Origin of the sequence: Aequorivita viscosa (assembly GCF_900106795.1) — a bacterium.
In the GTDB taxonomy this organism is placed as follows: domain Bacteria; phylum Bacteroidota; class Bacteroidia; order Flavobacteriales; family Flavobacteriaceae; genus Aequorivita; species Aequorivita viscosa.
On sequence record NZ_FNNS01000017.1, the window covers coordinates 1 to 57,671 of the forward strand.

The 57,671-nt window shown below is 35.7% G+C and carries 57 protein-coding genes, 1 pseudogene and 1 riboswitch; of the genes and pseudogenes, 32 read left to right on the forward strand and 26 right to left on the reverse strand.

Going from position 1 to position 57,671, the window contains the following annotated elements; all coding sequences use genetic code 11:
• Positions 1 to 176, reverse strand: a pseudogene (locus tag BLW28_RS16190) (IS982 family transposase); the annotation flags it as partial.
• A 218-nt stretch (positions 177 to 394) separates the two neighbouring features.
• Here BLW28_RS16190 and acs point away from each other — a divergent pair.
• The 3 genes from acs (at position 395) to purB (ending at position 4,092) form a co-directional block, all read left to right on the forward strand.
• The gene (acs, locus tag BLW28_RS10390) at positions 395 to 2,302 is read left to right on the forward strand and encodes an acetate--CoA ligase (protein ID WP_073219079.1); all 1,908 of its coding nucleotides are present in this window, start codon (positions 395 to 397) and stop codon (positions 2,300 to 2,302) included.
• A gap of 140 nt (positions 2,303 to 2,442) precedes the next feature.
• Positions 2,443 to 2,619 (forward strand): DUF1328 domain-containing protein, encoded by a 177-nt coding sequence (locus BLW28_RS15625; protein WP_143036865.1) that lies wholly within the window; start codon positions 2,443 to 2,445, stop codon positions 2,617 to 2,619.
• A 129-nt stretch (positions 2,620 to 2,748) separates the two neighbouring features.
• Positions 2,749 to 4,092: an adenylosuccinate lyase gene (purB, locus tag BLW28_RS10395; RefSeq protein WP_073219082.1), complete on the forward strand. Its 1,344-nt coding sequence runs from the start codon at positions 2,749 to 2,751 to the stop codon at positions 4,090 to 4,092.
• 133 nt (positions 4,093 to 4,225) lie between these two features.
• Here purB and BLW28_RS10400 read toward each other — a convergent pair whose 3' ends face one another.
• From BLW28_RS10400 to BLW28_RS10415, 4 genes are read right to left on the reverse strand one after another with little or no spacing between them, the layout of a single operon-like run.
• On the reverse strand, positions 4,226 to 4,765 hold the full coding sequence (locus BLW28_RS10400; protein ID WP_073219085.1) for a DUF4252 domain-containing protein: 540 nt from the start codon (positions 4,763 to 4,765) through the stop codon (positions 4,226 to 4,228).
• Between the two features lie 2 nt (positions 4,766 to 4,767).
• Entirely contained in the window at positions 4,768 to 5,307 is a 540-nt protein-coding gene (locus tag BLW28_RS10405) for a DUF4252 domain-containing protein (RefSeq protein ID WP_073219087.1), read from the reverse strand.
• 60 nt (positions 5,308 to 5,367) lie between these two features.
• A complete protein-coding gene (locus BLW28_RS10410; protein ID WP_073219089.1) occupies positions 5,368 to 5,817 on the reverse strand; it encodes a hypothetical protein in 450 nt (149 codons plus the stop codon).
• Positions 5,804 to 6,310: an RNA polymerase sigma factor gene (locus BLW28_RS10415; RefSeq protein ID WP_073219092.1), complete on the reverse strand. Its 507-nt coding sequence runs from the start codon at positions 6,308 to 6,310 to the stop codon at positions 5,804 to 5,806. Before BLW28_RS10415 ends, BLW28_RS10410 begins: the two co-directional genes overlap by 14 nt.
• 283 nt (positions 6,311 to 6,593) lie before the next feature.
• On the opposite strand from BLW28_RS10415, the gene BLW28_RS10420 reads away from it, so the two are divergent.
• Positions 6,594 to 7,994, forward strand: coding sequence for a S41 family peptidase (locus BLW28_RS10420; protein WP_073219095.1), 1,401 nt, complete (start codon positions 6,594 to 6,596; stop codon positions 7,992 to 7,994).
• Between the two features lie 184 nt (positions 7,995 to 8,178).
• On the opposite strand, the gene BLW28_RS10425 is transcribed toward BLW28_RS10420, so the two are convergent.
• Both BLW28_RS10425 and BLW28_RS10430 read right to left on the reverse strand, forming a co-directional pair.
• A complete protein-coding gene (locus BLW28_RS10425) occupies positions 8,179 to 9,231 on the reverse strand; it encodes a DUF5074 domain-containing protein (RefSeq protein ID WP_073219098.1) in 1,053 nt (350 codons plus the stop codon).
• A gap of 13 nt (positions 9,232 to 9,244) precedes the next feature.
• Entirely contained in the window at positions 9,245 to 11,077 is a 1,833-nt protein-coding gene (locus BLW28_RS10430) for a TonB-dependent receptor (protein ID WP_073219101.1), read from the reverse strand.
• Positions 11,078 to 11,107: 30 nt separating this feature from the next.
• Positions 11,108 to 11,349: riboswitch (cobalamin riboswitch) on the reverse strand.
• Positions 11,350 to 11,573: 224 nt separating this feature from the next.
• On the opposite strand from BLW28_RS10430, the gene BLW28_RS10435 reads away from it, so the two are divergent.
• Genes BLW28_RS10435 through BLW28_RS10460 form a run of 6 tightly spaced genes read left to right on the forward strand, consistent with a single transcriptional unit; the run spans position 11,574 to position 17,576 of the window.
• A complete protein-coding gene (locus BLW28_RS10435) occupies positions 11,574 to 12,722 on the forward strand; it encodes an ABC transporter substrate-binding protein (protein ID WP_073219104.1) in 1,149 nt (382 codons plus the stop codon).
• The gene (locus BLW28_RS10440) at positions 12,722 to 13,753 is read left to right on the forward strand and encodes an iron ABC transporter permease (RefSeq protein ID WP_073219107.1); all 1,032 of its coding nucleotides are present in this window, start codon (positions 12,722 to 12,724) and stop codon (positions 13,751 to 13,753) included. The genes BLW28_RS10435 and BLW28_RS10440 overlap by 1 nt, the downstream gene beginning before the upstream one ends.
• Positions 13,753 to 14,547: an ABC transporter ATP-binding protein gene (locus BLW28_RS10445; RefSeq protein WP_073219110.1), complete on the forward strand. Its 795-nt coding sequence runs from the start codon at positions 13,753 to 13,755 to the stop codon at positions 14,545 to 14,547. Before BLW28_RS10440 ends, BLW28_RS10445 begins: the two co-directional genes overlap by 1 nt.
• A 29-nt stretch (positions 14,548 to 14,576) precedes the next feature.
• Positions 14,577 to 15,905 (forward strand): DNA recombination protein RmuC, encoded by a 1,329-nt coding sequence (gene rmuC / locus BLW28_RS10450; RefSeq protein ID WP_073219114.1) that lies wholly within the window; start codon positions 14,577 to 14,579, stop codon positions 15,903 to 15,905.
• Between the two features lie 59 nt (positions 15,906 to 15,964).
• Complete coding sequence (locus BLW28_RS10455; RefSeq protein WP_073219117.1) at positions 15,965 to 17,179, forward strand: porin family protein; 1,215 nt, start codon at positions 15,965 to 15,967, stop codon at positions 17,177 to 17,179.
• 31 nt (positions 17,180 to 17,210) lie between these two features.
• Positions 17,211 to 17,576: a 6-phosphogluconate dehydrogenase gene (locus tag BLW28_RS10460; RefSeq protein ID WP_073219120.1), complete on the forward strand. Its 366-nt coding sequence runs from the start codon at positions 17,211 to 17,213 to the stop codon at positions 17,574 to 17,576.
• 671 nt (positions 17,577 to 18,247) lie between these two features.
• On the opposite strand, the gene carB is transcribed toward BLW28_RS10460, so the two are convergent.
• Together carB and rpmH are read right to left on the reverse strand one after the other, a co-directional pair.
• Positions 18,248 to 21,100 carry a carbamoyl-phosphate synthase large subunit gene (gene carB / locus BLW28_RS10465; RefSeq protein WP_073219123.1) on the reverse strand — a complete coding sequence of 951 codons (2,853 nt, stop codon included), beginning with the start codon at positions 21,098 to 21,100 and terminating at the stop codon, positions 18,248 to 18,250.
• Between the two features lie 103 nt (positions 21,101 to 21,203).
• Positions 21,204 to 21,365: a 50S ribosomal protein L34 gene (rpmH, locus tag BLW28_RS10470; RefSeq protein WP_073219126.1), complete on the reverse strand. Its 162-nt coding sequence runs from the start codon at positions 21,363 to 21,365 to the stop codon at positions 21,204 to 21,206.
• Between the two features lie 308 nt (positions 21,366 to 21,673).
• Here rpmH and BLW28_RS10480 point away from each other — a divergent pair, with 308 nt between their 5' ends.
• Both BLW28_RS10480 and BLW28_RS10485 read left to right on the forward strand, forming a co-directional pair.
• Positions 21,674 to 22,240: a tetratricopeptide repeat protein gene (locus BLW28_RS10480; protein WP_073219133.1), complete on the forward strand. Its 567-nt coding sequence runs from the start codon at positions 21,674 to 21,676 to the stop codon at positions 22,238 to 22,240.
• 114 nt (positions 22,241 to 22,354) lie between these two features.
• The gene (locus tag BLW28_RS10485; RefSeq protein ID WP_073219135.1) at positions 22,355 to 23,086 is read left to right on the forward strand and encodes a TlpA family protein disulfide reductase; all 732 of its coding nucleotides are present in this window, start codon (positions 22,355 to 22,357) and stop codon (positions 23,084 to 23,086) included.
• Between the two features lie 17 nt (positions 23,087 to 23,103).
• On the opposite strand, the gene BLW28_RS10490 is transcribed toward BLW28_RS10485, so the two are convergent.
• Positions 23,104 to 24,024 (reverse strand): lytic transglycosylase domain-containing protein, encoded by a 921-nt coding sequence (locus BLW28_RS10490; RefSeq protein WP_073219138.1) that lies wholly within the window; start codon positions 24,022 to 24,024, stop codon positions 23,104 to 23,106.
• Between the two features lie 61 nt (positions 24,025 to 24,085).
• A complete protein-coding gene (locus BLW28_RS10495; RefSeq protein ID WP_073219140.1) occupies positions 24,086 to 24,748 on the reverse strand; it encodes an alpha/beta hydrolase family protein in 663 nt (220 codons plus the stop codon).
• A gap of 243 nt (positions 24,749 to 24,991) precedes the next feature.
• On the opposite strand from BLW28_RS10495, the gene BLW28_RS10505 reads away from it, so the two are divergent.
• Positions 24,992 to 25,291, forward strand: coding sequence for an N-acetyltransferase (locus BLW28_RS10505; RefSeq protein WP_073219146.1), 300 nt, complete (start codon positions 24,992 to 24,994; stop codon positions 25,289 to 25,291).
• Between the two features lie 58 nt (positions 25,292 to 25,349).
• Here BLW28_RS10505 and mtaB read toward each other — a convergent pair whose 3' ends face one another.
• Positions 25,350 to 26,681, reverse strand: a complete 1,332-nt coding sequence (mtaB, locus tag BLW28_RS10510) for a tRNA (N(6)-L-threonylcarbamoyladenosine(37)-C(2))-methylthiotransferase MtaB (protein WP_073219149.1) — start codon at positions 26,679 to 26,681, stop codon at positions 25,350 to 25,352.
• Between the two features lie 150 nt (positions 26,682 to 26,831).
• On the opposite strand from mtaB, the gene BLW28_RS10515 reads away from it, so the two are divergent.
• Positions 26,832 to 28,430: an ABC transporter substrate-binding protein gene (locus tag BLW28_RS10515; RefSeq protein WP_073219152.1), complete on the forward strand. Its 1,599-nt coding sequence runs from the start codon at positions 26,832 to 26,834 to the stop codon at positions 28,428 to 28,430.
• A 69-nt stretch (positions 28,431 to 28,499) separates the two neighbouring features.
• On the opposite strand, the gene BLW28_RS10520 is transcribed toward BLW28_RS10515, so the two are convergent.
• Positions 28,500 to 29,675: a GlmU family protein gene (locus BLW28_RS10520; protein WP_073219155.1), complete on the reverse strand. Its 1,176-nt coding sequence runs from the start codon at positions 29,673 to 29,675 to the stop codon at positions 28,500 to 28,502.
• 220 nt (positions 29,676 to 29,895) lie between these two features.
• On the reverse strand, positions 29,896 to 30,171 hold the full coding sequence (locus tag BLW28_RS10525) for a type B 50S ribosomal protein L31 (RefSeq protein WP_073219158.1): 276 nt from the start codon (positions 30,169 to 30,171) through the stop codon (positions 29,896 to 29,898).
• Between the two features lie 208 nt (positions 30,172 to 30,379).
• On the opposite strand from BLW28_RS10525, the gene BLW28_RS10530 reads away from it, so the two are divergent.
• The 7 genes from BLW28_RS10530 to BLW28_RS10560 all read left to right on the forward strand — a co-directional run bounded on the left by BLW28_RS10530 (position 30,380) and on the right by BLW28_RS10560 (position 37,290).
• On the forward strand, positions 30,380 to 30,910 hold the full coding sequence (locus BLW28_RS10530) for a DUF4199 domain-containing protein (RefSeq protein WP_073219161.1): 531 nt from the start codon (positions 30,380 to 30,382) through the stop codon (positions 30,908 to 30,910).
• A 7-nt stretch (positions 30,911 to 30,917) separates the two neighbouring features.
• The gene (locus BLW28_RS10535) at positions 30,918 to 31,874 is read left to right on the forward strand and encodes a glycosyltransferase family 2 protein (protein ID WP_073219164.1); all 957 of its coding nucleotides are present in this window, start codon (positions 30,918 to 30,920) and stop codon (positions 31,872 to 31,874) included.
• Positions 31,875 to 31,965: 91 nt separating this feature from the next.
• The gene (locus tag BLW28_RS10540; RefSeq protein ID WP_073219168.1) at positions 31,966 to 33,681 is read left to right on the forward strand and encodes a phospho-sugar mutase; all 1,716 of its coding nucleotides are present in this window, start codon (positions 31,966 to 31,968) and stop codon (positions 33,679 to 33,681) included.
• Positions 33,681 to 35,507: an ABC transporter ATP-binding protein gene (locus BLW28_RS10545; protein WP_073219171.1), complete on the forward strand. Its 1,827-nt coding sequence runs from the start codon at positions 33,681 to 33,683 to the stop codon at positions 35,505 to 35,507. Before BLW28_RS10540 ends, BLW28_RS10545 begins: the two co-directional genes overlap by 1 nt.
• A 137-nt stretch (positions 35,508 to 35,644) precedes the next feature.
• The gene (locus BLW28_RS10550; RefSeq protein ID WP_073219174.1) at positions 35,645 to 36,202 is read left to right on the forward strand and encodes an RNA polymerase sigma factor; all 558 of its coding nucleotides are present in this window, start codon (positions 35,645 to 35,647) and stop codon (positions 36,200 to 36,202) included.
• A 21-nt stretch (positions 36,203 to 36,223) separates the two neighbouring features.
• Positions 36,224 to 36,733: a hypothetical protein gene (locus BLW28_RS10555; protein WP_073219177.1), complete on the forward strand. Its 510-nt coding sequence runs from the start codon at positions 36,224 to 36,226 to the stop codon at positions 36,731 to 36,733.
• Between the two features lie 89 nt (positions 36,734 to 36,822).
• A complete protein-coding gene (locus tag BLW28_RS10560) occupies positions 36,823 to 37,290 on the forward strand; it encodes a hypothetical protein (protein ID WP_073219180.1) in 468 nt (155 codons plus the stop codon).
• A gap of 216 nt (positions 37,291 to 37,506) precedes the next feature.
• On the opposite strand, the gene BLW28_RS10565 is transcribed toward BLW28_RS10560, so the two are convergent.
• Together BLW28_RS10565 and BLW28_RS10570 are read right to left on the reverse strand one after the other, a co-directional pair.
• Positions 37,507 to 37,704 (reverse strand): hypothetical protein, encoded by a 198-nt coding sequence (locus tag BLW28_RS10565; RefSeq protein ID WP_073219183.1) that lies wholly within the window; start codon positions 37,702 to 37,704, stop codon positions 37,507 to 37,509.
• 247 nt (positions 37,705 to 37,951) lie between these two features.
• Positions 37,952 to 38,404, reverse strand: a complete 453-nt coding sequence (locus tag BLW28_RS10570) for a DUF4442 domain-containing protein (protein ID WP_073219186.1) — start codon at positions 38,402 to 38,404, stop codon at positions 37,952 to 37,954.
• Positions 38,405 to 38,537: 133 nt separating this feature from the next.
• On the opposite strand from BLW28_RS10570, the gene BLW28_RS10575 reads away from it, so the two are divergent.
• The 8 genes from BLW28_RS10575 (at position 38,538) to BLW28_RS10610 (ending at position 44,503) form a co-directional block, all read left to right on the forward strand.
• Complete coding sequence (locus BLW28_RS10575) at positions 38,538 to 39,041, forward strand: DUF4870 domain-containing protein (RefSeq protein ID WP_073219189.1); 504 nt, start codon at positions 38,538 to 38,540, stop codon at positions 39,039 to 39,041.
• A gap of 3 nt (positions 39,042 to 39,044) precedes the next feature.
• Positions 39,045 to 39,224 carry a hypothetical protein gene (locus tag BLW28_RS10580; protein WP_073219192.1) on the forward strand — a complete coding sequence of 60 codons (180 nt, stop codon included), beginning with the start codon at positions 39,045 to 39,047 and terminating at the stop codon, positions 39,222 to 39,224.
• Between the two features lie 72 nt (positions 39,225 to 39,296).
• Entirely contained in the window at positions 39,297 to 39,635 is a 339-nt protein-coding gene (locus tag BLW28_RS10585; protein WP_073219195.1) for a PadR family transcriptional regulator, read from the forward strand.
• A complete protein-coding gene (locus tag BLW28_RS10590) occupies positions 39,632 to 41,380 on the forward strand; it encodes a PspC domain-containing protein (RefSeq protein WP_073219198.1) in 1,749 nt (582 codons plus the stop codon). Before BLW28_RS10585 ends, BLW28_RS10590 begins: the two co-directional genes overlap by 4 nt.
• 31 nt (positions 41,381 to 41,411) lie before the next feature.
• Complete coding sequence (locus BLW28_RS10595; protein WP_073219200.1) at positions 41,412 to 42,125, forward strand: head GIN domain-containing protein; 714 nt, start codon at positions 41,412 to 41,414, stop codon at positions 42,123 to 42,125.
• Positions 42,126 to 42,400: 275 nt separating this feature from the next.
• Positions 42,401 to 42,832, forward strand: coding sequence for a hypothetical protein (locus BLW28_RS10600; RefSeq protein ID WP_073219203.1), 432 nt, complete (start codon positions 42,401 to 42,403; stop codon positions 42,830 to 42,832).
• Between the two features lie 331 nt (positions 42,833 to 43,163).
• Entirely contained in the window at positions 43,164 to 43,652 is a 489-nt protein-coding gene (locus BLW28_RS10605) for a DUF4199 domain-containing protein (RefSeq protein WP_073219205.1), read from the forward strand.
• Between the two features lie 293 nt (positions 43,653 to 43,945).
• Positions 43,946 to 44,503 carry a DUF2383 domain-containing protein gene (locus tag BLW28_RS10610; RefSeq protein ID WP_159431762.1) on the forward strand — a complete coding sequence of 186 codons (558 nt, stop codon included), beginning with the start codon at positions 43,946 to 43,948 and terminating at the stop codon, positions 44,501 to 44,503.
• Positions 44,504 to 44,553: 50 nt separating this feature from the next.
• Here the strand turns inward: BLW28_RS10610 and BLW28_RS10615 are convergent, their stop codons facing one another.
• Positions 44,554 to 44,982 carry an organic hydroperoxide resistance protein gene (locus tag BLW28_RS10615; protein ID WP_073219211.1) on the reverse strand — a complete coding sequence of 143 codons (429 nt, stop codon included), beginning with the start codon at positions 44,980 to 44,982 and terminating at the stop codon, positions 44,554 to 44,556.
• A gap of 93 nt (positions 44,983 to 45,075) precedes the next feature.
• Here BLW28_RS10615 and meaB point away from each other — a divergent pair, with 93 nt between their 5' ends.
• Positions 45,076 to 46,161 carry a methylmalonyl Co-A mutase-associated GTPase MeaB gene (meaB, locus tag BLW28_RS10620; RefSeq protein ID WP_073219215.1) on the forward strand — a complete coding sequence of 362 codons (1,086 nt, stop codon included), beginning with the start codon at positions 45,076 to 45,078 and terminating at the stop codon, positions 46,159 to 46,161.
• Between the two features lie 25 nt (positions 46,162 to 46,186).
• Here meaB and BLW28_RS10625 read toward each other — a convergent pair whose 3' ends face one another.
• The 3 genes from BLW28_RS10625 to BLW28_RS10635 all read right to left on the reverse strand — a co-directional run bounded on the left by BLW28_RS10625 (position 46,187) and on the right by BLW28_RS10635 (position 49,787).
• Complete coding sequence (locus BLW28_RS10625; protein WP_073219217.1) at positions 46,187 to 47,074, reverse strand: diacylglycerol/lipid kinase family protein; 888 nt, start codon at positions 47,072 to 47,074, stop codon at positions 46,187 to 46,189.
• A gap of 167 nt (positions 47,075 to 47,241) precedes the next feature.
• Positions 47,242 to 47,844 carry a dual specificity protein phosphatase family protein gene (locus tag BLW28_RS10630; protein WP_073219220.1) on the reverse strand — a complete coding sequence of 201 codons (603 nt, stop codon included), beginning with the start codon at positions 47,842 to 47,844 and terminating at the stop codon, positions 47,242 to 47,244.
• A gap of 20 nt (positions 47,845 to 47,864) precedes the next feature.
• Positions 47,865 to 49,787, reverse strand: coding sequence for an LTA synthase family protein (locus BLW28_RS10635; RefSeq protein ID WP_073219223.1), 1,923 nt, complete (start codon positions 49,785 to 49,787; stop codon positions 47,865 to 47,867).
• 246 nt (positions 49,788 to 50,033) lie between these two features.
• On the opposite strand from BLW28_RS10635, the gene BLW28_RS10640 reads away from it, so the two are divergent.
• Positions 50,034 to 50,744, forward strand: coding sequence for a glycosyltransferase family 2 protein (locus BLW28_RS10640; RefSeq protein ID WP_073219226.1), 711 nt, complete (start codon positions 50,034 to 50,036; stop codon positions 50,742 to 50,744).
• 20 nt (positions 50,745 to 50,764) lie between these two features.
• Here the strand turns inward: BLW28_RS10640 and BLW28_RS10645 are convergent, their stop codons facing one another.
• The 3 genes from BLW28_RS10645 to BLW28_RS10655 form a co-directional block, all read right to left on the reverse strand.
• Positions 50,765 to 51,343: a phosphatase PAP2 family protein gene (locus BLW28_RS10645; RefSeq protein WP_073219229.1), complete on the reverse strand. Its 579-nt coding sequence runs from the start codon at positions 51,341 to 51,343 to the stop codon at positions 50,765 to 50,767.
• Positions 51,344 to 51,435: 92 nt separating this feature from the next.
• Positions 51,436 to 51,666 (reverse strand): hypothetical protein, encoded by a 231-nt coding sequence (locus tag BLW28_RS10650; protein ID WP_073219234.1) that lies wholly within the window; start codon positions 51,664 to 51,666, stop codon positions 51,436 to 51,438.
• Between the two features lie 108 nt (positions 51,667 to 51,774).
• Complete coding sequence (locus tag BLW28_RS10655; protein ID WP_073219236.1) at positions 51,775 to 53,157, reverse strand: MATE family efflux transporter; 1,383 nt, start codon at positions 53,155 to 53,157, stop codon at positions 51,775 to 51,777.
• A 78-nt stretch (positions 53,158 to 53,235) separates the two neighbouring features.
• On the opposite strand from BLW28_RS10655, the gene BLW28_RS10660 reads away from it, so the two are divergent.
• Positions 53,236 to 53,517, forward strand: coding sequence for a hypothetical protein (locus BLW28_RS10660; RefSeq protein ID WP_073219240.1), 282 nt, complete (start codon positions 53,236 to 53,238; stop codon positions 53,515 to 53,517).
• Positions 53,518 to 53,711: 194 nt separating this feature from the next.
• Here the strand turns inward: BLW28_RS10660 and BLW28_RS15735 are convergent, their stop codons facing one another.
• The 3 genes from BLW28_RS15735 to BLW28_RS10675 form a co-directional block, all read right to left on the reverse strand.
• On the reverse strand, positions 53,712 to 54,032 hold the full coding sequence (locus BLW28_RS15735; RefSeq protein ID WP_159431763.1) for a T9SS type A sorting domain-containing protein: 321 nt from the start codon (positions 54,030 to 54,032) through the stop codon (positions 53,712 to 53,714).
• Positions 54,033 to 54,641: 609 nt separating this feature from the next.
• Positions 54,642 to 56,108, reverse strand: a complete 1,467-nt coding sequence (locus BLW28_RS10670) for a catalase (RefSeq protein WP_073219245.1) — start codon at positions 56,106 to 56,108, stop codon at positions 54,642 to 54,644.
• 216 nt (positions 56,109 to 56,324) lie between these two features.
• Positions 56,325 to 57,452, reverse strand: coding sequence for a lipase family protein (locus BLW28_RS10675; protein WP_143036866.1), 1,128 nt, complete (start codon positions 57,450 to 57,452; stop codon positions 56,325 to 56,327).
• Positions 57,453 to 57,671: the final 219 nt, after the last annotated feature.

Below are 57,671 nucleotides of genomic sequence, written 5' to 3' on the forward strand. Positions count from 1 at the left end.
TTTCTGAAAAGATCGTTTTCACTATCTATGCCCATAAACTCAGCCGTTAAACTCAAACTTATCAGTTCCAAGTCACAGAGCTTTGGTTCACGCCTTTGATAGGGTAAAAGTTGATCTTTTGATATTTTTCTTAAAACTTCCAATATTCTTTCGTAATTTGCACTTAAGTTGTTCATATATAATGTTTTATAGCTAAAACAAGATACTGATTATCAGTAATATGGACAACTTTTTTCTTTTAAATCATAATGCACAACGGGTAATACATTGTATATTTGTGTAGGTTCCTTCACCAGAAATTGACTTATTTTGAATATATTTCCAAAAATCATTTAGCCAAAGTCTTTTTTTAGGTGAAGGCTTTTTCTATAGTTTCCACATTAAACGTATCAAAATGAGCAACTACCACATCAAGAATTTAGAAGAATATTTTCAAGTATATCGAAAATCTGTACGCGATCCCGAAAGTTTTTGGGAAGAAATAGCCGAAGAGAATTTTGTTTGGCAAAAGCGTTGGGATAAAGTGTTGGAATATGACTTTAAGCGTCCTGAAATATCTTGGTTTAAAGGAGCTAAACTTAATATAACTGAAAATTGCATCGATAGACATTTATATGCAAACGGCAGAAAAACAGCTATTGTTTTTGAGCCTAACGACCCTTCCGAAATGGCTGAACACATTAGTTACACAGAATTGCACGATAGGGTTTGCAGGTTCGCCAACGTTTTGCTGAATAACGGCGTTAAAAAAGGCGATCGTGTTTGTATTTATTTGCCCATGATTCCCGATTTACCTGTTTCTCTATTGGCCTGTGCGCGCATTGGTGCCATTCATTCGGTAGTATTTGCAGGATTTTCAGCTACTGCACTTTCATCCCGAATCAACGACTCAGACTGCAAAATTGTGATAACAAGTGATGGTTCTTTTAGAGGCAATAAAACGATTGATTTAAAAGGAATCGTGGACGAAGCTTTAGAAAGCTGTCCAGGAGTGGAAACAGTTTTAGTGGCAAAACGGATAAATTCTGAAATCAATATGAAGGAATCCCGTGACAAATGGCTTCAACCGTTACTCGATCAAGCAAGCAACGAATGCGAACCCGAAATAATGGATGCCGAAGACCCATTATTTATACTTTACACTTCAGGATCTACAGGAAAACCTAAGGGAATGGTGCATACTATTGCGGGCTATATGGTATTTACGGCGCATACTTTTAAAAATGTTTTTCAATATCGCGATAATGACGTGTTTTGGTGTACTGCCGACATTGGCTGGATTACAGGCCACAGTTATATTGTATACGGACCGTTGATAAATGGCGCTACAACAGTGCTTTTTGAAGGCGTTCCCTCCTACCCAGATTATGGACGGTTTTGGGAAGTAGTCGAAAAACATAAAGTGAACCAGTTTTATACCGCACCTACAGCTATTCGAGCTTTGGCGAAAGAAGGTTTGCAGTTTTCCGAGAGCCACGATCTTTCTTCATTAAAAATTCTAGGAACCGTTGGAGAACCTATAAATGAAGAAGCTTGGCATTGGTATAATGACAATATAGGAAAGAAAAAATGCCCAATAGTTGATACGTGGTGGCAAACAGAAACTGGCGGTATTTTAATTTCGCCAATTCCCTATTCAACCCCAACTATACCAACATACGCCACACTTCCCTTGCCAGGCGTTCAGCCTGCTCTTATGGATGAAAACGGTAACGAATTGAAAGGCAACTTAGTTGATGGACGATTGTGTATAAAATTCCCTTGGCCAGGGATGGCACGAACTATTTGGGGAAACCATCAGCGCTATAAAGACACGTATTTTTCAACTTTTGAAGGCTATTACTTCTCGGGCGATGGAGCTTTGCGGGACAGCACAGGATATTACCGAATTACGGGTCGTGTTGATGACGTAATTATTGTCTCTGGTCATAATTTAGGAACCGCCCCAATTGAAGATGCGGTAAACGAACATCCAGCGGTGGCAGAGAGTGCAATTGTTGGTTTCCCTCACGAAGTAAAAGGAAATGCACTCTATGGCTTTATTATTCTGAAGGAAACAGGAGAAAGCAGGGTTCACGATAATTTACGCAAAGAAATTAATCAAATAATTACAGAGCATATTGGCCCAATTGCAAAACTGGATAAAATTCAATTCACATCTGGATTACCAAAAACAAGAAGCGGGAAAATAATGAGGCGTATTCTTCGAAAAATTGCCGAAAAAGACACTTCCAATCTTGGTGATACATCAACCCTTCTAGATCCTGGCATAGTTCAAGAAATTATGAAAGAATCGCTATAAGAAACTGAAAAACAACACACTTATAACGTTTAATATTAATTTTAAAAAAGTTTTAATTTTGTTTAATTTATGTTAAAAAGATTACTTATATTTAAAAAGCCATAAAAACAGAAAGTTGTTTTTCTAAAAAACCTAACAAAATGTATCTAGTACCATTTCTTGGAATCCTCACAATTGTAACCGGTGTCCTAGGTTTTATTGGATTAGGTTACGGCAGTATGCCTACATTTCAAATTGTTTTTTTTATTATACTTGCAATCACAATTATTTCCTTTGCAATGAACAGACGAAAAAAAAGAAAGAAATATTACGATTAATTACCCCCAATTCTATATCCTCCCCACTCTCGAATTTTATGCTTTAAAATCGAGAGTTTTTTTTATAGTTAAACACTATCCGCATAACTTAGTTGAGTTACGTATCTTTGCATTTTTAAAACTTGAACCATGTACACCAACGCTTTACAGGCCATTTCACCCATCGACGGGAGATACGCGTCGCGAACATCAAGCCTTATTCCATATTTTTCTGAAGAAGCCCTCATTCGTTACCGCGTACAGGTAGAGATTGAGTATTTTATTGCTCTGGTAGAATTAGATTTACCACAATTAAGCGATTTTGATAGAAATCTTTTTTCTGAATTGAGAGATTTGTACCTCAATTTTTCCATTCAGGATGCTGTGAAAATAAAAGAAACCGAAAAGGTGACCAACCACGATGTTAAAGCCGTTGAATATTTTATTAAAGATAAGTTTGACGAATTAAACATTCAGAAATACAAAGAGTTTATCCACTTCGGATTAACCTCTCAAGATATCAACAACACAGCAGTTCCGTTATCTTTGAAAGATGCGATAAACAATGTGTATGTACCGCTTTTGATGGAACTTAAGGCCAAGCTACAAGAGCTTTCTGAAGGCTGGGCAGGTGTATCTATGCTAGCTAGAACACACGGTCAGCCAGCATCTCCAACTCGTTTGGGAAAGGAAATAGCAGTTTTTGTGGTTCGAATTGAAGAACAGTTTGATTTGCTTAACGATATTAAAAGTGCCGCTAAATTTGGTGGCGCAACAGGAAATTTCAACGCACATAAAGTTGCTTATCCAAATATAGACTGGAGAGCTTTCGGGAAAAATTTTGTTGAAGGAACTTTAGGTTTACACCATTCTTTCCCAACTACTCAAATTGAACATTACGACCATATTGCGGCCCTTTTTGATGCTTTAAAAAGAATCAATACAATAATAATTGACCTTGATAGAGACATATGGACGTATGTGTCTATGGATTATTTCAAACAAAAAATTAAAGAAGGTGAAATTGGTTCGAGTGCTATGCCGCACAAAGTAAACCCGATCGATTTTGAAAATAGCGAAGGAAATCTAGGTATTGCCAATGCGCTGTTTGAACATCTTTCCGCTAAACTTCCTATAAGCCGATTGCAGCGTGACCTTACCGATAGCACGGTGTTAAGAAATATTGGAGTCCCAATTGGCCACACAGTTATTGCTTTTCAGGCAACGCTAAAAGGTCTGAACAAACTTTTACTCAACGAACCGAAATTTGCAGAAGACCTTGAAAATAATTGGGCTGTAGTTGCAGAAGCAATCCAAACTATTTTGCGTCGTGAAGGATATCCAAATCCGTATGAAGCGTTAAAAGGGTTAACCAGGACTAATGAGAATATAAATCAAGCTTCAATGGCGCATTTCATTGAGACTCTAGAAGTTCCTGAAAGTGTAAAACAAGAAATGCGAAATATTACTCCTGCCAACTACACGGGAATTTAAGAATTATATAATGTGGTCTTAAATAGATTGCCACGAATACACCAATCTATTTTTAATGATTAATCACAAGACCTGACAGGTTTTTGAAACCTGTCAGGTCTAATAGTTTCTTCCATCAATTTATCACCTAAATTCACTTTTCAAATAAATCACCAAGAACACTCAAAGCTGACAAATCAAAATCACCACGCTCGGCAGAGTTCATAAGTTTTAACATTTGATCAGGACGCATATTTTCACCCAATAATCTAAACACTGCGAATCCGCGTTCGTTGTCACTTGCATAAACAATTACCTCATTTATGGCATCTTCTTCACCTGTATATTTCAATTGAGCATTCCAATCATTGCTTTTTATTCGCGTCAAATCTTTATACTGAGGTTGATCTAAAATAGATTCTAACTCCATTTTTTCAACTTTATAATTTGTTGTATCCCCATTTGCAATTGGGTAAGCAACTACATTCACCTTTTTGATGGTTTTGAGAATCTCTTTCTCCTCATCACTAAAGTTGCTGTTTTTCCCTTGCAATAAACTTGTTGCGAGGTCTACTTTTACAAATTTAGAATCGTCTTGTTTTTCGACCAAATATTTCTGAAGTGACTTATCACTACAAGAAACAAAGGTTACTGCGGCCATTATCAAGACCATAAAATATCTGGTAAATGCCATAATTACTTCCCTTTATTGTTTTCAAGATTTTTTAATTGCTCGCTTCCGGGAACTTTTAAATCTGATGTTAATTTAGATATCTGTTTCAAATCTATGTTCCCGGTAATGCTCATAATAACTGTCGTGGACTTCCCATCAACTATTCCGTTTAGGTGCATTAAAAGTTCACTTACAAAGTTTTCATTCTTACCTTCTTTGCTGTAAAATTTTATAATTTGACCATCATCCTTTACGCTCATCAACTCTCCTAAACCTTTAGAAGTCGAAATATATTTGGCAACGGCTGCATCCATTTTTTTCCCAACCACAGGGTTTTCAGTTGCAAAAACCTTAATGTTTTCTAAGTTATTCACCAAGTTCAAATATGCTTGCGCTTCTGGATCGGATGAATTAAGGTCCAACTTGCTCAACAGCTTGAACATATTCTTCGTAAACAGCGCCGAGGTTACGTCTTTTTCATTTTCAAAAGAATCGAAAGCATTCTGACTCCAAGAAACTATTGGTGCTAAGACCAGTGCTAGAATTATTGCTATTTTTTTCATTTTATAATATTTAGTTTACTGTTATTTTTTAAATTTTTTATGTTTCTGTATTTATAATTTCTATTCCGACGTTTCCTTCCAAAACATTTCTTTTGTTTCAGAAAATTGATTTACAAACGAAAGCTGTTGCGTTCCTTTATTTAAATTTTCAGAAAGCATCATCAGCGCTTTTTTACTTTTTTCAAAAGCGATTAATGTTTCTTTTTCTTCCTGACTTAATTGTGGTTGCGATAAGAATAAACTTCCAATTCCAACTGCTAATACAGTCATTCCAGCCACTGCATACCACCAAGGTTTGATGAATTTTGCTGTAGGTTCTGCTATCTTAAAGTTTCTATTAGAGCTTTCATTCTGTGCCGCCGACAATCCTACGAAAATAGGCTTGTACTGCAATAAATGATCTGCAACCGTGTGATTGTTGAAATAATCCATCAAAATCGCCTCATCTTCAAGACTTGTGCTGCCATCAAAATAGGCTTCCAATAGTTTATTAATTTTATCTAATTCCATAATCGTACTTTTTTATCATTGTTTCTCGAATTGTCTTTCTGGCTCGGGAAAGTGCCACTCGGATTGCTGTTTCGTTACTATCCAATATTATTGCTATTTCGGAAAATTCAAGTTGTTCTACGTCGCGCAACTGAAGGACTATTTTCTGTTGTTCGGGTAAGGTTTCCATTATTTTAAAAACCAAAGCAACCCCTTCATTCGCTTCAACTTCTCTTTCAATATTCTGAGATGTTGGATAATTGGAATGAACAATTTTTAAATTTGAAGCCTGTTTTGATTTTAGCCGATCCAAACAATAATTCTTTGTCATTGTTATTGCAAAAGCCTCAGTACTTCTATATTTTTCTAAATTTTGTCTTCCCTTCCAAAGTTTAAAAATAATCTCTTGAACCGCATCCTCCGCTTCATCTGCTGAAACCAGGATTCGTTTCGCCAATCTATACAACCTATCTTTAAGCGGCATTACTATTTCGGTAAACTCCTTTTTGTCCATGTTGATTTGGTTGTTTCTCCCTGGTTCTATTATAATGACGAATGGAAAGTTGTTTTGTTACAATGGGATTTATTTGTTATTTCCGCCTTCGCTGAAAAAGCTCATTCGGACAGGCGTTATTAAATCAACAATCATTAATCGATTTTGGTTATTTGTTATCAAAAACCTGTCATCAATTCATTAATCCTTGACCGACAATCGACAACCGAAAATAAATCATTCCTCTTCATTCCTCTCAATTTCAATCAAAAATCCTATTTTTACTTCTATAATATATTTAAAGATGAAAATAAAGATTCTAATTGTATTACTTGCTATTCCTTGTTTATTTACTTCTTGTTTTGAAGATATGGACGACAATATTCGAGCTGCTTCTTCTTCTGAAATTCAAGATTTTATTTATCGCGGGCTTAATTATTATTATTTATACAAAGCCGACACTCCAGAACTTGCAAACGATGCCTTTGCAGATGACGAACAATTAAAAAATTTTCTGAATGGTTACGACAGCCCCGAATCACTATTCGATTACTTAAAATCGCCTCAAGATCGTTTTAGCCGCCTATTTCCTGATTATACAGTTATTGAGAATGCTTTGGCGGGAGTTTCCTTAAGCAATGGAATGGAGTTTGGTTTAGTATACTATCCAGACAATAGCGGAAATGTTTTTGGCTACGTACGCTATGTACTTCCAAATACAGACGCAGCAGCCAATGGATTACAACGCGGTGATCTTTTTACCTCGGTAGATGGCGTTCAGATAACAGAAAATAATTATAACGACTTACTTAGTAGAGACAGTTACACAATTGAACTTGCTACTTTTAACGGAGAGAGTTTTGAATTGACCGGTAGCTCAGCACTACTCAATAAAACTCAATATGACGAAAATCCCGTGTATATTTCTAGAACCTTAGAAATTAATGGTCAAAAAATAGGGTATTTAATGTATAATTCCTTCGTTAAAAGATATGATATAGAACTAAATAACGCTTTTGCCCAATTTAAAGCGGATGGTATAACCGATTTAGTTCTCGACCTGCGATACAATGGCGGTGGGGCTGTTGAAACTGCTACAGATTTGGCAAGTATGATTACTGGACAATTTAAAGGAGAGGTTTTTTATAAGGAATTTTGGAATGCCGACCGACAAGAAGAGCGCGCGCGCGATGGATTATTCGACAATTCTATTAGTAATAATTCAGCAATAAACAGTCTCAACCTAAACCGTGTATATATTTTAACAACTTCAAGTTCTGCCTCTGCTAGCGAATTGGTAATTAACGGACTTGACCCTTATATAAATACTGTTCAAGTGGGCGATACAACTACTGGTAAGTTTCAGGCTTCGTTTTTAATGTACGACGCCCCAGCCCCTGCCTTTAGTAGAGATCAAGCCTCACCTGCACACACATACGCAATGTTGCCCTTGGTTTTTAAAACAGCAAATAAAGTAGGTCATACTGATTTTGTAGATGGTTTATTTCCAGAAATTACTTTAAAAGAAGACTTTTTCAACCTTGGGCAATTAGGTGATATTGAAGAACCATTATTGTCTGCTGCTCTAAATGACATATTGGGCTTACCACGTCATTCTCATAAAAATTTACTTCAACTTAAAGAAGTGTCGAATAGCCAGATTACATCTCCCGTTGATGGTGTTATGATTGTAGAACAGGAATAAAACTCAAATTGAATTCTACATTATGTATTCTCTTCAGCTTATTATTTCACTAATAATCAGCTTTTAACGACTATCACTTCACTTATAACCTATAAAAAAATCCGCGATTCATTTAATCTGAACCGCGGATTTAACTTTCGTTAAAACAACGCTTTAAACAATCAATTTAGAACGTTAACTTTTCTTATTCATTGAAATAAATTCCTCCAGGAATAATACCTACTTGAAAATCTTGAACTTGTTGATTTGTAGATAAATCATAGACATACAGACTTCCTTGACTTGCGTAATCTCCAGCATCGGTTGCGTAGAGCATTCCATTTTTAGCTTGCATTGCGTAAAAGAATCCGTCGATAATTGGAGTTCCTGGCAAGCTTAAGGAGTTTGTACTTAGTCTGTAAACTTTGCCGTTTAGGCTGTAGTAAAGCTGTGAACCATCTGCAGTTAGTCCAGAAGGATGATCTGTAGTATTATTAAATGTGTACGTTTCAACCACTTGATTTGTAGCTAAGTCAACTTTTGTAATGGTTCCTGGAGTTTCGTTTCCTGAATAGTCTGGCTTGCCGCCTCCCATTACATATAAATAACTTCCAGAAACAACCATAGCGTTAGGTGTATCACCAACATTAATAGTACTTTCAACAGCATTTCCAGAAATCACCGAGATAAGATTATTGTGTCCATAACCACCTTGATGCGCAACATATATTTTCCCATCGTGATTTAATATTTTCTCTGGTCCAAAAGGAACTGAAATTACCGAGCTTATCGCTTTGGTTCTCAAATCGATTACCGCAACATAATCATCTGTTTCGTCAAATGGATCACCCCAATCTGTAACATATCCATTAACTTCACCATTTGAAGCAAAGTATCGAGGGTTTTGCAAACCTGTTACAATCGTATCTTTCATTTCAAAAGTATACCTGTCTGCTACCACTATTTTTTGTGAATTACTTACAACAACATAGGCGTCATTATCAGTAAAACCCATAGACTGAACCACATTTCCAAGATCTGATCCATTTACTTTGTTAAAAATTTTATGTTCTACAGTTGCAAAATCATTTGAAATATAAGAGATTGTTCCACTACCATTATTGAATGGCCCTTCATTGGTTATTAAAATTCCTTTTTCATAATCGGCTGGGATTGGTGCTGGTTGGTTGTCGTCATCACTACTACAAGAAGCAAATAGAAGCGTTAAGAAAGCGAAAGACAATAAATAGTTTTTCATAGATTTTATTTGTTTAAATATTAAAGTTTAAAAAGATTTGAAAATTTCTTGAAGGCATTGGGCGATATGCCACGTTTTCATAATAGGTATTGAAAATATTTTTAATACGCCCGCCGATTGAAATATTTGGAATAGTTGAAAAGCTGTAGTCAACTCCAAGATTGAAAATTGTAGAGGCTTCAACGAAATCACTATTATCGGTGGTGGAAAAAGCCTTCCCTGTGAACATTCCTTGAAAATAAGCGCTCAGGTTTTTAAATCCGTAATTCAATAAAAAATTGGCGTTATGAAAAGGTACATAGATAAGTTGCTTTTGTTTCTCTTTGTCTTCGGCATTCGTATAGGAATAAAGCAATTGAATATCTAATTTTTGATGTTTATTAAAACGAATTCCATAGTTAGTCTTTGCCTCCACACCAAAGTTTTGAGCTTTTGAAATATTAGAAGGCCTCCAGAGCGAACCATTGCCAGGCACCCATTTTATTAAGTCTTCAGACGAAATATAAAAGGCCGCCAAATCAACAATGAAATTGCCAAAATGGAATTCCTGTCCTAACTCTACTTGATACGAAGTTTCAGGCTTTAATTTATAATTTCCACCAGCATACCAATACAAATCATTAAATGTAGGCACTCGATAATTTTTTGAACCATTTAGCCGAAGCGCATAGCTTTGAGATAATGTCCATTTTGCATCTGCTGAAAACAGAAATGGATTCTCAAAATCATTTGAAAAATCCTTCCGAAGATTTATCCCGTAATTAAAGTTTTTCGACAGTTTGTGATTCATTAACATTACGGCCGAAAAAGTTCGCCTTTCGTTATTTCCTGTATTATCGCCTTGGGCATCGATAAGTGTATATTCCACCTTTGCCAATATTTTGATCGCTTTTCCCAGCATCGTTTCAGATTCTATACCGCCGATAAGAGTATTTGCCCGACCTTCAGAAAACACTATCCCTTCCGAATCTGGATAATATCTGAACTGTTCAAAAAGATGCGCCACTCTCGCTGTGGTATTAAATCGCCCATATTTTTGACGCAGTTGTAAAAGATTTCGAGTATTTACATCCTTATAACCATCGCGACCAATGGTGTTTAAACTTCCCGAGAAATTCCGATCGTTATACGAATATTCAGAATTCAAACTAACCACGCCCCGATTCAATCTGCGCGCTTGATTTAGGTTAGCCGTGAACCGCAAATATTCGCCGTGTAAGTTTTTTTTGTTTTTGCCTACGTAATCGTAATCGTTGTCGGAACTTATAAAGTCCACTCCCACATTCAAATAGTGGTCTCCCCAAGTTTTTGTGGTCGATGCGTTTCCGCCCAAAGTAGAAAAACTGCCATAGCGCATGCCAATCTCTGTGCGATCTGCTTCGTCAAATGAAAAGTTATTATTTACATGAACACTTCCACCCACGGCACCACTACCAAATTGTACACCACCGCCACCGCTTCGGATAGATATTTCGTCATAATTAAAAGGAGATATAGTATTGAAATCTGTCTGACCTGTAAAAATTGAATTGATGTTTATTCCGTTCCAAATCACCGCAGTTTGCGCAGCATTTGTACCACGAAAAGATGGCGAGGAAACCATTCCGCTTCCGTTTTCCTTAAAATAAATTGAAGAATTATGCCGCAGCACATCGGTTAGTGACACAGGATTTCGTTTAACAACAGAGTCTGCTAGCCTTTCTAGCTTGAAACCTTTGGAAAATAACGTGAGCTGCCTGTCTGCAAGAACAACTTTTGGCAATTCTTGAATAGAATCCAACTGCCCGAAAGCTACTGCTTGGCACAAAAAAGTAAATAACAGAATATGTAAACCGCGTCGATTCATAATTCAACCTTTATCCCGAAAGTTTGATAATTTTATGTTATAATCTTGGCAGGTCTCCTGGCTTATCTATTGTGCGACCTTCCCATTCCAATACCAGGAACAGTGGTTTTTGAAGTATGCACACCCAAGCAAAACTTGAGCCGACTTACAGTTGCGGGAACAGCATAGGATTTAATATTTTAGAACTATTGGAGTTCATCTTTCACCTATTTCCCTTTTAAGAACATTTTCTTTGATACCGATAAATGCTCACCAAAATCTGGGCAAAGATACTTGGTAATATTGAATTGAAAAATGTTCTTGCACAAACTTTCGTACGATAACCGTTTCAATTAAAAAACCATCTTGTGTAAACAATTCACTTCTTGCCGTTAATTATAATTCAAAAAGTTTTTAAAATATGTGAGTTAAAATTCTCAGGCAATCATTAACTAGGTTTATGATACCTTTGCAGATTATTTATTGTCAAAAAAGAGTTTACGTTATACTTGTAACAATGCTAAAATTCAAAAACATTGCCCTTCATTTTTTCATTATTGTATTATTCATTTCTTGTAAAAACGAACCAAAGAAAAGTTCTGAAACGGTTATTACTTCTACGAACGAAGTAGCCATTAAATACGCTGAAGGTTTCGAGATTACTGCTTTTGAAGATTACAAAGCTATCACATTAAAAAACCCTTGGCCAGGATCGAATTTAACCTTTAAATACGCATTGGTTGAAAAAGGCGCTACCCTTCCTAATGCTGAAAATTATGACGCAGTAGTTGAAGTTCCCGTGAAAAGAATTGTCGTTACTTCCACCACACATATTCCCTCATTAGAATCTCTTGACGAAATTGGCGCTTTGATAGGTTTTCCAAACCTCAACTATATTTCTTCCGAAAAAACAAGAGCTCAAATCTCAGATGGAAAAATTATGGAAGTAGGTAAAAACGAAGACCTTAACACCGAAATATTGTTAGATTTAGCTCCCGACGCTGTTGTTGGTTTTGCGGTGGACGGAAAAAACTCAACCTTTTCAATCCTTCAAAATGCTGGGATTCCTGTGCTATATAATTCAGATTGGACAGAAACTTCCCCACTAGGAAAAGCAGAATGGATTAAGTTTTTTGGTGCATTATTCAACAAAGAAAAGCAAGCCGACAGCATTTTCAATTCTATTGAAACCGCTTATCTATCGGCAAAAGAAATTGCATCCACTGCCAACGAAAGACCTACTGTAATCAGCGGCGCTATGTTTAAAGATATTTGGTATATGCCTCAAGGTGAAAGTTGGGGAGCTCAATTTATTGAAGATGCAAATGGCAATTACCTTTGGAGTGATTCAAAAGGAACTGGAAGTTTGTCTTTAAGTTTAGAATCTGTTCTAGAAAAAGGCCACGGTGCCGATATTTGGATTGGCCCAGCACAATTTACCCGTTTTGAAGATTTACAAAACGCAAGTCAAGCCTACACCCAATTTAATGCTTTTAAAAACAAAGAGGTATATACTTACAATTTGAAAAAAGGTAAAAAAGGCGGATCTATTTATTTTGAACTAGCGCCAAACAGACCCGATTTAGTGTTACAAGACCTAATAAAAATCTTGCATCCAGAATTACTTCCTGAACACACACTTTACTTTTTCAGTAAACTTCAATAATGCAAACAGCGCAGACATACCGCCTTCACTTTTTGATTCTAATTTTGGGACTTGTCGCTGCATTTTTCATTAATCTGAGCATCGGTTCTGTTTCTATTCCTATGGACGAAATAGTATCAGTTTTTATAGGAAACGGAGCCAGTAAAGAAACTTGGCGCTACATTTTAATAGACTACCGACTTCCAAAAGCTATCACGGCAATGCTTGCTGGCGGAGGTTTGGCTATTTCAGGATTGTTGATGCAAACACTTTTTAGAAATCCATTGGCAGGTCCTTTTGTTTTAGGACTAAGCAGTGGCGCTAGTTTGGGCGTTGCTATTCTCATTTTGGGCGCAGGTGCCTTTGGAGGATATTTTGGAACTTTGCTTTTAAGTCAATGGAGCTTAGTAATTGCCGCGGGCATCGGCAGTTTTCTTGTACTACTTGCTGTACTTGCTGTGACTTTCAAAATTAAGGACACAATGGCAATTCTTATTATAGGCTTGATGTTCGGGAGCGTTACTACCGCAGTCGTGTCTGTCCTCTCCTATTTCAGCGATGCGGAACAATTACAACAATATATTTTTTGGTCCTTTGGAAGTTTGGGAAACCAATCTTGGCAAGGGGTTTCAATTTTAAGTCTTTGTTTTCTTACCGGATTACTACTGAGTTTGTTTAGCAGCAAATCATTAAATTCACTGTTATTAGGTGAAAATTACGCAAAGAGTATGGGACTTCACATAAAAAGAACCACATTTATCATCATTCTCGCCACGAGTATTCTTGCAGGTGGAATAACAGCCTTCGTAGGCCCAATTGCCTTTGTAGGACTGGCAGTTCCGCATTTAGTTCGACAATTTTTTAAAACAGCAAACCATCTTGTATTACTTCCAGCTGTTTTAGTCTGCGGTAGTTTATTGATGCTAATCTGTGACACGATAGCACAATTGCCTTTCAGTGCTTTTACGTTACCTATAAACGCAATAACGTCGCTAGTCGGTGCTCCAGTTGTTATTTGGCTTTTAGTTCGTAAACGAAAATTGTTCTTCTAATGGATAAAACGGAAAGTAATACTATTATAGAAGTTCGCAATTTAGCCGTTGGCTATTCTGCTAAAAACGGAAATTCTACGGTTGCAGACGAAATTAATTTTGTTCTTGCCGAAGGAGAACTCGTAAGCCTTGTTGGTGCAAACGGAATTGGAAAATCCACCTTATTACGCACTTTAACGGGAATGCAAAAACCGATAAGCGGCTCGATTTCCATTAACGGCAAACCTCTAAATAGTTATTCTGCATTTCAATTGGCAACCCTTTTGAGCGTTGTGTTAACTGAACCTCCGGCAACAAAAAACCTTTCGGTACGGGAATTAATTTCCTTAGGAAGACAACCTTACACCAACTGGATTGGGTCATTGTCTGAAAACGACAAAAAGGCAATTCAATTTGCATTAGAAGCAACAGAAACCACTGCGCTTGCCGAAAGAAAATGCTACGAGTTAAGCGACGGGCAAATGCAACGTGTTTCAATTGCACGAGCATTAGCCCAAGATACGCCAATAATAGTACTGGACGAACCTACAACACATTTGGATTTATACCATCGCGCCTACGTTTTAAAACTTCTGAAAAATCTAGCTTCAGAAACTAACAAAACGATTCTTTTCTCTACTCACGAAATTGATCTAGCAATTCAACTAGCCGACAGTATGATTGTGATGTCTAAAAATCAAACATTTTTCAATACGCCTTGTAAACTCATTGAAGCTGGAAAATTTGATTCTCTTTTCCCTAAAGAAACAATCGCTTTTGACCCTACAAACGGTCGGTTCACCATTAGAAAATAAGGTATATTTACTTTTAAAACACTCATATAATGGATCAAACATTTCTTATTCTGACTGTTTCAATCTGCTGTTTGGCAATTGGGTTTTTCTTGGGGCATTATTTCGCACGATTGAAAAATAAATCAGAAACAGGAAAATTAGAGGAACGCATAAGTAACTTGAATTTTCAAGAAGGGAAGCTAAATGAAGGCTTAGAAACACTAAAAAAACAAGCTGAAAACCTTCGAGCCGATAAAGAACAATTAAGCATTCAGCTTTCAAGACAAAGTGCAGAATATGATGCGCTCTATGCTGAACTTGAAAAAGAAAAGAAACGTTTCAAGAATTTTGAAAAGGATTTTGAAGATAAGTTTTCCGTCTTAGCGGATAAGATTTTGGTTGATAAAACCGCGAAGTTTACAGAATCCAACAAAGAAAATATTGAAGGGATTTTAAAACCATTAAACCAAAAGATAAAAGAGTTTGAGGAGAAAGTTGGCAAAAATAATATCGACTTTGTACGAACCCACGCCGAACTCGGTAAGCAACTTCAGTTTTTAAATGAGCAAAATATCAAGATAAGCCAAGAAGCCGACAACCTCACAAAAGCATTAAAAGGCGATTCAAAAATTCAAGGCAATTGGGGCGAAATGATCCTCTCACGAGTCTTGGAGGAATCTGGTTTGGAAAAAGGTCGTGAATACACCGTCCAAGACAGCCACGAAAACCCCAATGGTGGTAGGTTGCAAACAGATGTAATCATTCATCTACCAGACGGCAAAAAGATGATTATAGACAGTAAAGTTTCATTAACCGACTTTGAACGATATGTATCCGAAGACGACGAAAACCTAAAAAATCTATATTTAAAAAAACATATAGATTCTATAAAAAGACATATTCTTTCCCTCAGCGAAAAAAAATATTATCACGCCATTAGTGAAAGCCCAGATACTATTTTTATGTTCGTCCCCATAGAACCAGCCTTTGCAATTGCTGTGGCACATCATAAAAATCTGTATCAAGAAGCTTTCAAAAGAAAAGTGATGATCGTAACTCCTTCCACCCTTCTCGCTGCACTCCGCCTAGTAGAAAATCTTTGGGAAAACGACAATCAAAAGAGAAATACGTTGGAAATTGCAACAGAAGCAGGTAGATTGTATGATTCGTTCGTTGGATTATTAGATGAATTGAACAAAATAAAAAGACAGCTAGGCACTGTTCAAGGTTCTTTTGACAATGCCTTGGTAAAGCTCGAAGGCAAAGGGAATCTTGTACGAAGAGTCGAAAAACTCAAAAAACTGGGAGCTATCACAAGTAAAAATATCAATCAAAAACTCCTAAAAAATAGTGACGAAAATAACCCCGACAAAAGCTAAATCACGAAAAAATAAATTCATACTTTGAACTCCCAAAATTTTTAGCACACAAAATCTCAATGAAACTAAAACTACTGTTCGCAACCATCATACTATCAACAATAAGCGCTATTTCTCAAACTAATTTTGAGCCTGGTTATATTATTCAAACCGACGGCACCAAAATAAATTGTCTTATTAAAAATGAAGATTGGAAAGGAAGGCCCACTACATTTATCTACAAACTTGAAGAAAACGGTGTATTAAAGCTTGGTCATACAAATGAAGTATCTGCATTTGGATCTGCTGAATCCTTTAAATACGTAAAAGCCACTGTTCAAGTCGATCAATCTAGTGACAATGTAAACAATCTAAGCGACGTTCGTACGCCTATAATGAAAGAACAAACCCTCTTTCTGAAAACTTTAGTAGAAGGGAAAGCATCACTCTATTATACTCAAGTAGAAGGTGTGTCCCGTTACTTCTACAGTTTAGAAAATGGAACCATAGAACAACTAATAAATAAAAGATTTTTAGCCACACCTACACAAATTGGAAAAAACGAACGCTATAAACAGCAACTTGCCTTAGCTTTAACCTGCAATAACCTGAGCGAGAAGAATTTTGAAGCTCTTCAATACAAAACGAAATCCTTGGTGAATATAATCACCAAATACAATACCTGTGAAAATTCAGAAGTTGTTGTTTTCAACAAAAATAAGCAGAAAGGTAAATTTAATTTAAGTATTCGTCCAGGAGTCACCTTTTCATCATTTTCCCTCCAAAGATATGGTGATGATGAAGTGAATTTTGACACCAATACAGGTATCAGAATCGGTCTTGAAGCGGAATATATTTTGCCATTTAACAACGGCAAATGGTCTATTTTTATTGAGCCTACTTACCGCAACTATAAAACAGAAAAGAATGTTTTATATAAGGAATGGGTGACTACGCAAAAATACACCTTAGTTAGTGTTGAATACAATTCAATTGAGTTACCAATGGGTGGTCGTCATTATATGTTTTTAAACCAAAATGCCGCTATTTTTGTTGATGCCGCCGTTATTATGGATGTTTCAACACTAGATTCTAATATGAATTCATCAATTTCTTCTCGTTATGATTTAAATATTAGCGCCGATGCTGCACTCGCATTTGGTGTGGGTTTTAGATTTAAAAATAAATACAGCCTAGAAGCCAGATACCACAGCCCAAGACAGCTTTTAAATTATGACAATTTTAATTCCGCATATAATTCATTTGCTATAATTGCTGGATACAATTTCTTATAAACACCTGAAATAAATTCGCTAACTTTAGGGTATGAAAAAAGCTGTTTTTATTACCCTTGGAAGTCTCATAGCAATTTTTGCACTTTATATTGCATTTCTATACTATGTACCCTACAGTAAAGGAACACGCGCTGGCGAATTAATTAAGTTTAGCTATCGAGGGGTTGTAATTAAAACTTGGGAAGGCGAAATAAGTCAAGGTATAAGCGGCGCACAAATTTTCTCCTTTTCCGTCCTCGATAAAGATGAAGACGTTATCGCAAAACTAAAAGAATATCAAGGTAATTACGTAAAAGTTACTTACATCGAACGCTTTGCTAGTTTTGCTATTTGGGGGGAAACAAACTACTTTATTACCGATGTTGAATTGGAAAACTCTCCGCACTTTAATCGGTAATATTGCTTTCTTTATCCCATTAACTACACGCTTACTTTCAGAAATATTTCTATCCTAATAGTTAATATCACTTTAAGTATAATTAAAAAGTGTTCATTTCAACTCAACACAATCTTTCCTAATACTTGCCTAGTCTTGATTAGCAAATAATCATTTCTAGATTTATTCATGAACCTTCGCAATTTTCAAATAGCAAGCTAATAACAATTCCAGAAATCGAGCATCCCTTTAATTAAAGTGTGGTTACAGTATCTTTATAGCCACTATATAGCGTGTTTATAGCGTGTTTATAGCGTGTTTATAGCGTATATTAAACGTATTACAAATATATACCTTCCTTTTATATTGCGTAAAAGAAGAGTTTTTTTAGAATACGCTTTGCTAATGTAAACCAGGAACATAAATTGCCATAAAACACACTGTTTTCATACTTACGTGTATTAGGGTAGCGCAGTCGAACCCGCATAGTTGAGCGGAGCTAAAAACGTATAGTTCTTTCTATTTAAGCAAACTACAATTTTTGCATAAACACAACAATTGTTCTTGATCCTAGAAAACTTCTATTTGATTAATAAATGGAAATGTGGAAGTTAAAAAAAGGAAAGCCTGAATAACCAAGCTTTCCTTTTAATCTAAAAATTTATAAGAAACTAGCGTATTTAACAAGTAATTTACTTGCTCAAATACATCTTTCTTCGCGCATATAAATCGTAAAACGCATCGTCCTTTAAACTATCTATAAATAGAATACTCTCGCCAGTACTCTTCATTTCAGGGCCCAATTGCTTGTTTACATTTGGAAACTTGTTAAAACTAAATACGGGTTGTTTGATTGCAAATCCTTCTAATTGAGGGTTAAAATTGAAATCTGTTACCTTACTATGTCCTAACATTATTTTAGTGGCATAATTAACATAAGGCTCACCGTAAGCTTTCGAAATAAATGGAACCGTTCTAGAAGCTCTTGGATTGGCTTCAATTATATAAACAATGTCATCTTTTATTGCGAACTGAACGTTTATTAAACCAACGGTATTCAACGATTTAGCTATTTTTTCTGTGTGATCTTTTATCTGCTGCAATACAAATTCACCAATATTAAAAGGTGGAAGGGTTGCGTTTGAATCTCCTGAATGGATTCCACAAGGTTCAATATGCTCCATGATTCCAATGATATAAACATTCTCTCCATCACAGATTGCATCGGCTTCAGCTTCAATCGCGCCGTCTAAATAATGATCTAACAATAACTTATTATTCGGTATTTTCCGAAGTAAGTCAACTACGTGTTCTTCTAATTCTTGTTTGTTGATAACGATTTTCATTCCTTGACCTCCCAAAACGTAAGAAGGACGAATTAGAAGCGGAAAATCCAGTTCGTCGGCAAGTGCTAAAGCTTCATCGGTTGTTTCGGCAACACCAAATTTTGGGTACGGAATATTATTCTCTTTTAATAATTTTGAGAAACTACCACGATCTTCAGCTAAATCTAAAGATTCATAAGTCGTTCCAATAATATTTATTCCGTATCTATCAAGCTTTTCAGCCAATTTTAATGCTGTTTGCCCACCTAATTGAACGATTACACCTTCAGGTTTTTCGTGACGGATTATGTCGTAGATATGTTCCCAAAAAACTGGTTCGAAATACAGTTTATCTGCAACATCAAAATCTGTAGAAACAGTTTCAGGGTTACAATTAATCATAATTGTCTCGTATCCACATTCCGATGCTGCCAACACACCGTGAACGCAACAATAATCAAACTCGATTCCTTGCCCAATTCGGTTTGGGCCTGAACCTAAAACAACGATTTTTTTCTTGTCTGAAACGACACTGTCATTTTCAGAATGTAGTTTTCCGTCGGCAAGCTGCATTTCATTTTCGAAGGTAGAATAGTAGTAAGGTGTCTCGGCCTTAAATTCAGCTGCACAGGTATCAACTAGTTTATACACACGTTGAATATTTAGTTCCTCACGTTTTTTGTAAACTTGACTTTCCAAACACTTCAACATATGTGCAATCTGACGGTCGCCATAACCTTTCTGCTTACTTTCGAGTAATAATTCCCTTGGAAGGGTATCTAAGGTATATTTTGAAATTTCTTTTTCCAACAAATACAATTCCTCATATTGACGTAGGAACCATATATCAATTTTTGTTATTTCCTGAATTCTACTCAAAGGAATTCCAATTTGAATAGCGTCGTAAATAACAAAAACACGATCCCAACTAGCGTTTTTAAGCTTGTCAAGAATCTGCTCGTAATTGGTGTAACTTTTACCATCGGCACCAATTCCATTTCGCTTAATCTCTAGAGATTGCGTTGCTTTGTGCAAAGCCTCTTGGAACGAACGACCTATTCCCATTACCTCTCCAACAGATTTCATCTGTAATCCTAAAGTTCGGTCTGACCCTTCAAACTTATCGAAATTCCAACGAGGGATTTTCACGATAACATAATCTAAAGCAGGCTCAAATAAAGCTGAAGTCGATTTTGTAATTTGGTTACTCAATTCATCGAGTCTATAACCAATAGCTAGTTTAGTCGCTATTTTAGCAATAGGGTATCCAGTTGCTTTTGAAGCTAAAGCCGACGATCTTGAAACACGTGGGTTAATTTCAATAGCTATTATTTCCTCTTCATCATCAGGGCTAACTGCAAATTGAACGTTACATCCACCTGCAAAGTCACCAATACTACGCATCATATGAATAGCCATATCGCGCATTTTCTGAAAAGTTCTATCGCTTAAGGTCATTGCTGGCGCCACAGTAATAGAATCTCCAGTATGGATTCCCATAGGATCCATATTTTCGATTGTACAGATAATAACAACATTATCGTTATTATCGCGCAACAATTCCAGCTCATATTCTTTCCAACCCATCATTGCTTTGTCTATCATCACTTCGTGAATTGGAGAAATCTCTAATCCGTGTGATAATAGTTCGTCAAAATCTTCTTCTTTATACACTATAGAAGCTCCTGCTCCACCCAAGGTATACGAAGCCCTAATTACCAATGGAAAGCCAAATTTCTGAGCAATTTCCTTTCCTTGCAGGTAGGAGTTTGCAGTTTCCTGTGGTGCCATTGGAACTCCAATTTTCTCCATCAACTCGCGAAATTCCTCTCTATCTTCAGTAATATTGATTGCGTTGATGTCAACACCTATCAACTTTACATCAAAGTCTTTCCAAATTCCCTTTTCATCGGCTTCGATACAAAGGTTAAGTGCTGTTTGCCCACCCATGGTTGGCAGTACGGCATCGATTTGGGGATGTTCTTTTAAAATTTTTATAAGCGACTTAGTCGTTAACGGCAACAAATATATATGATCGGCCATTGAAGGGTCCGTCATAATAGTTGCTGGATTGCTGTTAATTAAAATTGTTTCGATTCCATCTTCGCGTAATGAACGCAATGCTTGGGAGCCGGAGTAATCAAATTCACAAGCTTGGCCAATTACAATTGGACCAGAACCAATAATTAATACAGATTTTATGGAAGAATTTTTAGGCATAAGTTTTGGTGTTTTTCCGAGTTTGCAAAAATACGGCACATTAGGGTATAAAAAAAAGGTGTTGCTTTAGTAAACAACACCTTTTATATACATTTTATCAACATTACTTTTTATGACGGGCTTCAGAAGACACAGATAATTTCTTTCTTCCTTTCGCTCTGCGAGCCGCCAACACTTTTCTACCGTTCACGGAAGCCATACGCTCCCTGAAACCGTGTTTGTTTCTTCTTTTTCTTTTTGATGGCTGAAATGTCCTCTTGCTCATTATTTTGTGCTTTAACTTCTGTAATAACCTATTTTTAAAAAATACTTTAGGCGATGCCCAAAAATTTTATTTGTTTGCCAAGGCGTTTCTCTGCGTAGGCGGGTGCAAAAATACAACAAGTTTTCACTTTGGCAAACGTTTTTAAAAAAATTCCTTAAACTTTCTTTTCTGCTGTTGTCTAACCAATCCATTTTGGTTAGAAATACCAACGAGAAAAGCCTATTAAAAGAATTAAACGCGAAGAAAGTAAATTTTATTCAGATAGCAGTAAGTTTTTATACCTTTGCAAGCCATTTTAAAATTTAAGAATGTTCAATAAAAATATCAAATTAGTATTGGCTGCCCTTGTGTTAGGAACAGCAGTGTGGCAGTTTACAGAAAGCTACATAGGTAATGGCATTATGCTCATTCTTCTCTCGTTAGTTTTTATTTTCCTTTATTTTAAGAACGAGATTATTCTTTTAGCTTTCCTCAGACTACGAAAACAAGATTTTCCTGGTGCAAAAAAATGGCTTGACAAAATCAAGAATCCTTCTGCATCTTTAGTGCCTAAACAAGAAGGTTACTATAATTACCTTAACGGACTTATGGTCTCTCAAACAAACATGAACGAAGCCGAGAAGTATTTCAAAAAAGCTGAAAAACTTGGACTTAACATGGATGCTGATATGGCTATGACAAAATTAAATTTGGCAGGTATTGCAATGACAAAAAACCGCAAACGCGAAGCTGAAGCACTTCTTTTGGAGGCAAAAAATCTTGACAAGCACAATATGCTTGACGATCAAATCAAGATGATGAAGCAGCAAATGAAAAAGATGGGACAACCCAGACAACAATTTGGCAGAAGCGGACGAGGAGGAAGAAAGTTTTAAAAATTTTCTGAAAATATAGGTCTTCAATAAATCATCCAGAATAGTTTAATTATCCTCTAAAAAATTAAGTTAAAGTTTTATATTTCCCTATATTTGTTGTAAAGACAACACTTAATGGGTAAAAAACTACTGCTTCTTTTTTTATTAGTCACATTTTCTGCCCAGTCACAAGTTAAGATTGAGCAAAACGACTTATTTTCTGAAGCCATTAGGCTTAATGTCAAAAAATATACCCGCAATTCTCAAATGGCTTATGCCTATCGCGATTTTGAAAGAGCCGAGTTTTTATATGATTCGCTTATTAATAACGTTATAAAAGGTAGTTATCTAGATAATTTTGAAGTTCGAAAACTATCAGGAAGGAAAATTGAATTATACAAATTTAAGAAACCAACGTTTTTGATTACTTATTCTTCTTGGTGTGTACCTGCTGAAGGAGAAATACCTTCACTTAATAGAATTGCAAAAAAGTATTCTAAACAAGTCGACTTCGTTGTGCTTTTTTGGGATAACAGAACAAATGCTAAAAAAGCTTCGCGGAAATATTCAAGAAAAGTAAACATCGTCTATGTGGACGAAACGGAAAACACTAATAATCACATTGTTGAAAGAATGAAACACAGCCTAGGCCTGCCCACTTCATTTTTAATAGACAAAGAAAAGCGTATTAAAGCCGTTGGACGTGGTGCAACGCAGGTTTATACTCAAGATAGTCAAATATCACCTCAAGAATCAATTTACAAATACTTCCTCAATGGGGTTTCTACCTTAACCACCCTTAAAGATGAAGATAGGGTTTTATTGAATAGCCTGGAAAGTTCCGGAATTTTAGGACAATCTGATTAATTAGAGCTTAGCATTGCCTACTGATAATAGCCTTCTTCAGGAATTTCTATATAATATTCCTTTCCAGATGCGTTTTTTAAATAAGTGTCGCGCAGCCACGGATTGTGAATTTTCAGAATTTTATAGTTAATGCCATACGGTTTTACCCATTCTGCCCAATCATCAATAGGAGTGTTTACCATAACCTTATAGGTAGGGATATTTTGATACAAATCCTTTTCTCTATAATTAAAACCGTATTTTTCCGGATTGCTCATAATCTCCTTGATTGCCAATATCCTAAAAACATAGCGACTGGTTTCGCTGTTCAGTAACAAATCGTAATAATCTTCCTGTTTTTGTCTATTTATTTGTTTAGACATCCCGCCAACTCCCGCGTTATACGATGCGGCAGCCATCGTCCAAGTTCCGAATCTGTTTTTTGATTTCTTCAAATATTCAGCGGCAACCATTGTGGCTTTTTCAAGGTTATATCGCTCATCGACATAATCGTTAATTTCCAGACCATACTCTAAACCAGTACCTTTCATAAAGTGCCAGATGCCACTCGCCCCAACTGGAGAACTTTGATAATCCAAAGCACTTTCTGCAACAGCTAAATATTTAAAATCGTCTGGCAGACCATATTTTTTTAACAGTGGCTCTATTTGTGGAAAATACTTATTCGCTCTTTTAAAAAGCAAGAGTCCGTTTGATTGCCAATAGGCATTAACAAGCAACTCTCTATCCAATCGTTCGCGTATATCAGGATTGTTAAGCGGTACAGGCTCTCCGGCAAAATCCATTTTATCTGGAATTGGCAAAGCGTAAACATTATAATCGTTTATTATTTTCTTTTCGAGCTTTTCATCAGTCTGTGCATCTTGAACTGCGTTAATACTTACCGTACAAACTGCCAAAACCGCAATCCCCAATCCTATCTTACCTATGGTTTTCATTATGTTGATTTAATTTATAACAATAGTGAATAAAGCTTTTTTTATTGAAATCAGCAAACATTTATTGGTTAAAAATTTTTAAAAGCAATTGTGAAATTTCTCTTCCTCTATTCAAAATCATAATATGAGTTCCATTCTGAATAACTTCGCAATCGGAAATATATTTCATCGGAAACACACCATCTTTTTCACCTTGGATATGAATAACATCTGAAAGTTGCTCTTCCCTACCCCAAGTTATCATTTTCTCCAATGCCCAGCGTAAATAATGCTCGTTTCGAACGTGTAGATACTGCTGATACAAAGCCAATCGCTTTTTTGATTTTGGACCTAATGCAAATTTTGTTAAATCTTCAACACTCAACACCAAACTCGTAGGAATCAATTTATACGCTTTTGTTCGAGCCGCTATTTTCATTCTTCGAGGCAATTCGTGTTTAGTTTTAACACTTGAAATAATTATTAATTTTTTCAAATTTAAAAACTGTGACATTTCTTGAGCGACCACACCCCCAAACGAAACGCCTATCAATATCGCATTGGGCTTTGTAATCCTTAGCGCCATACGATGCGCATAGCTTTTTAAAGACTCATTTTGTTCTGGAATTAGCCATTCTAAAACCTTAATTTGATATTGATTTTCAGGAAAACGAATGTTAGTAAAAATTTCACTGCCCGCAGCCATTCCCGGAACAAAATAAACATACGTTTTCTCGGATTTCATATAGTCTTTTAACTGGAAAAATGGGAATCCCCAAAGATTATTCGTAACTTTACAAGTGCAAAGATAGAATTAAAAAACTCACCATAAACGCTATCATTGTTGATTTGCTTTGAAAACGAACAAAACATATAATATTGTATTTTCAAAAGAGGCAGATATAATTTCTTTTCTTTCAAAACGCCTCTTTTCATTTGTCCTATCTCCATTCGAGAATTGCAGATTAAACTTTAAAAACACTCCCCTATGACTGAAGATGTAGAAATTATCGACAACGAATTTTTAAGACAGTTTGAACTTCAAATAGGCGATGCTATGGCTCGCATTGAATACGCACTTCAAGAACGCAAAATATTTTTAACAAAATTTGAAATGCCAGAAGAGTTAGAAGAAAAAGGCTATCGGGAAATTTTCATTAAAGCGGTTTTTGATGAAGTTAAAGAAAGAGGAATAAACTTAGTCCCTACAAGCCCAGAAATTGCCGGTTTTATGCGAAAAAATCGAAGAAAGTACAAAGACTTGCTTCCTGTTGGAATAAATATTTAATTAGACTTTTAATCGTTAAAACCAGCATGGTTGTGAAAACCTTGCAGGATAGAATTCATTAAGCAGTTACAGTTTCATTTACTTTGAACCTAACTAGGCCATCTGTATCAATTTCTGTTAGGATAACTTCTTGTAACGTATTTACCAATGCAGGATTCCAAGGGGTTTTTACCTTCACATAGTTTTCGGTAAACCCGTGAATGTAACCTTGTTTGTTTTCTCCTTCAAAAAGAACTGTGCGCACCGTTCCTATTTGGCTCTCGTAAAATGCTCTTCGCTTTTTAACTGAAAGTCCGCGTAGCATCTTACTTCTTTTATTACGAACTTTTAATGGCACAATCCCGTCCATTTCGGCGGCAGGTGTATTATCCCTTTCAGAGTACGTAAAAACGTGGAGGTACGAAATGTTCAACTCATTCAAAAAATGATACGTTTCTAAGAAGTGTTCATCCGTTTCACCAGGAAAACCAACGATTACATCAACCCCAATACAAGCATGAGGCATTAACTTCTTGATTCTTGAAACGCGCTCTACATAAAGCTCACTCATATACCGACGACGCATCAATTTAAGAATCTGATTAGATCCGCTTTGTAATGGAATGTGAAAATGCGGAACAAACGTTCTTGAATTTGAAACAAACTCTATGGTTTCATCTTTTAACAAATTAGGTTCAATAGACGAAATTCGTAGTCTTTCAATACCTTTTACTTCATCTAGTGCTTTTACTAATTCCAAAAAAGTGTGTTCGTGCTTTTTATTTCCAAATTCTCCTTTTCCATAATCACCAATATTTACACCCGTAAGGACAATTTCCTTAATACCTTGTTGAGAGATTTCTAGAGCATTTTTCAATACATTTTCCAAGGTATCGCTCCTTGAAATTCCACGCGCTAGAGGTATAGTACAATAGGTACATTTATAATCGCAGCCGTCCTGAACTTTTAAAAAAGCACGCGTTCGGTCGCCAATAGAATAAGAACCTACATAAAAATCGGCTTCCCCTATTTCGCAGGAATGGACTTCTCCAAAATCGTTTTTAGTAAGATCATTGAGATAATCAGTTATTTTGAATTTTTCGGTTGCCCCTAAAACCAAATCCACACCATCCACATCTGCAAGGTCTTGCGGTTTCAATTGTGCATAACATCCCACAGCTGCAACAAATGCGTTCGGATTTGCCTTCTGAGCCTGTTTTACAATAGTCTTAAAACGCTTATCGGCATTTTCAGTAACGCTGCACGTATTAATTACATAAATATCGGCTTTATCGGTAAACTCTACACGATCGAACCCTTCATTTTCAAAACTTCGTGCAATAGTAGAAGTTTCACTAAAATTAAGCTTGCATCCTAAGGTGTAAAAGGCTACTTTTTTGGGTGATTCCATTGTTGTGCTTTTGGATATTGAGGGTGCAAAAATACAAACTATTGAGCACGAATACACGGTTATTTATTTTCTAAACAATAATTACATCCTAAATACTTTAGATATTATCTTATCTTCGTAATTTCAAATTTCTGAAAGCCAAAAGCACCCATGTATAGATTTTTTTTAGTCGCAATATTCGCTATCCCGCTTTTCTCGTGCGAGTACAAAACAGAAAGCGATCGCGACCACTTGGTTTTTCGATATAATGAACACGGTAATATACCAACATTAGACCCTGCCTTTGCTCGAAACCCACAAGCTATCTGGCCTGATAATCAACTTTATAATGGATTAATCCAACTCGATGACTCTTTAAATATTAAACCCGACATCGCAAAACGATGGATTATTGACGATTCAACTTCTACCTACACTTTCCATCTCAGAAACGATGTTTATTTTCATAAAAACATAGTGTTTGGAAAAGACTCAACACGGACGGTAAAAGCCTCAGATTTTGTGTACAGTTTCAACAGATTGACTGATGAAAAAGTAGCATCTTCGGGCAGTTGGGTTATGAATTATGTTGAACGCTACGAGGCCAAGGACGATACTACTTTCGTTATTCAACTAAAACAACCTTTTCCTGCATTTTTAGGCTTGCTCTCTATGCGATATTGCTCCGTTGTCCCCAAAGAAGCTGTTGATTTTTATGGCAATGAATTTCGAAGAAATCCTGTAGGAACAGGTCCCTTTCAGTTTAAAATGTGGGAAGAAAACGTGAAATTGGTCTTTAGAAAAAATCCGTTATATTTTGAAAAAGATAAAAACGGCACTCGTCTACCTTATCTCGAAGCCGTTGCCATAACTTTCTTACCCGATAAACAAAGTGAGTTTCTACAATTCGCACAAGGGAAATTAGATTTCATTTCAGGATTAGATAATAGTTATAAAGATGAGCTTTTAACCACAAGCGGTGAGCTTCAGCCAAAATATCACGATGTCGCTTATATGGTTACAGGCCCATATTTAAATACAGAATATCTTGGTTTTTATTTAAAAACAAACTCATCAGAAATACAAAGTCAAGCCTTGCGACAAGCTATAAACTATGGTTTCGACAGGCAGAAAATGGTGACTTATTTACGAAACGGAATGGGAATTCCAGCAGTTCACGGTTTTATTCCAAAAGGTTTACCTGGATATGAAGAAATTGAAGGCTATTCGTATCGGCCAGAAAAGGCGAAACAATTGATTCAACACTACATTGAAGAAACTGGAAACCAAAAGCCAAAAATCACGATTGGAACAAATAGTCAGTATTTGGATTTGTGCGAATACATTCAACGAGAACTAGAAAAAATTGGAATAGCTGTAACGATTGACGTAATGCCACCTTCAACACTAAGGCAAATGAAGAGCAGTGGCGAATTAGATATTTTTAGAGGTAGTTGGATAGCCGATTATCCCGATGCAGAAAATTATCTTTCGCTATTTTACAGTCCGAATTTCGCGCCAAACGGCCCAAATTATTTTCATTTTAAGAATGAAATATATGACAGTCTGTATCAGAAATCGCTATTAATTTCAGACATTGACGAAAGAAAGGTACTCTATGTAAAAATGGACTCCATAATTGTAGAAGAAGCGCCAGTAGTTCCTTTATTTTATGATATGGCGGTACGTTTTGTAAATAAAAAAGTAAGCGGATTAGGCATTAATCCGCAGAACTTTTTGATTTTGAAATATGTAAAGAAGACTCGTTGAAGAAGATGAAGTTGAAATGGGCGAAGTCGCAATACAGCTAAAGCTTCGCTTGCGCATATGTTGCAAAGACTAATCTTTTCTCCACGCTGATGTTTCCTCAAAAACGTGCTCCAAGATTTTAATATCCATTTCGGATAGCTCAACTTTTCGACGACTCATAACTACTTTTGCTACTTCAAAGGCCTTATCTGTTTTATAGGTTGTAAAGCCTCCACTACCACCCCAACTAAAGCTCGGAATAAAGTTTCGCGGAAATCCACTTCCAAAAATATTCGCACTAACGCCGACTACAGTACCTGTATTAAACATTGTATTTATTCCACACTTACTATGGTCACCCATCATTAAGCCACAAAACTGAAGTCCGGTTTTTGCAAATCGTTTAGTTTCATAATCCCACAAACGTACTTCGGCATAATTATTTTTAAGATTTGAATTGTTTGTATCGGCGCCCAAATTACACCATTCACCCAAAACTGAATTCCCAAGAAACCCGTCGTGTCCTTTATTTGAATATCCAAAAATTATCGAATTACTAACCTCTCCCCCAACTTTACTATGCGGTCCAATGGTGGTTCCAGAATATATCTTGGCTCCCATTTTTAAGGTAGCGTGTTCACAAAGCGCAAAAGGGCCGCGTACTAATGCACCTTCCATTATTTCGGCATCTTTTCCTATATAAATTGGGCCTTCAGAAGCATTTAATGTACAAAACTCAATAGTAGCACCTTCTTCAATAAAAATATTCTTTGGGTTTTTAGCCCAAATGCCTTCAGGAATTGGTTCAGACTCTCGTCCTTCCGTTAACATTTCAAAGTCGCGTTTTATAGCCTCTGCATTTTTTGAAAAAATATCCCACGTGTGTTCAATTCGCAATACATCGTTATAAGCATATTGAATAACATCAAAAGTTTCGAAATCTACTTCCTGCCCTTCGCTAGCAAAAAAAGCAATTGGCTCTTCTTCAAAAAACACAGCTTGGTTTTCTTCTAATCCTTTCACAATATTGGCTAAATTTTCTGAAGGTAAGAAAGAAGCGTTTATAAGAATATTTTTTTCGAGTTCAACAAACGGATATTTATCCGAAAGGTAATCTTCAGTTACAGTAGAGGTGGTAAATCCCAAAAGATGTTCCCATTTTTCACGAATAGTTAAAATTCCAATTCGAATATCGGCTACTGGACGCGTAAAAGTAAATGGAAGTAATTGGTTTCGGACGTTGCCATCAAAGAGAATGTAGTTCATTATGATTTTGGATTTACGATTTTAGATTTACGATTTCAATATTAAACCGCACCTATCAGTTTCAAATTCAATATTACAGAAAAAACAGCTAAATACAATTGGCTTGCGTTAGATATTGCATTATCAAAACAAAAAAAGCCCTCGATTTCTCGAAGGCTTAAATATTATCTAACTTAGAGGGTTAATACTTTCGATTTTATAATCGAAAATATATTGAAACCTATTCTTCAGTCTTAGCTTTAGCTGATTTTTTAAACTTGTCGTATTTGTTTTTAAACTTGTCAATACGTCCTGCAGTATCGATAAGTTTCGCTTTTCCTGTATAGAAAGGATGTGAAGTACGTGAAATCTCCATTTTTACCAAAGGATACTCAACACCATCTACCTCAAGTGTTTCTTTTGTGTCAGCAGTTGATTTTGTAAGGAAAACATCATCATTACTCATGTCCTTAAAAGCAACTATTCTATAATTCTCAGGGTGGATACCTTTTTTCATTACTCTAATTTTTTAAAAATACGCTCATCCGAACCTTTTCGGAATTGAGTTTGCAAATTTAAGCAATAATTAGAATTCAGCAACAAAAATCTATACTTTTTTAAATCATTTTACAATAGTTAGCAAATGTAACGTTTTACTATCTTTGTTTACTAACAACCAAACCTACCTGTTTAATAGTTAACAGGCCAAAAAAACCTTAATCAAAATGGAAAACCAAGAACCCTCAATTAAAAAAATTGCTCTTAATTACGGTATTTTATTAGCACTACTCTCAATCGTTACTCAAGTAATTTCATATGTACTCGATGTACACGTAGACCGCCCTTGGTGGCTAACTGTTTTACAACTTGTAATCTCTATTGGTGTTGTTGTCATGGGTCTCAACGCTTTTAGATCTGCGAACCAAGGTTACCTAACACTTGTGCAAGCTCTTAAAATTGGAGTTGCTATTAGTTTAATAGCTGGAGTTATTGCTGTGTTATTTAATTATATCTTTATGAATTATATCGATCCTGATTATATTCAAAAAGCAATGGATTTTTCCCGAGAACAAATGTTAAACCAAAACCCGGACATGTCTCAAGAACAAATTGATATGGCTATGAATATGTCTTCTAAACTAATGACTCCAGTAATAATGGCAGCATTTTCATTAATTAGTTCATTATTTTTCGGATTCATTATTTCACTTATTGCGGGTTTAATATTGAAAAGAAATCCACCAAAGCCATTTTAAAAACTGAATGAACCTTTCTATTGTCATCCCACTTCTAAACGAAGAAGAATCACTTAATGAATTATACCATTGGATTGCATCCGTCATGCAATCCAATGGTTTTTCATACGAGCTTATTTTTATAGACGACGGTAGTAATGACGGTTCGTGGAATATCATTGAATCACTTTCTAAAAAACATTCTGAAGTAAAAGGAATTCGTTTTCAGAAGAATTACGGAAAATCGCAAGCTTTACACGCAGGATTTTCCATTGCGCAAGGCAGTGTTGTTATAACAATGGATGCCGATTTACAGGACAGCCCAGAGGAAATCCCCGAAATGTATAGATTGGTTACCGATGAAGGCTTCGACCTTATATCGGGTTGGAAAAAGAAGCGATACGATTCTGTGCTAAGTAAAAACCTTCCTTCTAAATTATTCAATTACGTAGCTAGAAAAACTTCTGGTGTTAAGTTACACGACTTTAATTGTGGCTTAAAAGCTTATAAAAAAGATGTAGTAAAAGCTATTGAAGTAACTGGCGAAATGCACCGATACATTCCTGTTCTCGCTAAAAACGCAGGCTTCACTAAAATTTCGGAAATACCAGTACAGCATCAAGCTAGAAAATACGGAAGTACCAAATTTGGGGCAGAACGCTTTATTCGCGGTTTTCTCGACTTAATTACCATTTGGTTTTTATCCCGTTTTGGAAAACGACCTATGCACCTATTTGGCGCGTGGGGAGCCACTATGCACATTATTGGTTTTTTTCTGGCAATTTATTTAGGTGTCGACAAATTATTTTTAAACCCGCATGGAAGATTGATAGCGGAGCGACCACAGTTTTTTATAGCACTTACTGCTATGATTTTAGGTACACAACTTTTTTTAGCTGGATTTTTGGGCGAATTAATCCTTCGAAGCAAAAAAGATTCACAAAACTACATTATTAAGGAAGCTACTACTGGCGAAAACACATAAAGCTATCGTAAACCAAACTTTAACGACTTTAGCGCACTTATAACTTTAAGCACTTATTTTATTCCTATTTTTGCAAATTAAATTAAGCGAAATGATTTACGTAGATCCAAAAATATTAGCTCGAGTTAACAAATGGCTCACACCGTTTTTTGATGAAAAAACCCAAACCGAAATTAAGGAAATGATCGCTCGCGATCCTGAAAAACTTGAAGATAGTTTTTACAAAAACCTAGAATTCGGGACTGGTGGTATGCGAGGAATAATGGGTCACGGAGATAACAGAATCAATAAATATACTTTGGGCAAAAATACCCAAGGCCTTTCCAATTATTTGCGAAAACGATTTCCCGGTAAAAACATTAAAGTTGCAATAGCATTTGACTGTAGACATAACAGTAAGGAGTTTGCAAAATTCGTAGCCGATGTTTTCTCAGCAAATGGTATAAAAGTTTTCCTTTTTTCTGAATTAAGACCTACACCAGAGTTATCTTTTGCGGTGAAGTATTTAGATTGCCAAGCTGGAATCGTCTTAACCGCATCTCATAACCCGCCTGAATATAACGGTTACAAAGTTTATTTGGAAGATGGAGGCCAGCTAGTATCACCTCAAGATAAGGAAGTAGTTGCCGAAATAAATTCATTGCAATATCAAGATGTAAACTTTGGAGCAAATGAAAATTTCATTGAATTTATTGATTCGGAAGTCGATGAAGCTTTTGCGGCGGCTTCTATTAAAAATGGCACTTTCGGAACATCTAAGGAAGCAAGGGAAAATTTAAAAATAGCTTTCACTTCCCTTCACGGAACTTCCATTACTATGATTCCCAAAGTTCTCGAACAAGCTGGATATACCAACGTTTCGATAGTTAAGGAACAGGCAGAGCCCGATGGCGATTTCCCAACTGTAAAATCTCCAAACCCAGAAGAGCCTGCTGCGTTGAAAATGGCTTTAGAACTGGCCGATAAGGAAAATTCGGATATTGTTATCGGAACCGATCCAGATAGCGACCGCTTGGGCATTGCTGTTAGAAATGATAAAGGAGAAATGCAGCTTCTCAACGGAAACCAAACCATGGTGCTAATGACACATTTCCTTTTAGAACAATGGAAAAAAGCAGGAAAGCTAAACGGCAAACAATTTGTTGCTTCTACAATTGTATCAACTCCCATGGTCGAAAAAATAGCTGAACATTATAATGTGAATTATTTGGAAGGACTTACAGGTTTTAAATGGATTGCTAAAATGATTAAAGACCACCCTGAGCTTGAGTTTATTGGTGGTGGCGAAGAAAGCTTTGGTTATTTGGTAGGCGATTTTGTGAGAGACAAAGATGCTGTTACCGCTACCCTACTCGCTTGCGAAATAGCTGCTCAGAAAAAAGCTGAAGGCAGTAGCATGTATAACTATTTAAAGGAAGTTTACAATCAATTTGGAAACTATCGGGAGCACTTAATTTCAATTACCAAAAAAGGGAAAAAAGGTGCCGAAGAAATATCCGAAATGATGAAATCGCTCCGGGAAAACCCATTTAAAGAAATTGCTGGCAGCAAAGTGGTTCGGATGGACGATATTTTAAAAGATGAATGCACAGACTTTATTACGGGAAAAACTTCCGCATTAAATTTACCTAAATCGAATGTTTTAATTTATTTTACTGAAGACGGAAGTAAAATAGCCGCTCGACCAAGTGGAACGGAGCCAAAAATAAAATTCTATATCAGTGTTAATACTATCGAAAAAGAGAACTTCACTGAAACACTTCAAAAGAAAATTGATGCTATAGCGGCACAACTAAACGTTAATTAATGAATTATTTCAGAAAAATACTTCGCTACGCATACCCTTACAAGAAATATGCTTTTCTGAATATCTTTTTCAATATTCTGTACGCAGTATTCAGTACGCTTTCATTTTTAGCGTTAATTCCTGTGTTACAAGTAATATTTAGCGATCAACGGGAAGTTGGAAAAGCTCCTGTTTATCAAGGAATAACCAAACTTACAGCGTATATGCAAGATGCTATGAGTTACCATTTGGTAAATTATATTAATGAATATGGCGACTTTGTTGTGCTTATGTTTATGATAGGTGTAATTATTGCGATTTTCCTTCTTAAAAACTTGAGCAACTATATGGCCATGTTCTACTCCACATATTTAAGAAATGGAGTATTAAAAGACCTTCGGAACGATTTATATAAAAAAGTAATACAGTTTCCACTTGCTTTTTATTCTGAAAAAAGAAAAGGTGACACTATTTCACGCCTGAGTGTAGATGTTGAAGAAGTGAAAAATTCGGTACTTTCAGTTTTGGAAATGATTATCCGAGAGCCATTAACAATTCTTACATCATTAATTGTTATGCTTTTTATAAGTCCGAAACTCACGCTTTTCGTGTTTCTATTTTTACCTGTTTCAGGTTTTCTTATTTCAAAAGTTGGAAAATCGTTAAAAAAAGGGTCTTTAAAAGTGCAACAAGAACAAGGTGTCTTTCTTTCAATATTGGAAGAAACTATGGGCGGTTTGCGAATTATTAAAGCTTTTCATGCTGAAAATCTTTTTCAAAAGAAATTTGAAGCAAGCAATGAACGGTTTTATAAATATTCAAACAAGGTAATGAATAGGCAAAATGCCGCTTCACCTTTAAGCGAGCTTCTTGGTATTATAACAATTGGAGTATTGCTAATCTACGGCGGTTATTTGGTTTTTGTAGATCGTACGCTGGATGCTAGTTTTTTCCTAGGTTATATTATGCTCGCTTATAATATCCTAACTCCCGCGAAAGCTATAGCCAAAGCTAGTTACTCTATAAAACGAGCAGATGGATCGGCTCACAGAATTTTAGAACTTCTGGAAGCTGAAAACACTATTATTGATATTGAAAACCCGATAGAAAAAGTAAGCTTTGACCACAGTATTTCGATAAAAAACATTTCGTTTAAATATGATAATCAATACGTGCTTCAAGATTTTTCATTAGAAATTCCGAAAGGAAAAACCGTCGCGCTTTTAGGGCAATCAGGAAGTGGAAAAAGTACCATTGCTAATTTATTAACCCGTTTTTACGACGTAAATAAAGGAAGCATTGAAATTGATGGAGTTGACATCAAGAATATTTCAAAAAAATCACTTCGCGGCTTAATGGGTATTGTTTCACAAGACTCTATTCTCTTCAACGATTCGGTGGCTAACAATTTAAAATTAGGAAAACCTAACGCTTCTGGCACCGAACTCCAAGAAGCTGCAGAAATCAGTAATTCATATGAATTCATTAAAAATCTTCCCGAAGGGTTCGAAACCAATATCGGGGACAGTGGTAACAAACTCAGTGGCGGTCAAAAGCAACGACTGAGTATTGCTCGTGCCGTTTTGAAAAATCCACCAATAATGATTTTGGATGAGGCAACCTCTGCTCTCGATACTGAAAGTGAAAGACTTGTTCAGGATGCATTGGAAAAAATGATGAAAAATAGAACTTCTATCGTCATCGCCCACAGACTTTCAACTATTCAAAATGCCGACAACATCGTTGTACTTTCAAAAGGCAAAATTGTTGAGCAAGGTAAACATCAAGAACTCCTTGCCCTTAAAGGAACCTATTACAGTTTGGTTGAAATGCAATCTTTAGCATAAATATAACCTTAGCGACTCGTTACGATATAATTTTAGCTTGCGCAGTGCTGAACGGATAATAACGATGAGCAGCGAAAATTCGACTTCAAATTAAACTATTCCGTGTATCTTTAGTCTTAAAACCAATTACGCACAAGGTGGTTGAAGAAAAAGAACTGGTAACGGCATTACAAACAGAAGCGGAAAAAGAAGCCGCTTTTCGCGAACTCGTGTCTCAGTACAAGGAACGTCTATATTGGCAAATACGCACCATGGTTTTAGACCATGACGACGCTGACGACGTGCTTCAGAACACTTTTATCAAGGTTTTTAGAAACATCAATTCTTTTAAAGGTGATAGTAAACTCCACACCTGGATGTATAGAATTGCAGCCAATGAATCCATTACATTTCTCAACAAAAAAGCAAAACAAAACAACATTTCTTTAGATAATGAGAAAAGTAATGCCGTAAGAAGTCTAGAAAGTGATGTGTATTTTGAAGGAGACAAGATTCAGTTAATATTTCAAAAAGCAATTGCAGCCCTACCAGAACGCCAACAGCTTATTTTTACAATGAAATATTTCGGTAATCACACTTTTGAAGAGCTTTCAGAGATTTTAGACACAACAGTAGGTGGACTAAAAAGCAGTTACCATATTGCTGTTAAGAAGATTACGGAATTTGTAAAAACTGAGAATGAAACCTTTTCATAATTTTGAAGTCAAACAGTATATATGAACGAAAACCTTAAAATATCGGGATTTAAAACACCAGAAAATTATTTCGAAAATTTCGAAACCGAGTTATTTATTCGTTTGGAAGAGGAGCGATTTCCAAAATCGTCTGGATTTGAAGTGCCAACAGGATATTTTGATTCTTTAGAAGAAATAGTTCTTCAAAAAGTTAATAAGAAGGAAAATCCTGTATACGATAAAAGTAAGGTTATTTCCTTTTTTCCAAAGCGTTACTATGCTTATACAGCGGCTATAGCCGCTTGCTTATTGCTTGCCGTTACGCTGTTTAATTCACAACAAGACGTTTCGAATATAGATACTATTCAAATTGGCCTAATTGATAAATATATTGAAGAAGGAAATTTAAATTTGGATTTGTACGAGTTAACGAGTTATTTAGATGCGGATGACATCGAGATTGTAGACTTTGATAACCAATACTTTTCACAAAACACTTTAGAAGATTACCTTTTAGAAAACACCGAAGAAGAAATTTTAATCGAAGAATAATAGTCCTTTACAATAGGACTTTTAAAATATAATATCCAATTTCCATCTTGAAATAAATTCAAGCCGAAATTTAAAACACAATTATAACTATGAAGAATCTTATATTTATATTCCTCCTTGTATCGGCAGCGGTGTATTCGCAAGAAAACAAGTATGAAAAAATTAAAGCACTTAAAACGGCTTATATCACAGAACAATTGGCTCTTACTCCTTCTGAAGCTGAAAAATTTTGGCCCGTATATAACAAGTTTGATGAAAAGTTCCACGATTTAAGGCATAAGAAATATGACGATGTATATAAAAAACTGCATTCTGGAATAGAAAACCTGACCGATGAAGAAGCCAATAAACTAATCGACGACTATCTTTCTATGGAATCAAATAAATTAGAAATGCGAAAAGAGAAGATAGCAGCATTACGAAAAGTGCTTTCTCCAAAAAAAATAATCGGTTTAAGAAAAGCTGAAGACGATTTTAAACGTGAACTGTTAACCAGATACCGCCACGGACAAGGAAAAAATCAATCACCAATGGAAAAAGGAACTAAAAGACCTTAGAAAATTAGACTGATTAAAGATGAGGCATCCCAAAACCAAAATTTTATTAATTTGGCCAGTAAACCGTTGTAATAACAATTTTGAAAGTTAATACGTTAAAGTTCTCGACTGTGCTCAACGGACTAAATGCACAAGTTTTGATACAACTGTTGCAATAAATACGAATAATATTAAATTAAAAAGAGTCGCAAAAATTAATTTTTGCGACTCTTTTTATTAAGGGTTTAGATATACTAAACACTGATTTAATTGTGGGTTCTGCTTGATAAGCGAATCTATCCAAAGTTTAAGCTCCTCTATTTCATAAGGAAGTAACCTTGTCATTGCTTTTTTCAATTCCTTGCAGAACAAATTTACATCAAAGCTCACTTTAGAAAGTACCGCTTTGGTATAGTCGTACATTGCTCTTGCCATAGCTAGTTAATTTTTTAAATTAGTTAGGTAAAGTTGCTATATAGGGGGAAGTGCTTTTGCATTAACAGTATAAATATAGCAATTATATGTCAATTCAAAGCACATTTCACTAAAGAAAGCAATGTTAAAGTTTTGTAAAAATCTATAAGAGCTTGAGATTGTGAGGGCACTAAATAAAAATGATCCTAAAATTCGTCGACATTAACAAGGTATAAAATTTAAAAGATAGAATGCTAAGAGTCGAAATTTAACGTAGTTTAATTGTCCACTCAAATTCAAAAACTGAAACTACATCTCCAGCAGAATCAGTTCCTACAGATTTCATCCAAACAGTTTGCCCCTCCCCCGATACGATTGCTGTTTTTATTGCATCGTCCATTTTGCCTCCATCGGTACATTTAAAATAAATTCGCCCTTTCGCTTTTTTACTAAATGAAGCCTTATTGTTTGCTACAAGCATTGAAATATTTTTATTGCTTTCCTTAATCTTGGCCATAACCATTGCACCTGTACTTAACTCCGCTGCAATTCCTTGTACTGCCCAAAACATAGAATTAAATGGGTTCTGATTTAACCAACGATGCTTTACCGTGGTAACACAAGTATCTTCCGAAATAGATTTTACCCGAACGCCTAAAAAATATGCCGATGGTAATTTGAATAATAAGAATGTATTGATTTTACTGGGTGTTAGCTTCATATTGTAGAGATATTATGCGAATATATTCAATAATTCCCTACCATCCTACATGTTAAATAAATGTTAATTACAGTACTATGTGTTACACACTACTGTCTTTTAGACATATATTTGCATAAGAAAACAACTAATTATGGAAACAACACTATCAAATGCATCCGCCAGAGAGGCAAAAAACCAGCAAACCACAGCGTCATTAATCCATTTATCCACATTATCAAAGTATTTTTTTCCTTTTGCGAATTACATAGCGCCTTTATTAATATGGACATTTAATAAAGACAAAGAGTTTGTTGACGAACACGGGCGGCAGGCTATTAATTTTCAATTAAGCATACTCGTGTATACTCTGCTTATAGGGTTAATTTGTCTTCCATTCATTTTAATTTTTGCTACAGACTTTATTTCGTTATTGGAAATAATTGATAGCAGTAAGGAACAATTTTCAATGAGTACACTTCAAAATATATCAGGATATTTACTCTTATTCAGTATTGTATTTATACTACTAATCACTCTTTTCATTTTTGAATTGTACGCAGTAATTAATGCGTCAATTCACGCTACAAGGGGTGAACATTATAAGTACCCATTATGCATCCCTTTCATAAAAACAAAACCAATCCAAAACATCTAAAAAATGAATACAATTGTAAGTTATGTAATTGGGGCAGCATTATTTATAGCAGCATTATTCTTACCGCACAACACCGACGCTACTGTTAGTACGATACCAATAAAAATGGAAGAAAGGCTGGGCGCAATGAGCATAAATAATTCTAGCACCCAAAGTTTCGAGCAAGACGAGAAGTTGGAATAATTATACAAAAAAACAAATTTGAAGGATTAACTTCAGTTTGATTAAAACACTATCTACTTAAAAAACAATGAAATGAAAATCGAAAACACAAAAGCACAAATGCGGAAAGGAGTTTTGGAGTTTTGTATTCTTTCTATCCTAAAGAATGGCGAGGCATACACATCAGATATACTTGAAACTCTAAAAGACGCCAAGATGCTTGTGGTGGAAGGCACTATTTACCCGTTGCTAACAAGGCTTAAAAATGCGGGATTGCTTTCGTACCGTTGGGAAGAATCTACCGGCGGGCCACCACGCAAGTATTATTCACTTACAGAAAAAGGAATTCTATTTTTAACCGAATTGAACAATACCTGGAGCGAATTGCAACAGGCAGTAAATAAAGTAACTAGCGAAAAAACCACAAAATGAACAAGACAGTAAACATAAATTTGGCAGGCATTTCATTTCATATAGATGAAAACGCTTTTGGTAAACTTTCACGCTATCTAGATGCTATCAGAAAATCATTAAAGGGAGCTGATGGTAGCGAGGAAATTATGCAAGATATAGAAGCTCGCATCGCCGAACTATTTTCAGAAAAAATCCATTTTCAGTCGCAAGTTATAAGTTTAAAAGATTTAGACGAAGTTATTACCGTAATGGGGCAGCCTGAAGATTATGAAGTAGACGACGAAATTTTTGAAGAAAACCCAAAATCCTCAAATTCCTATTCAAAATCTACGGGTAATGCTAAACACAAGCAACTTTTTAGAGACATAGACAACAAATACATTGGAGGAGTATCGTCAGGAATAGGTCATTACATAGGTATCGATGCCATCTGGATTCGACTGTTATGGGTTATTTTAGTTTTGGCTGGCCTAGGTTCGCCTATATTCATTTACATCTTACTATGGATTTTAGTTCCAGCGGCTATAACTACTTCAGATAAGTTAAAAATGACTGGCGAGCCTATTAACATTTCAAACATTGAACGAAAATTTAAAGAGGGTTTCGATAATGTTACCGACCGAGTCAAAAATGTAGATTATGATAAGTATGGTAACAAAGTAAAATCTGGCGCTTCAAGTTTTTTCGATAGTCTCGGTGAAATAATCACAACAATTTTCAAAGTATTTGCAAAGCTTATTGGGGTGTTTATTATTTTCATCTCACTATCGACAATTATAGGATTAGTGGTTGGTTTCTTCACAATGGGCACTATTGATTTTTGGGGAAGTAATGAAATGACAGAATACATTGCTATGGTAGATACTACAAACGTTCCACTTTGGTTGTGGGCGTTATTAGGATTTTTAGCAATTGGAATTCCCTTTTTCGCACTGTTTATTTTAGGGTTAAAACTATTAATAAGCAACCTTAAAGCGATGGGCGCAACAATGAAAATCGTTTTAATTGTAGTATGGGCACTTTCTATTATCGGTTTGACGATTCTCGGAATAAAACAAGCCACAGAAAAGGCATACGACGGAAACTATATAGAAGAAAAAGCGTTAAGCATTCGAACTTTAGACACATTACATGTTAAGATGCGCGCCGATAATCAATTTAGTCATAAGTTGGGTAGGGATTCAGATTTAGAAATTAAGTACACCAAAGATGAACAGCGAATTATATATTCCACCAACATACGGATGAATATAAAATCCACTACCGATTCTATTGGTAAAATTATAATTGAAAAAACAGCTGAAGCAAATAATTCTTTAGATGCTAAAAAACGTGCTGAAGCGATTAACTACAACTATTCATTTGAGAATAAAACGCTAAATTTAGATGGTTTTTTTACAACCCCTGTCGAAAACAAATTTAGAGATCAACAGATTGAAATAACAGTTTTTGTACCTGAAGGCACTATTATCTTCTCTAGCGAAGATGTTTCATCCTACTATAGCTTTGATTCATATTTTAACGAAGCGAGCAAATGGGACAAGCAAGCACACTACTTTAAAATGCATAAAAACAAGGTAGCCTGTCTTGATTGTGAGGAAAAAATTGATATTTCAGAAAACGCAAAAACGTTAGAAAACACTGAAAGCCAAAAAGAAACCGATTCTGTTTCGCCTCAAAAAACTAAAAGCTGGGAAGAAAAAGTAATTGATGACTTGAAGAGTAAAGAAAATTCAAAATCGAACACTTTTAAATCAATATAACACATACAACTAACCAGAAACACCAAAAGTCATGAAAACTTTAAGCATCACATTAACCGTAATAATCTCATTAGCCGTAAGCGCTTGCAGCTTCAATCTAGGAGTAAAAGGTAACGGAAAGGTTATCACTCAAGAACGTAATGTGTCAGAAAAATTTACCGAAATTAGAGGTAGTGCAGGCCTAGACATATATCTAATACAAGGAAATGAATATAAAATTGAAGTCGAAGCTGATGAAAACCTTCAACAATTCATCGAAACTGATATCACGAACGGTAAACTACATATAACAACTTCTGAAAATATTGGTTGGTCAAAGGCGAAGAAAATTTACGTAACCTTTATAGAAGTAAATACAATTGAAGCAAGTAGTGGCGCAGACGTTGTTGGAAAATCTATGATTAAAAGTGAAACACTCTCACTTAAATCTAGTAGTGGTGCAGATTTAGAGATCGAAGTATTTTCAAAAGATATAAGTGCGCAAACAAGTAGCGGAGCCGAAATAAAAGTAGCAGGGAAAGCATCTTCATTGGTAGCGAAAGCCTCAAGCGGAAGTGAATTGGATGCCAAAGATCTTATGGTGGTAAGCTGTACTGCAGAAGCATCAAGTGGTGCGGAGATAAAACTTAATGTTAAAGATTTTTTAGATGCAAATGCAAGCAGCGGTGCCGACATACAATATGTTGGAAATCCAACTTCAGTCAATGCCAATAAAAGTAGTTCTGGAAGCGTAAAAAAATTATAATCACCAAAACACAAATTTTAGTTTGAAGTATTTTGATTGGAACAGTAACCTTCTACTATCAAATTAACTCAAGCCTTCAGAAAAAAACGAATTTTAATTTAAAAGCCAAAGAACAGATCATCTAGATTCAAAAGTTTTAATAGAATGTAGAATATTCACTTAATTTAAGACAAAAGCCTAACAATATCATAAAGTATTGTTAGGCTTTTTTCATTTACATTTATTTTAAGAATTCCTTGTTCAAAAAACACCGATATTCGACCAAAACTCACTAAATGAAACAATTAATTATAATATTTTCTTTAGTAATATTAGTTGCTTGCTCAAAAACTGATGAATCTGACAATGCTGTTGTAACTGAATTTGAAGAAATTGAATCTATCCTTCCTAAAACCGAATGGAAGGTCAATAATTTATTTATTAACAATGAAGATTATATTGGCAGTGTACAAAATTTCAGCTTTATATTTAAAACCGATGGTATTGTTGAAGCCAAAGCCGATAGTACCTCTAAATCGGGAACGTGGATATATAGAAATTCATTAGAAAATGGAGAACAATTGATCATTCAATTTAATGATACCTCTTCGTTAAACAAACTTTCCAACCAATGGGAAATAATTTCGATAAGGACTTCTCAAGTTGAATTTATAGATGAAGAAAAGAACAGCGATGTAACGCATTTATTATCATTTAACAAATCATAACCCTATTAAATATTAGTATTTTAGAAAGTATTGTTCGAAAAACGATTGAAAAATTTCGGTTTTGATACTCAACAGAATGAAAATGGATGGCATATTTAAGAAACTCCCAGAAAGTCTTTATCAACTTTGGTCTATAAGAAATCATAGAGTTTCAATCGGACAACCATGAGTTTTAAAGAGATTATACTATTTAAATAATTATGATTGAAAATGTGTATCATTACCACGGCAAAATATCGAAAAATAAAAGGCTCGACCGCCGGGCTAAGCATTCTATTAATCATTACACTCCTATCAAATTAGTTGATAATTACAAATAGCTTTTACCTGTATGAAAAAAATTTACATTGAGTTAAAATGGGCAATTATTTTCAGCATCACCTTATTGTGCTGGATTTTGTTTGAAAAAACAATGGAGTGGGACAGCGAAGACTTTGAAAGTTTTTGGTGGTTAACCATTCTTTTTCTGCCTTTCGCTATTTTAATGTTCTTATTAGCATTACGCGAAAAAAGAAGAAGGGTTTTTGGAGGAGAAATGACTTGGCTTCAAGGCTTTACTTCGGGTTTAATTATTAGTGTTTTTGTGGCGCTACTCTCTCCCCTAACTGAATATGTTGCCTATAACTTTTTTACACCAGATAATTTTAATTCCATAGCAGAGTCCTCTGTTACCAACGATTTAATGAGTCGAACTAAAATGAACGACCTTTTAAAAATAAATAACTATCGTTGGCAGTCGGCATTTGGCCTTTTCGGGTTTGGAGTTTTAATTTCGATGATAGCTGCCATTTTTGTCAGAAGAAAATATGAAGCGGAATAGATTCATTTAAAACAAAAACGTCTTATTACTGCTCTCATTTATTTAAAAAAGTTATTTGAAATTTTAATTTTAACATCAAAAAAAATACAATATTGGATTCGTAATAAACCAATCAATTTGGCTCTTAGCTTTTAGGAAAAACTAACAAATGCAAGTTTGAGGTATAGACTCACTATCTTTTCAGGTAAAGCCTTTTGTTTAAAGGCTTCACAACTTTAAATTTTAATAAATATTTGAATTTTAGAATTTTTGAATACCAAATTTTATACTAACTTTGACGAAATTAAATGGTTATGAAAAAGAAATACGCTGATTTTGATAAATTAAACCGTTTGTTAGTAGCCTGTTTTGAAGCAGAGAAATTATACTACAACGCTGCTCAAGATGCGCAAACTACACCCCTTAAAAGGTTTTTGAATTATATGGCTGTTGAACGAAATAGAATGAGCCATGATATTTCAAACGAACTTCACTCCCGCGACATTGAACCCCTCAAACAAGATTCCGATAAAGGAAACTTAGAGCGTTCTTGGATGGAGATTAAAGAAGCACTAGAGCACTTTGATGCCAAAGCTATTATTGACTCGTGCATTAGCCGAGACCGCAATAATATTAAACGCTACGAGGAGCTTCTAGAGCGACGCGAGTTGCCCGACAATGTTCTTGAAATTCTTGAAAAGCATAAATTTCAATTGCAGTGGTATATCAAGCAAGCCATTCAGCACACTAAACAGAGTCCTTTTAAAGAACCTGTTGAAGAAAAAGAAGTGGCTGTAGATAAAAAAGAATCAACCGAAAAACCACCTGAGGAAAATCAAGGAGGAAAGGTTATAAATCTAAAAGCTATTTAAATTATAAAGCCCCAGAACTGGGGCTTTGTTAATATTTATAACGCTTTTGACTATTCGTCTAATAAAAGATTTAACGTAACAGTAATGTTATCGCGTGTAGCACGAGAGTACGGACAAACTTCGTGAGCTTCGTTCACTAACTTCTCTCCTGTTTCAACATCTACTCCAGGAATGAAACAATCTAAAACCGCTCGTAATTGAAGGTTACCTTCTTTTGTTTTTCCAAGTTCAATATTTGCGGTAACGCTTATTTCATCGCCAACTTCTATTTTATTGTTTTTAGCTACTAATTGAATAGCGCCTCCAAAACAAGCAGCATACGCGCATCCAAATAATTGTTCTGGATTGGTGCCATTTCCACCTTCACCACCCAAACCTTTAGGTGTTGAAAGTTCTAAATCAATTTTTCCATCATCAGTAGATACGTGTCCTTTTCTGCCACCTACGGCTGTTGAAGAAGCTTCATACAAGGTTTTCATTTTTTATTTCTTTTAAAATTATTAACTTCCAAGATACTACCTTCGCATCGTTTAAGAAAAAACATATTCATAAATTTGTGCTAAATTCACTCCGTGGAAGAGAAAAAACAAAATACAGACGCATTACAAGAAAAAGCAGGAATTTCCCAGCCTCCCACTTTAAATTTAGAAATGGCAGCAAGACTCCGAGCAAGTCGAAATAAAGCTCCGTCAGTTTCTGAATTAGTGGAAGGCATCCTAGCACAAGACCAAGTAGCTTTAAGCCGAGCCATTACTACTATAGAAAGCACAGCTTTAAAGCATCAACAGCAAGCTAAGGAAATTATTGAAAAATGCCTGCCACACGCAAATAAATCAATACGCATTGGCATTACGGGTGTTCCTGGTGTTGGCAAAAGCACATTTATAGAAAGCTTTGGAAAGTTGTTGATTTCTGAAGGAAAACGAGTTGCAGCCTTAACGGTAGATCCAAGTAGCAGCATAAGCAAAGGGAGTATTCTTGGTGATAAAACCAGAATGGAAGAATTGGTTAAGGAAAAAAACGCTTTTATCCGTCCTTCGGCTAGTGGAGATACTTTAGGCGGCGTTGCACGAAAAACACGGGAAACGATTATACTTTGTGAAGCAGCTGGTTTTGATGTAATTCTTATTGAAACAGTTGGCGTGGGGCAAAGTGAAACCACCGTCCACTCCATGTCAGATTTCTTTTTATTGCTGAAACTTGCAGGTGCTGGCGATGAACTTCAAGGAATTAAACGTGGAATAATGGAAATGGCAGATTCCATCATCATTAACAAAGCAGACGGAGATAATTTAAAAGCTGCGAAAATGGCTAAAAATGAATTTAGTCGCGCCCTACACCTCTATCCTCCCAAAGAAAATGGTTGGGCGCCCAAAACATTGTTGGCCAGTGCGCTTAACAACGATGGAATGGATAAAATTTGGAGTGTTGTACTTCAATACTTCGAAACAGTTAAAGCCAATCACTACTTCGAACATAAAAGAAAGGAACAAAATAAATTTTGGTTAATGCAGACTATTGAAAGTCGATTGAAAAGTGAATTTTATGCTAACCCAGCTGTTAAAAAAGAATTAGAAATCCAATTAAAGGCTATAGATGAAAACAGAACCACGCCTTTTGAAGCGGCAGAAAAGTTATTATTGATGAAAGCCAATTAGTTATATTCACAATTTAAGAAATCTATTAAGGAATACACACTTTCAAATTTTCTGGACGGATCGAGATTTCAATTCTAGATCCTTTCAGAATAAAAGACTCTCCATCTTTTTGAGCCTTTAGGATTGTATTATCATCACTTTTAATAAGCAATGATTTCACCTGCCTAAACTTAACTTCCTTCAACCAATGGTGTTTTTTAAAAAGGAACAAAATGGTGAAGAACAACAGTTTAAAATAAGAAAGCTGAGGCACGATAATCAAATCTAAAAGGCCATCTTGTAAAGAGGCACGGGGTGTTAAACTCATTTTATACCCCATTTCGTTTGAGTTTGAAACAAAAAGTAAAAAAGGTGAAATAAACTCTGTTGTGCCGTCATAGGTAAGTTCCACCACATTATTATAGTGATAGTTCTTTAAAGTTCGAAATGAAGATTGCACATAACTAAACAATTGCCGAGCCTTATTTTCTTCATAATCTGAAATAACGTGGGCATCAAAACCAACGCCCGAATTACTAAAAAAAGGACTGCCATTAATACTTCCGGTATCTATTGAAGTTATATTCTGATTTTTAATAATGTTTAAGCCCTTTTTCTTATTCTTCGGTATTTTCAGGTTAGAAGCTAAGCCGTTGCCCGATCCCATGGGCAAGATTCCTAAAACAACAGAGGTGTTCAATAAACAAGAAGCAACTTCGCTAATTGTACCATCACCACCACAGGCCACAATAATTTTCGCGCCCTCTTCAATTGAAGTTTTAGTTAAGGCTATCGCGTGACCTGCATATTCAGTTTTTTTTATGCAAGTTGAATAATTTGATTTTGGAAAATAACGGCTTACTAAATCAGGAGAAAGTTCATTTTTACCTTTACCTGAAATGGGATTTACAATGAAGTGAATAGTAACCCTCACGTTTTAAAATTTAAAATTCCCTTCCTGTGCACCAACTCACATTCCAGTTATTCAGCAATAAAATTGATCTGAAAAAAATAATCAATTACAAAAAGAACAGTTAGGCTGCGAGTAAAATAACACGTTTTGGGTAATAAAAGCAGTAAGGAAAAAGAATTTGGTCTTTTCTAAAGTGATTTCCCTGTAGCCGATGGTTTGTTTTCAGGACCAATTCTTCTTCTTTCGTAGCTCTTCACGTACTCCCCTTTTTTCGTGCCATTGTCAAAATTGCCAAATTTCACGATAAAACGACTATTTTTTCGAGCTTCCTCATTGTCCATATCTTCATATTCCATACGGTAAATTGCAGAAAACAATACCGCGCGTCCTTCTCCATGATGACAATGAATTAACACTGGATAATTTAAACTGTCGTCCATTACCTCTAAAAATCGATCTACCGTTTCATCTTCTGGAATTTGCTCTGAGCCAATGTTGTAGTAATTAACTCCAGGAAGTCCTTCAATAACTCTTTTTTCAGCCAATAGTTCTTCAGGAATTTCAGGATTGTTTACCAAATCATCGGTCCCTGGAAATCGAAGATCGATTACACTTTTAATGTTATATTCTTCAATATACCCTGGTAATTCATCGGGTGGAATAACTCCAGATTTGTAAACTTTCCCTTCGGTTACTGGTTTAAAATTGTGGTTAATGTTTGTGTCATACACATATTTTCCAACAGCTATAAGCACTATAGCTGCAAAAGCAATTAATAATATCTTTTTCATTTTTGTTGATTTTTAAAACGTTATAATTCTTTATCGATGATTCGTTCGTAATAATCCTGAAGAAATGCCTTACAAACCAATTCCAATTCATCCATTTCAGCATTCCTATTAGCAATTAGGTTATTCTGAAGTCCTTTATCTTGAATATCATAAAAACCAATAGCTCTTTCGCCGTTAAATATACAAATATAATTTCCTCTTTGAAGTTGGTAGTATTCCGTTCCATTAATTACAAACGGTTCTATGTCGTTATCCCCTATCAAACTTCGGCCCCAGCTTCTAAAAGGTTTATCGTAACCAACAAGATCGAGCAACGTTGGATAGATGTCTATTTGCTGTGCAAGCTCCCTGTTATCGCCCTCAAAACTGCCATCGGGTTTGTAAAAAAGTATAGGAACAGCATTTCTATTAATCACTTTTCCGTAGAAATCTTTAAAATGAATCTGATTTCCGTGATCTGCCGTAATTACAAAAATGGTGTTTTCAAACCACGGTTCTTTCTTTGCGGCTTCAAAGAATTTTTTAAACGCATAATCCGTATATCCTACTGTTTGGTGCATAGGAACATATCCTTTTGGAAATTTCCCTTCAAATTCTTTCGGAATTATATAGGGTTCGTGTGACGAAACAGTGAAAATAGTGCTAAAAAACGGCTGCTTTTTTTCACTCAAAGTAGTCTTCATATATTGAAAGAAAGGCTCATCCCAAATACCCCAAGAGCCATCAAAATCGTCGTCATTATTATATTCTGTTTTTCCGTAATAATGTTGAAAACCAAGGATGTTTCCGAAGCCTAAAAAACCCATCGACCCGTTTGGTGCGCCGTGAAAGAAAGACGTGTCATACCCCAATTCGTCCAATGTGGATACCAAGGATTGTATATCTTGTTTTGAATAAGAAGATGAAGTAAAAGCATTTTTAAATGAAGGAATTCCAGCTAAAATTGAAGACATTCCGTGGATAGACTTACTTCCATTGGCATACGCATTTGAAAAAATTAAACTGTGCTGTGCCAACGAGTCCAAAAACGGCGTAAAGCTTTCATAATTAGGGATATTTGAATGCTTATTAAATGCGCCCCAATATTCCCTACCATAACTTTCCGTGATAAATAAAACGATGTTAGGGGTGGTTTTTGGATTGTTTGAATACTGTTTAATTGGCTTAAAGTACTTCTCGATAGTTTCATCTGAAATACCAAATGGCATTTTCTTAAACGAATTGGAATTAAATGTTCTAATAAATGCAAAAGGTGTGTTTAGAACAATATCAGAATGTTCTATTCTCGTTACGTGCCTACTCGCATCAAGCATATTAATAGGCCGCGTGCTTTTTTTGAAATCCCCTCCCCGAATTCCACCAACAATTAAGGTACCGATGACAACAAAACCTATTAAGGACGAAAGCAAATAGGGAATTTTGCGAATAGGACGAATTATATGCCTTACCCTGACTTTCTTATACAGATAAATCCAGAGTGCAGCCACGATAATAAACAATAGGTAAACGTGCCAATAGGACACAAGAAACCTAAAAAACATACTAAAACCGTTAGACTCGTGTTTTAAAAGGTCCCAAACTACAATTGTGGTTCGTGTAAAGGTGTATTTATAGTAGATAAAATCAACAAAATTTAGCGCATAGCCAATTAAGTTGAATGTGAAATAGACATAAAAAAGCAACTTTTGATACCCTCTATTTGTATTGATAAAAAGCGGGAGGATCGAAAGTAGAATGAAGAGCAGGTTTAGGTATAGAATTGCCGCAGTATCGAATATCAATCCGTAATACGACAAACTAAAAAATTCGCCTACGCTCTCAACATTTAGCACACTTTTGTTGTACAAAAAGAAGAGAAATCTAGCTACAAAGTAAAACACATAGGCTAGAAACAACCTATATAGTAATACCGCATATTCATTGGTTCTAAAAAAACTTCGCATTGTTGATTTTGAAGGCACAAGTATAAAAATTATTCTATAGTATTCGGTTGTCTAATGGCTCTTTTTTCAAAAAATCAGCAATAAACCAAGTTTAGAAATGTCTTATATATTCGGTAAGGAATATAATCAAATATAACTAGTCAAACCAATAAACTCAATACCAGTTAGACATTTAAACCTCAACCTTTGACTTCTTCAACTTCTAAGCTAAAAAAATTACATTTGTAAATTCCATAACAACCACAAATGCCCGAATTAACAATTATCATTCCAGTTTACAACGAAGCGGAAAATTTACTTCGAGTGGAAAAGGCATTGGTGGAATACCGCGCGATAGCAACTAAAACGACTGCTTTTTTATTTGTTAACGATGGTTCTACAGATAAAAGTGAAAAGTTAATTTCAGAAATCTGCGAGCACAATATCGATTTTCATTTTATTTCGTTTACAAAAAACTACGGACTCAGCGCAGCGTTAAAAGCGGGGTTTGATTGGGTTGAAAGCCCATTGCTAGGATATATAGATAGCGATTTGCAAACTACTCCTGAAGATTTCAACCTCCTTCTTGAATATATAGATGAATACGATTTGGTTACAGGCGTACGAACTGGTCGAAAAGACGACTTTGTAAAAAACGTTTCATCCAAGGTAGCTAATGGAATCCGCCGACTTTTCACACAAGACGGAATGCAAGACACGGGATGTCCTTTAAAAGTTATCAAGACCGATTATGCAAAGCGAATTCCAATGTTTAATGGACTTCATAGATTTTTACCCGCAATGATTTTATTGCAAAAAGGCCATGTACATCAAATCCCTGTACGGCACTTTCCGAGAATAGGCGGTGAAGCAAAGTTTGGTGTGTGGAACAGAATTTTTGGTCCTTTGTCGGCTTGTTTCGCGTATTTGTGGATGCGACGAAATTATATTCGATTTGAGGTGAAGAAAAATTCATAAAGAGCCTCCCCTCGCTATAATTAAGGCTTCATTTCAGGATTAAAACGTTGTTGTCCTTTCCGTTGTAATAAGTAAAACAGCCAACCTGTTAAACCTCCAAAAGCCATTCCTGACACTACATCTAACGGGTAGTGAACGCCTAGATAAATTCTGCTATACCCCGTAAGGATTGCCCATACAAGCAATATGAAAGGTAAATACTTATACCACTTTTGAAGGCTCAAACCTAAAAAAACAGCAGCCGCCATGGAACTAGCTGCATGTGCCGAAAAATAACCGTATCTACCACAACCACTGGCTACAAAGCGCATATATTCTTTTAATTCTTCAACTTGGCAAGGTCTTGGTCTGCGAATTCCATATTTAAAAAGACTGGAAATTTGATCGGTAGCAGTAATCATTAACGCCACACAAACAACTACAACCAAAGTCCCTTGTAAACCATAATTTCTATAGATAAGATAGAGTAGAAAAATATAAAGCGGAATTGAAGAAAACTTATGGGTAATAAACAACCACAAACCATCCCAAGGCTCACTGCCTAGATTGTTCAGAAAAAGAAATATTTCGGTGTCTAATTGTAGTAGTTGGTCAAGCATTCTCTTGAGTTCTATTTATAAATTTAGCTGCTGAGATTCGCCATGATTACACGAATTTATAAAAAACATTCAGGTATACACGCTAATTCAAATTATTCCTCATCATACCGCGCAATCTCCCTGTCATAAAAATCATTCGCACCTTGAATTAAGCCTTCTGCTTCAGCTTCAAGTTCTTTTTGATCTTCTTTATCAAAATCTTCGAGCCATTCTACTTCATCATCTTCAAGATTGATAATAAATCTCGGGAATTCAGTATGTATCACAAATATCGCCGTTGGGTAATCGCTGTTGTCGCCTAATAAGTATTTTGGGAAATCCATTGTTTAAAAAGGTTATATGTTACTGGTTATTGAGTTATTTCTAGCTATGAGTTCAGAGTTATGAATCTTGTGTATCTAGTCTCTATTCTTTGATTTATTCTTTCTTGTTTATTCCACATTGCCCAAACGAATCAATTTTTTCGAAAGATAATTAAATCTAATGAATAACATAATGGCACTAGCTGTAAGTCCGGCGAGGAGGCCTATCCAAATTCCCATACTTTCCAAAGAAGTGTGCATACTTAAGTAATACGAAATTGGGAAACCGATAATCCAGTAGGCGATAAATGTGAAGACGGTGGGTAGCTTTACATCTTGCATGCCTCGCAGCGCACCAAGGGCAACCACTTGCAAGCCATCGGTAAATTGAAAGATCGCTGCGATTATCAACAATTGTGACGCCAGCAAGACCACCTCACTATTATCTGCAAACTGAGCCAGATTATCATAATCTAGGAATATTTTTGGCAGTGAACCATTGAACAAGATAAAGCCAACCGCAAAAATCAAAGACAACACTGATGTCAATAAGAAAATAGATATCGCCACACGGCGCAATTCCTTAAAGTTCTGAAGTCCTTTTTGATTGCCCACACGAATCATCGCCGCAACACTAAAGCCCATTGCCACCATAAAGGTCATAGATGCTAGATTTAATGCTATTTGATTGGCTGCCTGGGGATTCTTTCCTAATATTCCCGAAAGCCATACTGCCGAGGTGAAGATTCCCACTTCAAAAAACATCTGCATAGCCGAAGGAAATCCAAGATTCAATAGTTTTTTAAGCATTGCCTTGCTCAGGGTGAAGATTTTAATTCCAGTAACAAAATAATACGATTGCTTTTGCCTACTCAATAAAAACCAGAGATAGAAGACCATTACCACTCGCGAAGCTAACGTACCGATTGCGGCACCGACCACGCCCATTTCTGGCGCCCCGAGCTTTCCGAAGATAAACATATAATTAAGAAGCACGTTTACCAAATTGGCTACAAAGGTTGCATACATCGGGAAACGGGTCATCGACATTCCGTCTGCAAACTGCTTAAACCCTTGAAAAATTATCATTGGCACCAATGAAGCCGCTACTAACGTAAGATAAGGCATCGCCAAATCTACTACCTCAGGCGGTTGTTTCATCATATACATCAAAGGTTTTGAGAGCATTACCAATGCAAACAGAGCGATTCCGAGAACGATGCACAGGAACAAGCCGTGCTTAAAGGAGGACTTTCCTTTTTCACGATTTCCTTCGCCATCTGCCTCGGCAACCAAAGGTGTTATAGCTGTTGAAAAACCAATGCCTAAAGACATTGCCACGAACATAAAGCTGTTTCCTAACGATACTGCTGCCAATTCCGCACTTCCCAGTTGCCCAACCATTATGTTGTCGACCAAGGCAACAACCTGATGTCCCAACATCCCTAAAATAACAGGGGTGGCTAGTTTGGTGTTGTATTTAAATTCCCGTGTGTAATCTGAAAGCGCCAAGATGCAAAAAATTTTCGGCAAAGATAGGGTTTGGGATTTTTAGAAAGGCGTGTGAGGGTTTAAAAGTTTAAAGGGATTATGAGTTTAAAAGTAAAGACCAAACTCGATGTTTATCATTTTCTAATTATTAAAACATTAATACCTTCTTTAACAAGCAAAGGAAATAGAAAAATCAATTTACCCATACAACAAATTCGCTATCAATGGAATATTATTGCTAGAATTAGCAGTGTTATCGTTTTAAAAGATAGTAGCAACGTTGATAATGCAGCATTACTGAAATTGAAATTTTCCTTAACCTGTCCTACTTCAGAACATATTGATATTAAAAGTAATAATAATAAAAATGGAATGGTTTAAATCTAGGGCGTTACCCAATTAGCGTAGTCATAAAATTGAAAACACTTATGCTTCTGTAAAACAACATTCTAGTTGGAACGAGTTTTTTCATATTCTTCGGAAAGAATTAAATTTGGTACTAACCGAAAAAACTAAAACAATATTTTTATAAACTATTTACCTTTTCCATAATTATAAATTTTTACACCTATTCCCTATTCAAGTATGATTTTGTTCACCAAAACACCCTTATCGGAAATTAGTTTCAGAAAGTAAATTCCCTTAGAAAACTCAGATAAGTCTAGTTGAGTTTGTGGAGCAAGCTCTTTAATTTTCTGTCCAGCAATATTGTAAATCTGAATTGTCTGTATATCTTGGTTTTCAATATGTATTATACCACTTGACGGATTTGGAAATATTGCTGCTTTTGAATATTCATAATCTGCCACTTTTATTGCTGCTCCTTGAATTTGAACAGTTTCAGTATAACCAGACTCTACTGGACCTGGGTTATATACCGCGGTTACGTGTGCCAAAAATTCTGCACCACCATAATAAAGCAAAAAATCAATGCCGCAATTTGAACTTCCCTCTAGATTGTATAGACTGTTTTCAGTTTGAAATCTATACAGTTCGTCTCCAGCGTAAATATTATACCCTATAAGCTCGTCGTGAGGAGAGTCCAGTTCGTCCCAACTAAGTTGAAAGTAATTATTCGGACTTTCATAATACTGTATCCAGGTTAGATTAGTTATCGGGTTAATTTGCCCAATAGTCTGAAAAATAAATGTAATGAAAATTGCAATTTTAAGTATAGTTCATTTCATGACGTATGTTTTTCTAAAAGTAATATAAACACAACCCCTAATCTATACCCGTTAATAGGTATTTTACAAACAACTAGATTTCTAACCATTTAATCGTATTATAAACGACCAACACACCATAAAACAATTATAATTAAATAATTACGCTTTACAACCTACAACCATTAAAGCCAAAACGGGATAAACCAAATTAGTAAACACAAGCTTCTTGAACTGTGTTAAATTAACAAACGAAGCCGCAAAAGAGCGGCTTCATTTTCTTGTTTAACTGTAACACCAAAACTTCACTCAGAAGAAAAGGTAAATGATTATTTTATATTATTCTTCTAGCTTTAATGTACTAATATCAATACCTAAAGCTTTGGCAACGCCTTTTCCGTATGCTGGGTCTGCTTTGTAGCAATTGGAAATGTGTCTTTCCTGAATAAACCTTTCGGCACCTCCAACCTCAGCAGCTGTATTTTTAAATAATAGCTCTTGTTTTTCTGGTGTTAAGAGTCTGAACAGATTTCCCGGTTGCGTGTAGTAATCGTCATCATCTCGATGATCGTAATGAAATGCTGCACCTTCCAATTCTAAAGGGGGCTCAACAAATTCTTTTTGCTCTTGCCATTGGCCATAACTATTTGGTTCATAATGCAGTGTTGCCCCTTCGTTTCCATCTACGCGCATTGCTCCATCCCTATGGAAATTGTGAAATGGACATTTAGGCTTATTCACAGGAATTTGATAATGATTTACACCCAACCTATAGCGCTGTGCATCGCCATACGAAAACAGACGACCTTGCAACATTCTATCTGGTGAAAACCCGATTCCCGGTACCACATTGGCAGGGTTAAAAGCAGCTTGTTCTACATCGGCAAAATAGTTTTCAGGATTTCTATTGAGCTCCATAATTCCTACATCCATTAGTGGATAATCTCCGTGTGGCCATACTTTTGTTAAATCGAAGGCATCAAAACGATAGTTTTTTGCATCGGCTTCTGGCATAATCTGAACTTGCAACTTCCATTTTGGAAAATCCTTATTCTTAATAGCGTCAAATAAATCGCGTTGGTTACTTTCCCTGTCGTTTCCAATTATTTCTTTGGCTTCTTCATTAGACAAGTTTTCAATTCCTTGTTGTGTTCTAAAGTGAAATTTTACCCAAAACCGTTCGTTTTCCGCATTTATAAAGCTAAACGTATGGCTTCCAAAACCATGCATATGTCTATATGACTTTGGAATGCCTCTATCGCTCATTAAAATCGTAACTTGATGAAGCGCTTCTGGCAATAACGTCCAATAATCCCAGTTGTGGTTTGCGCTCCGAAGGTTGGTTTGCGGGTCGCGTTTTACTGCTTTATTTAAATCTGGGAATTTATAAGGATCTTTCATAAAGAAAACAGGGGTGTTATTTCCTGTTAAATCCCAGTTTCCTTCTTCAGTATAAAACTTAAGCGCGAAACCACGAATATCTCTTTCAGCATCCGCCGCTCCGCGCTCTCCTGCAACTGTAGAAAATCGAGCAAACATCTCGGTTTTCTTACCTACTTCAGAAAATATTTTTGCCTTTGTGTATTTGGTAATATCGTGTGTAACCGTAAATGTTCCAAAAGCCCCTGAACCTTTGGCGTGCATACGTCTTTCAGGAATTACTTCTCGGTCAAAATGCGCTAATTTTTCTAAAAACCAAAAGTCCTCCAACAACATTGGTCCGTGTCTACCTGCCGTTTTTACGTTTTGATTTTCAGCTATGGGCCTCCCTGAGACAGAAGTTAGTTTTTTCCTTTCTTCTTTCATTGAATATAGTTTTAGGTGAATGGTTGTGTGCTTATATGCAGTGCTACAAAATGCAGATTATTTAAATAATAACGAGATAGGCAAGCCATAGTCATTTAAATATAACCTGAAGTTATAGTTTATAAATATACTAAAATTAGGTCAAAACATCTGAAACGTAGGTGCTGTTTATTCTATGGTTAACGCACAAACTTGAATTTCTGTCCTAATCAAATTTTAATTAGATTTTATAAGAATGTAATACGGATACACAGAATGATTTTCCCACACATTAAAGTTATCAGGGTCGTTCGGAAATAATTTAAAATATTCCTCATTTGGTACTAGTGGTACACTAACGCCCGATCGTTCAAAATTGAAGCTTGGCAGACATTCTGGTTCAATATATCCAGGTATAGCGGCTGCTATTTTTGGATACACGTTTTGGTGAATATCTTGGGTAATCTGACTGATAATTTTTGGAGTTACATTCGAAAACGCTTCAAAACCTTTCTCGAAATTTGGACCCAGCGTATAGTTAGCACCCGAAAGGAATCCTTTAATATCCCTAAACGGACTTACTTTTGGAAAGTCCTGAACAGATTGAAAGCTCATGGGTACACGCGGAACCCAATCAATCACATTGTTTATTGAAAACGCATATCCTCCCGCTGTTAGTTTTTCATAATCATACACATATTGTAGATTTCCTGTTTTTGGCGTTGCGATGCTATAGGTTTTGAAACGAATATCGGCGGGCAATTTTCCATCTTTCCGAAGATACCAAAGGTATGATGTTACCAGCAAGGAGTTGCCACTTCCTTGACTGTGTCCGACTATAATAAAGTCTCTGATTCCGTTGGTATATTGGGTGTTTATTTGGTCCACAAGTTCATCAGACATAAAATATAATCCCAATAACATTCCCAAGTGAACGCCTGCATCTGGCAATTCGGCTAACTTATACTCAAACCAGTTTGTTTCCGATACTTTTATTTTTACGTTGGCGGGTGCCATTAACGAATATAGTACAGCGGCAGAACTCATTGCAGCTGTATCGATTATGGTTCCCCTAATAGTGATTACGGCCTTTTTATCATCTGTAAGCCAAATATCAAAACGGTTCATCAGTGGAGAAACTGTAGAGCGAAATACTTGCTTCATATTTTCTGGCGCAGGTGTTTTGAAACCTCCAATGTCTTCAGCATCATACGTCCGTTCTAGGGCTGGCATGATTTCGAGAATTTCAGTTTTATTATAACCCGCTTCTATCCCTGATAGTATTTTCGCTTTGCATCCCGAAGTCAGCACTAGTATTACGAAAACAAACAAAATGCTATATATACCTGAACAGATTGACTTCATTGCTCTTACTTTTTGAGGTGGAAAATAGGATTCACTATTTAAAAGCAATCCTATCCTAAATAAATTTTGTTGACTTTTTGATTTTTTTTAAGTTCTTCGATTTCTTTTCTTTTTTGCATCGCCCAAAAAAGAAACAAAAAAGTCTAGGCTGACGAAACTTTATCTGAATTTATCATTCGGCAGCTAAATTTCAGGAACTCGCTTTGATGTTTTTTGCTA

Coding starts and splice junctions, on each gene's coding strand:
- acs (WP_073219079.1), top strand. CDS start 395: ATGAGCAACTACCACATCAAGAATTTAGAAGAATATTTTCAAGTATAT.
- BLW28_RS15625 (WP_143036865.1), top strand. CDS start 2,443: ATGTATCTAGTACCATTTCTTGGAATCCTCACAATTGTAACCGGTGTC.
- purB (WP_073219082.1), top strand. CDS start 2,749: ATGTACACCAACGCTTTACAGGCCATTTCACCCATCGACGGGAGATAC.
- BLW28_RS10400 (WP_073219085.1), bottom strand. CDS start 4,765: ATGGCATTTACCAGATATTTTATGGTCTTGATAATGGCCGCAGTAACC.
- BLW28_RS10405 (WP_073219087.1), bottom strand. CDS start 5,307: ATGAAAAAAATAGCAATAATTCTAGCACTGGTCTTAGCACCAATAGTT.
- BLW28_RS10410 (WP_073219089.1), bottom strand. CDS start 5,817: ATGGAATTAGATAAAATTAATAAACTATTGGAAGCCTATTTTGATGGC.
- BLW28_RS10415 (WP_073219092.1), bottom strand. CDS start 6,310: ATGGACAAAAAGGAGTTTACCGAAATAGTAATGCCGCTTAAAGATAGG.
- BLW28_RS10420 (WP_073219095.1), top strand. CDS start 6,594: ATGAAAATAAAGATTCTAATTGTATTACTTGCTATTCCTTGTTTATTT.
- BLW28_RS10425 (WP_073219098.1), bottom strand. CDS start 9,231: ATGAAAAACTATTTATTGTCTTTCGCTTTCTTAACGCTTCTATTTGCT.
- BLW28_RS10430 (WP_073219101.1), bottom strand. CDS start 11,077: ATGAATCGACGCGGTTTACATATTCTGTTATTTACTTTTTTGTGCCAA.
- BLW28_RS10435 (WP_073219104.1), top strand. CDS start 11,574: ATGCTAAAATTCAAAAACATTGCCCTTCATTTTTTCATTATTGTATTA.
- BLW28_RS10440 (WP_073219107.1), top strand. CDS start 12,722: ATGCAAACAGCGCAGACATACCGCCTTCACTTTTTGATTCTAATTTTG.
- BLW28_RS10445 (WP_073219110.1), top strand. CDS start 13,753: ATGGATAAAACGGAAAGTAATACTATTATAGAAGTTCGCAATTTAGCC.
- rmuC (WP_073219114.1), top strand. CDS start 14,577: ATGGATCAAACATTTCTTATTCTGACTGTTTCAATCTGCTGTTTGGCA.
- BLW28_RS10455 (WP_073219117.1), top strand. CDS start 15,965: ATGAAACTAAAACTACTGTTCGCAACCATCATACTATCAACAATAAGC.
- BLW28_RS10460 (WP_073219120.1), top strand. CDS start 17,211: ATGAAAAAAGCTGTTTTTATTACCCTTGGAAGTCTCATAGCAATTTTT.
- carB (WP_073219123.1), bottom strand. CDS start 21,100: ATGCCTAAAAATTCTTCCATAAAATCTGTATTAATTATTGGTTCTGGT.
- rpmH (WP_073219126.1), bottom strand. CDS start 21,365: ATGAGCAAGAGGACATTTCAGCCATCAAAAAGAAAAAGAAGAAACAAA.
- BLW28_RS10480 (WP_073219133.1), top strand. CDS start 21,674: ATGTTCAATAAAAATATCAAATTAGTATTGGCTGCCCTTGTGTTAGGA.
- BLW28_RS10485 (WP_073219135.1), top strand. CDS start 22,355: ATGGGTAAAAAACTACTGCTTCTTTTTTTATTAGTCACATTTTCTGCC.
- BLW28_RS10490 (WP_073219138.1), bottom strand. CDS start 24,024: ATGAAAACCATAGGTAAGATAGGATTGGGGATTGCGGTTTTGGCAGTT.
- BLW28_RS10495 (WP_073219140.1), bottom strand. CDS start 24,748: ATGAAATCCGAGAAAACGTATGTTTATTTTGTTCCGGGAATGGCTGCG.
- BLW28_RS10505 (WP_073219146.1), top strand. CDS start 24,992: ATGACTGAAGATGTAGAAATTATCGACAACGAATTTTTAAGACAGTTT.
- mtaB (WP_073219149.1), bottom strand. CDS start 26,681: ATGGAATCACCCAAAAAAGTAGCCTTTTACACCTTAGGATGCAAGCTT.
- BLW28_RS10515 (WP_073219152.1), top strand. CDS start 26,832: ATGTATAGATTTTTTTTAGTCGCAATATTCGCTATCCCGCTTTTCTCG.
- BLW28_RS10520 (WP_073219155.1), bottom strand. CDS start 29,675: ATGAACTACATTCTCTTTGATGGCAACGTCCGAAACCAATTACTTCCA.
- BLW28_RS10525 (WP_073219158.1), bottom strand. CDS start 30,171: ATGAAAAAAGGTATCCACCCTGAGAATTATAGAATAGTTGCTTTTAAG.
- BLW28_RS10530 (WP_073219161.1), top strand. CDS start 30,380: ATGGAAAACCAAGAACCCTCAATTAAAAAAATTGCTCTTAATTACGGT.
- BLW28_RS10535 (WP_073219164.1), top strand. CDS start 30,918: ATGAACCTTTCTATTGTCATCCCACTTCTAAACGAAGAAGAATCACTT.
- BLW28_RS10540 (WP_073219168.1), top strand. CDS start 31,966: ATGATTTACGTAGATCCAAAAATATTAGCTCGAGTTAACAAATGGCTC.
- BLW28_RS10545 (WP_073219171.1), top strand. CDS start 33,681: ATGAATTATTTCAGAAAAATACTTCGCTACGCATACCCTTACAAGAAA.
- BLW28_RS10555 (WP_073219177.1), top strand. CDS start 36,224: ATGAACGAAAACCTTAAAATATCGGGATTTAAAACACCAGAAAATTAT.
- BLW28_RS10560 (WP_073219180.1), top strand. CDS start 36,823: ATGAAGAATCTTATATTTATATTCCTCCTTGTATCGGCAGCGGTGTAT.
- BLW28_RS10565 (WP_073219183.1), bottom strand. CDS start 37,704: ATGGCAAGAGCAATGTACGACTATACCAAAGCGGTACTTTCTAAAGTG.
- BLW28_RS10570 (WP_073219186.1), bottom strand. CDS start 38,404: ATGAAGCTAACACCCAGTAAAATCAATACATTCTTATTATTCAAATTA.
- BLW28_RS10575 (WP_073219189.1), top strand. CDS start 38,538: ATGGAAACAACACTATCAAATGCATCCGCCAGAGAGGCAAAAAACCAG.
- BLW28_RS10580 (WP_073219192.1), top strand. CDS start 39,045: ATGAATACAATTGTAAGTTATGTAATTGGGGCAGCATTATTTATAGCA.
- BLW28_RS10585 (WP_073219195.1), top strand. CDS start 39,297: ATGAAAATCGAAAACACAAAAGCACAAATGCGGAAAGGAGTTTTGGAG.
- BLW28_RS10590 (WP_073219198.1), top strand. CDS start 39,632: ATGAACAAGACAGTAAACATAAATTTGGCAGGCATTTCATTTCATATA.
- BLW28_RS10595 (WP_073219200.1), top strand. CDS start 41,412: ATGAAAACTTTAAGCATCACATTAACCGTAATAATCTCATTAGCCGTA.
- BLW28_RS10600 (WP_073219203.1), top strand. CDS start 42,401: ATGAAACAATTAATTATAATATTTTCTTTAGTAATATTAGTTGCTTGC.
- BLW28_RS10605 (WP_073219205.1), top strand. CDS start 43,164: ATGAAAAAAATTTACATTGAGTTAAAATGGGCAATTATTTTCAGCATC.
- BLW28_RS10610 (WP_159431762.1), top strand. CDS start 43,946: ATGAAAAAGAAATACGCTGATTTTGATAAATTAAACCGTTTGTTAGTA.
- BLW28_RS10615 (WP_073219211.1), bottom strand. CDS start 44,982: ATGAAAACCTTGTATGAAGCTTCTTCAACAGCCGTAGGTGGCAGAAAA.
- BLW28_RS10630 (WP_073219220.1), bottom strand. CDS start 47,844: ATGAAAAAGATATTATTAATTGCTTTTGCAGCTATAGTGCTTATAGCT.
- BLW28_RS10635 (WP_073219223.1), bottom strand. CDS start 49,787: ATGCGAAGTTTTTTTAGAACCAATGAATATGCGGTATTACTATATAGG.
- BLW28_RS10640 (WP_073219226.1), top strand. CDS start 50,034: ATGCCCGAATTAACAATTATCATTCCAGTTTACAACGAAGCGGAAAAT.
- BLW28_RS10645 (WP_073219229.1), bottom strand. CDS start 51,343: ATGCTTGACCAACTACTACAATTAGACACCGAAATATTTCTTTTTCTG.
- BLW28_RS10650 (WP_073219234.1), bottom strand. CDS start 51,666: ATGGATTTCCCAAAATACTTATTAGGCGACAACAGCGATTACCCAACG.
- BLW28_RS10660 (WP_073219240.1), top strand. CDS start 53,236: ATGAGTTTAAAAGTAAAGACCAAACTCGATGTTTATCATTTTCTAATT.
- BLW28_RS10670 (WP_073219245.1), bottom strand. CDS start 56,108: ATGAAAGAAGAAAGGAAAAAACTAACTTCTGTCTCAGGGAGGCCCATA.
- BLW28_RS10675 (WP_143036866.1), bottom strand. CDS start 57,452: ATGAAGTCAATCTGTTCAGGTATATATAGCATTTTGTTTGTTTTCGTA.